This is a genomic window from Actinoalloteichus caeruleus, assembly GCF_049311605.1.
Lineage (GTDB): Bacteria > Actinomycetota > Actinomycetes > Mycobacteriales > Pseudonocardiaceae > Actinoalloteichus_B > Actinoalloteichus_B caeruleus.
In genome coordinates this window covers 5,517,872-5,575,230 of sequence record NZ_CP186005.1, presented here as the reverse complement: position 1 = coordinate 5,575,230, position 57,359 = coordinate 5,517,872, and the positions used below count along the sequence as shown (strand labels likewise).

Sequence of the window (57,359 nt, the reverse complement as noted above, 5' to 3'; positions counted from 1 at the left end):
CACCCTGATGACCCTCCACACCGCCAAGGGGCTGGAGTTCCCGGTGGTCTTCTGCACCGGCATGGAGGACGGGGTGTTCCCCCACCTGCGGGCTTTGGGCGACCCGACGGAACTGGCTGAGGAACGGCGCCTGGCCTACGTGGGCATCACCCGGGCACGGCAGCGCCTCTACGTGTCGCGGGCACTGGTCCGCTCCGCGTGGGGGCAGCCCATGACCAACCCCGCGTCGAGATTCCTCGCGGAGATGCCCGCGGAGCTGCTGGACTGGCGTCGCACCGAGCCGGAGCGGTCCGCCCCCGGCGCCGTCACCAGGTGGAGTCGTGGCTCCGACCGGGGAGGTTCCGACTCCGCGCAGGCGGGTCTGGCCGCCGGTGGCACCAGGACCACCGGGTTCGGCGGGTGGAGGCGGAGCAGCGCGAGTTCCACGGTGCCGCTCGCCCTCGACGTCGGTGACCGGGTGAGCCACGATAAGTACGGGCTCGGGACGGTCGTCGACACCGACGGCAGCGGTCCGAGGGCGACCGCCACCATCGACTTCGGCAGCGCCGGGAAGGTGCGCCTGATGTTGATGGGCGGCGTGCCCATGACGAAGCTCTGAGCGGCGGCGTGGCCGCCCGCCCCGGCGCTGGGTGCGGGCGGGTCCCGCCGGCGCGCGAGCCCGGCTCACGTCGTGCCGGGCGGTCGTCGCGAGGAGGGCGCGTCTCCGGGGAGACGGGAGGCGCGGTGCGGCGGTGCGGACCTCGTCCGCCACGGGGCCGTTCCGGACGGCACCGGAGCGCGAGTTCGCGCGGAGGACCAGGTCGCGGGAACCCCGCGGCCTCCCCGAACCGCCCGGGCGGGTACGGGCCGGCGGATTCGGCCGAGCGGAGGAGTGCCGTTAGGGCGATCTAGGGATCGCCAAGGTGTCCGTGCCGGGGATAGTTTGGCGCGATGCTCCGTTCTGCTCCTGCCGCCACCGCGACGCCCACGGTCCGAGCACCCGTTCACCGGTCCGGACCGCCGTCCTCCTCGGCCGGGTGGGCTGGGCCGGCGGCGTGCTGACACGTCGGAGCGGCCTGGGCGGCCGGTTCTGGAGCCTGTTCGCGTCGAGCACGATCTCCAACCTCGGGGACGGCATCGGCCGGGTGGGTTTCCCGCTGCTGGCCGCGACCCTGACCAGGGACCCGGTGCTCATCGCGAGCTTCACCACGTTCGCGTTCCTGCCGTGGCTGTTGTTCGCGCTGGTCAGCGGCGCTCTGGTTGACCGCCTGGACCGCAGGCGGGTGATGATCTCCGCCAACCTGTTCCGGGCGGTCGTGGTGGGGGCGCTCGCCGCGTCGGTGCTGGCGGGCGAGGCGCGGATCTGGATGCTCTACGTCGCGGCCTTCCTGCTCGGCACCGCCGAGACGCTGTACGACAGCGCGGCCAGGGCCATCCTGCCGCAGGTGGTTCGGCGGGATCAGCTGGAGGCGGGCAACGGGCGGCTGGAGGCGTCCGAGATCGCCTGCCAGAGCTTCCTGGGCGCGCCGGTGGGCAGTGCGCTCTTCGTGGTGGCCGCGGCGGGCCCCTTCCTGGCGAACTCGGCGGGCTTCCTCATCGCCGCGGTACTGCTCTTCCTCGTGCCCGGTGTCTACCGGGTGCGCGGGGAGGGGGCGGGTGTGGCCGCGACCGGGGCGGCTCCGCGCGCGAACCTGCGGCGGGAGATCGGCGAGGGCCTGCGCTGGCTGTGGCGGCACCGGTTCCTCCGGTCCCTCATGGTGCTGGTCAGCCTGGTCGGGATGGCGCAGGAAGCCGTCATGGCCCTGCTGGTGCTGTACGTGCTGGAGGAACTGGCGCTGGGGGAGGCGGCCCTCGGGTTCTTCCTGGTGGGTGCCGGGGCCGGCGGTCTGGTGGGGGGCCTGCTCTCGGAGCGCCTGGTGCGCGGGATCTCCCGCAGCAGGATCATCCCGCTCACCATCCTGGTGAGCGGGTGCGCCTTCGCCATCACCGGGCTGGTGGTGGTGCCGGCGACCTTGGCCGTGGGGCTGCTCGTGGGTGCCGCCGCCGTGACGGTGTTCAACGTGACGACGATGGTGTTGCGGCAGGCACTCATCCCGCAGGAGATGTTCGGCCGGGTGCAGGGCGCCTGGCGCACCCTGGTCTGGGGGATGCTCCCGGTCGGCGCGTTGCTGGGCGGGGTGGCGGCGGCCCAGTTCGGCGTGCGAGCCCTCTACCTGGGGAGCGGGGTGCTCCAACTCGGTCTGGCGCTCGCGCTGTGGGCCGTCCTGCGGGGGCACCGACGACTGGTCGACGGCCTGGACGAGCAGGGGGAGACGGCGAGGCCCACCCCGCCGTCCGGCGAGGCGTCGTCCGGCCAGGACGACGCCTCGCGCCGGCACGGGGCCGCCGGCACCGGGAGCTGACCGGCGACCCCCGGATACCGGACCCGGGCGTGGGGGCAGCCCCGGCGGCTGCTCTTTTCGGGTGAATTGGGTGCCGCCCTCGAACCTCTGTTCGATTTGTGTCGGGGGCCCCGGGTTGACTGTGCGTTGCTTGGGTAAGCGAGTGGCCAGGAACGGGATGCGGGTGTTCGGTCGTCGGCGTGGTGGATGTGGGTGGCGGCGGATCGGGGTCCGCTGGCGCTCGACATCGGGGAAGCGTCCAGCGCGTCGGCGACGGCTCCGGTGTCGGTCGTGGGGCGTCGGGGGTCCCGCGGCCGGCACGCGGGGCCTGTACCCCGCGTCCGCCGGTGTGAGTGGCGGAGCGCCGCGCCTCCGGGTCGCCGGGCGGTTCGGGGGTGCCCGTCCGGCTCGCCCGGACGAGGCCGTTCGCTCGGCACCGGCTCGCTCGGTGGTGGCGCCGGGGGCGCCGGGACGGCGAGTCCGGGCGGACCTGGTGGCGGGTCGCGGCCCGCTTCTCGTGGCTCCCTCAGTGGCTCGGGCGCCCAGGCGGCCGGCCCGCCGCTCGTGGTCCGCACCGGCGCGCCCGTGGTGGCGCGCCGGCGGAAGCGGGGCTCAGAGGTAGAGGCCGCGCTCGTTCAGCCACGGCTCGGGGTTGATCTTCCGTCCCGCCGGGTCCCAGACCTCGAAGTGGAGGTGCGGGCCGGTGGAGAAGCCCCGATTGCCCATCTCGGCGATCTGCTCGCCCGCCTTGACCTTCTGCCCGGGGTAGACCGAGTAGGTGTTGATGTGGCCGTAGACGGTGATGGTGCCGTCGTCGGCCTGCACGCGCACCCAGAGGCCGAAGCCGCTCGCCGGCCCGGCCTCGATCACGGTGCCGTCGTGCGCGGCGCGGATCGGGGTGCCGATGGCGTTGGCGACGTCGATGCCGTAGTGGGTGGTGCCCCAGCGGGCGCCGAACCCCGAGGTGTAGCGGCCCTCGGCCGGCAGCCAGAACTTGGGGCGGGCCAGCTCGGCTTCGTACGCCGCGATCTCCTGCTCGATCTGCTGGCTCTTGACGATGTTGTTGACCTCGTCCGACTGGTCCGAGGTGCGGGTGACGGGGAGCACCTCGGGGGCCGGTGCGGTACCGCCAACTCCGGTGAACTGCTGGTGGTGTCCCGCGGCGGCCGCTCCGCCGGCCGCCGCCAGCGGTACGACTCCGTCCGCCGTGGACTCGTGGTTGTTGCCGTCTGGTTGGTGCAACTGCATCGTCTGGCCCGCGGCGACGAATGCGCCGGCGGCCACGGCGGCCACCATGATGCGACCGCGAAGCGCGGACGGCGGCGGGGGAAGCCGGTGCGCTCCCTTCGGCCGATTGGAGGGTTCGCCTTCGAGCGCGTCCTCAACGACCTGGGAGCTTGCGCCGCCAGGTGAGCGGTGTCGAGCCAATGCCTGCCCTTCCGTCTTCGGGGAGTCTGGTCGAGGCACCGGGCGGGGGATCCCGGTTCGCGGGTCGGGGTAACCAGCGACGCGTCCTGTTCGTGACCAGACCGTGACAACGGACCGGGGGACAGTAACGGGGGCCGACCCCTAAGGGCAAATCCCTGGGGCCCCGAATGGACCACGGGATCGGTGACCGGGGTCACTGGCTTCCAAGTTGTCACCGGCAGTGCCGTTGACATTTGCGTGATCACCGTTCTCGGTATGGAACCCCTGGGTCGAACGGTGGGGCGACGGCGCCGGTTTTCTTACGGCGAGTGGAGTAACCGTCGCTCGGATGGCCGGTACTGGTGCGTCGATCGGGCGGGACCTCGGGGTGAAACGTGATATATGTCACCCGAACGAGGGGAAGTGGTGGCGAATTTTCCTGATGTGCCACTGAATTCGTCACTTCCTTGCAGGTCAGCGACGGTCGTGATGGCACTGTGGACAGCGCTCGGATGGGCGGGTGCCGGGGGCCGGCACCGGGGTCGTCGCTGCCGGGCCCGTCGCGCTCGGTAGCCGCCCGCTGCGACGGACAGGCGATCCGGGAAGATCAACCAACACGGCCGCCTGCTCCGGCGATTCAGCCCGTGACCTTGTTAGCTTCACCCAGGGCTCGCTCCCGGGCGCGGGAAGGGCCCGGAAACGACGCCGCCACCCGACATCGACCGAGGCGGCCCGGAGAACCGGACCGGCCGGGCGCGGTGGGGCTGGGCGCCGAGGGGACCACGGAGCCCGCCGGCAGCCGACTCGCCGCCGACGTGGACAGCACGGGAGGTCAGCACACTGATGAGGCTGCGTGTCGCACTGGTGGTCGCCGCGGCGGGCGGGGTGCTCGTGGCACTGGCGCCGGTCGTCGGGGTCACCGACGGGGGCCACGCTCCCGCCTACGCCTCGTGGCCGTGGATGGCGTTGGTCGGCCTCCTCGCCCCGGCGGTGGGCCTGCTGCTGATCACCCGGGGGCGGCCGGTGGCCGCCAGGTGGGTGCTGCTGGGGCCGGCCCTCGTCGCCCTCGGCCGCCTGGTCCTCGACGTGCAGGTCGCCGTCGAGCCTGCCCTGGCCGCGCGGCCGGAGCTGTTCCTCCTGGACACCCTGGACCCGGTCTCGCCATCGGTGGGGCTCGTGCTCTCGCTCGTGGGCTCACTGCTCGTCCTGCTGGCGGGGCTCCTCGCCCTGTCCGAACCGACCGGCGGCGACGGCGGGGCCCGGCTCGTCGACGGGTTCGGCGGCGAGAACCGCGCCACCTCGGGCTCACCCGGGTTGCTGGCGCTGGTGCTGTGCGTCTCGGTCGCGGCCGCGGCGGGGGTCCTCACGCGACCGTTCGAGTCCGAGACGCCCTACCTCCTCCCGAGCGGGGCGCTGGAGGGGGCGGGCTGGGAACGCCTCGGCCTCGTCGTCGTCGCGGTCGCCGTCGTGCTGGCCGCGACCTTCGCCGCCACCTCCTCCTCCGGGGAGTCCGTGCTCGGCGGCCTGGTGGGCGCCGCGCTCGCGTTGGCGTGGTTCGAGGTGCCCGTGTTGCTGGCTGGCCTGCTCGGCGCGGACCTGCGCGCGGGCTGGGGGCCCGTGGTGGCGTTGCTCGCCGCTGCCCTGCTGGCCGCGCTCGGGCTGGTGACCGGTCTGCGCGCGGCCCGGCCCAGCGAGCGGCGCCCCGATGCGGACACCGTGGTGCTGCCCGGCTCCGCGCGGCTGCGGCGGGCGGCGGGACTGGCGGGGCTGGCGGCCGGTGTCGCGGCGGTCCTCGCCGCCACCGGGCGGCAGCTGGTCGTCGTGACGGGTGCCGACCAGCCGCCCGAGTACCCCGCCCGGCTCCTGGTTCCCGCTGGGCTCCTGGTGGTCGGGCTGTCGGTCGCGATGCTGGTGCCCCGCTGGTCGGTCGCGGTCCGCCCCGCCTTCGTCGTCGGCTGGACAGCCGTTCCGCTGGCCGTGACGAGCGCGTTGGAGCCCGTCCTCATGACGCTGGACTACCCGGGCGTCGAACTCGGGGCGGGGGCCTGGGCGTCGATGGCCTCGGTTCCGCTGGCCGTGCTCGCCGGCGTGCTCGCCCTGGTCGCCGGGGCGGGGGAACGGGACGACGTCGACCTCAGCGAGCGCACCGTCAACCAGGTGCTGGCGGTACCGGTGGCCATGACGTTGCTCTGGTCGGTCGGGGCCTTCGGGCTCCCGGTGCTCACCGGTCGGGACTTCGCGGCCGCCGGCCTGTGGAACGACTTCCGGGTGGCCTCGCTTGGCCTGGTCGTGGTCCTGATCGCCGTTGTCGTGGCCGCCGCGCTCGCGCCGTTCTCCCGGCCGGGCCAGGCGGTGGGGCTCCTGCTGGGAGCGGCCGCCCTCCTCGCGCTGCGGATGCTCGAACTCCCGCTCACGGTGGCGAGGGTGGCGGACGGCGCTCCCGGGGCCGGGCTGTGGCTGGCCGGGTGCTGCCTGGTGTCCCTCGTGGTCGGCGCGGTGCTCGCCGCCCGGTCGCGGCGGGGCGCGGCGACGTTCCAGGGCAGCCGTTAGTCTCTCGGCGGATGGTGGCGGATGGTGATGGAGAACACCTCGCGCGGTGGGTGGCGGTTCGTGTGACATGACCCCGAGGACAACGTCGTCCCGTGGGCGACAGCGGTTCGCCAGCGATCCTGGCCACCGCCTGTGCCCGTGTGCGCCCCAGGAGGAAACCGTGAGCGGTCGGATTCGAGTCGTCGTCGCCAAGCCGGGTCTTGATGGCCACGACCGCGGCGCCAAGGTCGTGGCCAGGGCACTGCGGGACGCGGGGATGGAGGTCATCTACACCGGCCTGCACCAGACCCCGGAGCAGGTGGTGGCGACCGTCCTGCAGGAGGACGCGGACGCGGTGGGGCTCTCGGTGCTCTCCGGTGCCCACATGACGTTGTTCGCCAGGGTCATCGAGCTGTTGCGGGAACAGGGTGCCGAGGACGTCGTCGTGTTCGGCGGCGGGATCATCCCCGACGAGGACCTGCCGAGGCTGGCCGAACTCGGCGTCGCCCGGATCTTCACCCCGGGAGCGCCCACGCACGAGATCGTCGACTGGGTGCGCGGGAACGTGGCCCAGGGGGCCGGTGCGTGACCTCGGGCCGGGGGCTGTCCGCGTCCGCGCGGAGCCGGCGGTCAGACGACGCGGACGCCCTCTCCCCGGCCGGCGGTGCGATGCGTCTCACTGCCGTGATTGACCTCACCGCCAGCGATTTCCCGTGCGTCCCCGCAGGTCGCTAGGGTCTGCTGAGTCCGACACCGACGTCGCAGGAGACTCGAGTGGACCTGTACGAATACCAAGCGAAGGACATCTTCGCTAACTATGGTGTGCCGGTGTTGCCGGGCGCCGTGGCCGCCACTGCCGACGAGGCCAGGGCCGCCGCCGAGGAACTCGGCGTCCCCGTCGTCGTCAAAGCCCAGGTGAAGACCGGTGGGCGTGGCAAGGCCGGTGGCGTCAAGCTCGCCGACAACCCCGACGAAACCCAGGAGAAGGCCGAGGGCATCCTCGGCCTCGACATCAAGGGGCACGTCGTCCGCCGGGTGCTGGTGACCCCAGCCTCGGACATCGCGGAGGAGTACTACTTCTCCTTCCTGCTGGACCGTGCCAACCGCACCTTCCTCGCCATGGCCTCCGTCGAGGGCGGCATGGACATCGAGGAGGTCGCGGCCACCAAGCCCGAGGCGCTGGCCAAGGTGCCCGTCGACGCCATCAACGGCGTCGACCTGGCCAAGGCCCAGGAGATCGTCAAGGCCGCCAACTTCCCGGCCGAGGTCGCCGACCAGGTCGCCGACGTCATCGTGAAGCTGTGGGACGGCTTCGTCGGTGAGGACGCGACGCTGGTCGAGGTCAACCCGCTGGTCCGCGACCCGCAGGGCAAGATCATCGCGCTCGACGGCAAGGTGACGTTGGACGACAACGCCGCCTTCCGCCACGAGGCGCACGCGGACCTCGTCGACAAGGGCGCCGAGGACCCGCTGGAGGCCGCGGCCAAGGCCAAGGACCTCAACTACGTCAAGTTGGACGGCCAGGTCGGCATCATCGGCAACGGCGCCGGCCTCGTCATGTCGACCCTGGACGTCGTCGCCTACGCGGGCGAGCGGCACGGGGGCGCCAAGCCGGCCAACTTCCTCGACATCGGTGGCGGTGCCTCCGCCGAGGTGATGGCGAACGGCCTGGAGATCATCCTCTCCGACGCCGACGTGAAGTCCGTGTTCGTCAACGTCTTCGGCGGCATCACCGCCTGCGACGCGGTGGCCAACGGCATCGTCAGCGCCTTCCAGCTGCTGGAGAGCCGGGGGGAGGCCGTGACCCGGCCGATCGTCGTCCGCCTCGACGGTAACAACGCCGAGGAGGGCCGGCGCATCCTCACCGAGGCGGCGCTGCCCGGGCTGGTCCAGGTGAAGACCATGGATGAGGCGGCGGACAAGGCCGCCGAACTCGCCGCGCAGGGGGCGTGAGACCAGAGATGGCTATCTTCCTCAACGAGAACAGCAAGGTCATCGTCCAGGGGATCACCGGGTCCGAGGGCAGCAAGCACACCCGTCGGATGCTCGCCGCCGGTACCCAGATCGTGGGCGGCGTGAACCCCCGCAAGGCTGGGCAGAAGGTCGAGTTCGACGGTCAGGCGCTGCCGGTCTTCGCGACGGTCGCCGAGGCGATGGAGGCCACCGGCGCTGACGTGACGGTGATCTTCGTTCCGCCGAAGTTCGCCAAGTCCGCGGTGTTCGAGGCGATCGACGCCGGAATCGGCCTCGCCGTGGTGATCACTGAGGGCATCCCGGTGCACGACACCGCCGCCTTCTGGGCGCACGCCGTCGCCACCGGCGGCAAGACCCGGATCGTCGGCCCGAACTGCCCCGGCGTCATCTCCCCCGGCAAGTCGAACGCCGGCATCATCCCCGCCGACATCACCGGCCCCGGCCGGATCGGTCTGGTGTCCAAGTCGGGCACGCTGACCTACCAGATGATGTACGAGCTGCGGGACATCGGCTTCTCCACGGCCGTCGGCATCGGCGGCGACCCGGTCATCGGGACGACGCACATCGACGCGCTGGCCGCCTTCCAGGAGGACCCGGAGACCGACCTCATCGTGCTCATCGGTGAGATCGGCGGGGACGCCGAGGAGCGGGCCGCCGCCTACATCAAGGAGAACATCACCAAGCCGGTGGTGGGCTACGTCGCGGGCTTCACCGCCCCCGAGGGCAAGACGATGGGGCACGCCGGTGCCATCGTCTCCGGCTCGGCGGGCACCGCCGCCGCCAAGCAGGAGGCGCTGGAGGCCGTGGGCGTGCGGGTCGGCAAGACCCCGAGCGAGACCGCGCAGCTCGCACGCGAGGTGTTCCAGAACCTCGGCTGAGCGCGTGAACGCCGGTGACCGGGCGGTCACCGGGAGCAGAGTGGGGCCGGACTCCGCGGGGCGGAGACCGGCCCCACTCTGCTCTTCGTGTGGAACGCGACCGGGCATCGGTCCGTCCAAGCCCGGTATCGGTTAGCGTTTGGAGCCGATCAGCCGGTTCACGTCCTAGTGGAGGAGACCCCGCCATGTCCGCCCCGTACGGTGCCCAGCCCCCGCAGGCCGGAGGCCCGGCCCCCACAAGCGGAGGGCTCAACCTCCAACTCGTCCTCACCCTCGCCGGGGCCGGTCTGGCCCTGGTCGTCTACCTGCTCGCCTTCGCTGAGGACCTGGGTGGCGTCTACCTGGACATCACCGGCACGGGCGCGTCGCTGACCGCGATGCTGCTCGCCGGTGTGCTCGCGGCCCTCACCCTGCTGCCGGACATGGGCCGGCTGCTGCTGCCGGCGGCCCTCCTCTCCGTGCTGGGTGCCCTCACCTACCTCCAGGTCATCGTGCACCGTCCCGGGGACATGGAGGCCGTCCCGGTCATCGCCCTCATCGTCGGACTGCTCCAGGCCGCGACCCTGGTCGTGGCGTGGCTGCTGGAGCAGAAGATCATCAAGCTGACGCCGAAGCCCGCCTACCCGCAGGGTGGCTGGAACCCGGCCAGCGGCGGGTTCCCGCAGCAGGGGCAGCCCCAGCCCGGTCAGTACGGGCAGGAGCAGCAGTACGGCCAGGCCCCCGGGCAGTACGGCCAGCCGGGCCAGTACGGCCAGGCCCCCGGCCAGTACGGCCAGCAGCCGCAGCAGCCCGGCCAGTACGGCCAGCCCGGGACTCCCCCCGGCGGCAGCGGGGCCTGACGCCCCAGGCCTGGCCGACGACGTCCACCGACGCGGGGACCGGTGGACCACCAGGACGGCCGGACGACAACCGAACAACGTGACCAGGGGAACGGCGGGCCTCGGCCCGCCGTTTTTCTCACCCGAAAGAGCTAGTCTCGTTGGGCTGATCGGAGCACCTTCTCTGTCAGTCTGGCAGACATGATCACGATGCAGACGGCTCGCGCCCGACGCTCCGAGGACGATCAGGCCACCACCCCGGAGGCGGCGAAGCCCGCCGGGCGGTGGGAACGGGTCCGGATCGTGTTCGCCGCCACGAGCGGGTGTCTGGTGCTCGGCTACCTCGGGGTCGCCGCCGTCATCGCCCTGGTGCTCTCGCTGGCCGGCGCGCCGGAGCTGTCGCTGCCGTCGGTGCTGGGCGCGGCCGGTGCCGGCTGGCTGGCGGCCTTCCAGGTGCCGCTCCTCATCGCCGACCACCCGCTGGGAATGCTGCCGCTCCTGCCGACCGCCCTGCTGGTCGCGTTGGTCGCCTCGGCGGCGGGGGCCGCCTGCCGGCGGGTTGGTGGCGCGGGTCGCGCGGTGTGGTGGATCGTCGGATCGACCGCGCTGGCGCACTCGACGGTGGCTCTCGCCCTCAGCCTCACATCCGGCTCGGGGCCGGTGGTGGTCTCGGTCCTCACCGCCACGCTCCATCCCGGTCTGCTGGCGGGAGCGGGCGCGCTGGTGGGCACCGCCGTCGTCGACGGCTGGCACCGCCGGCTGTTCACCGAAGCGGAGGCCCACGTCACCCTCGGCTTCCGGGGCGCGGCCCTCGCGCTCTCGGCAGTGGCGGCCGGTGCCGCCGCCGTCCTCGTCGTCGCCCTCGGGTTCGCGGCAGGGCGCACCGCCGAGCTGTTCACCACCGAGGGAGGCGCGGGTGCGGCGCTGGGCCTCCTGTTGCTCTCCCTCGCCTACCTCCCGAACATGCTCCTGGCCGTCGCCGCCTTCTGCACCGGTGTACCGGTGTCGCTCGGCCAGCTCGAGCTGTCGTTGTTCTGGCTGGAGTCCGCGTCCATCCCGGACGTCCCGCTGCTGGCGGCGGTTCCCGGGACGGGGCCGCACCTGGCGTGGGCGCCGGTGGTGCTCGGCCCCCTGGCCGGCGGTCTGCTGGTCGGCTGGCGATGCCGGGGCGACGCCACCGATCCCGTCGCCCGGCTGCGGCCGGTCGCGGTGTCAGCGGCCGTCGCCGCGACCGGAGCGTTCGCGGCCGCGTTGCTCGCGGGTGGCCAACTCGCCGACGGGCCCTTCGGCGCGATGCGCGTCCCCGCCGGCGAATTCGCCAGCGCGGTCTTCTGCTGGGTCGCCGTGCCCGGCGCGCTCCTCGCCTGGTTCCTCGGCCCCCGTCGGCCCGCCTCGACGGCCGCCGGGGATGCCGACCACTCGGTGACCGACCCCTCGGCATCGGTCACCGGCCCGGCGGGGGGCGCCCCGACGCCGGGCGAGGGCCACGACGGGCTCCCCGGCCGGGACACCGACGACCCGACACCGCCGGACGACGCGGAGGTGGCCGACGCGTCGGATGACGAGGCTGACGGCGCTTCCCCGGATGAGCGGAGGGAGGAACGCGAGGACCAGGCCGACGGGCCGGGTCCGGCTGCGACCGTCGAGGACCAGGTGGCGGGGCACGAAGGCGTCCACGGTGGAACGGTCGCGGCGGCGGACGGGACTGGCGGCGAGTGGCCCGGGGATGCCCAGGCCACTCAGAACGTCCGGGATCCGGCTTCCTCGGCGGTCCCCGGGCCTCGGTGGTCCGGGGACGCCGGGCGGGCCCCGGAGGCCCCCGTGGTCGACACCTCGTCGTCCGGGTCCCCCTCGCGGGCCGACCGGGTCCCCGGCGGCGCCGTCCCGGAACCAGGGGATGGCACCCCCCGCCCCCGAAATCGGGAGGGCCGCGGTCGACGGGGGCGGGGCGGGCGCGGGGAGACGTCGGGCGGCGGTCGGGGCGCGCCAGGGCGGCGTTCCCGCGCCGGTCGTCCGAGGACGACCCCAGGCACCCGGGCCGACGAAAGCCTCCCCGGCGAGGGACACGGCGCGGAGCCCGGCCCGCCCGCTCCCCGCGAGGCCGACGGCCACGACGACCGCCCCGGCTCGGACGGCTGGCGGACGAGCGCGGAGTCCTGGTCCTGGGCGGCGGGCGGGGGGCGCGGGACGCGAACCCCTGCCCCGGTTCCGGCCGAGTCGGAGGACGACGTCCCACGGATCCCACCCCCCGGGCCGGCCGGCGACGGGGCGACGAACCGGCCGGGCGAGCGGGAGCCGGTGTGGCCCCGGGGGGACGAGGAGTGACCGGTGGTTCTCCGCGTCGTGCCCGGGGTCCCCTCACGCCCGGCGCGGGACGGTCCGCTACTACGCTGGGGGCGCTCCTCCTGGGTGGGCGACCGTCGCTGATCAGCCGCGACCCCTGCCCGGGACGGCTCACTGTCCCGCCTCCGGCCGAGCGATCAGGAGAACACGCTGAGCTCCCCCAACTCGGATGTCGACCCCGCGTCCGTCCGGCTCGCACTACCGGTGCCCGCCAGGGTCGTCGTGCTGGTGTCGGGTTCCGGCAGCCTGTTGCAGGCCCTGATCGACGCCACCGGGACCCCCGGCTTCCCGGTGACCCTCGCGGCGGTGGGCGCTGACCGCCCAGCCATCCGAGGGCTCGCTCGTGCCGAGGGCGCCGGCCTCCCGACCTTCACCGTCCGGCTGGGGGACCACCCGGACCGGGAAGCCTGGGACACGGCGCTCACGGAGGCGGTGGACGCCCACCGGCCGGACCTGGTCGTCTCGGCTGGTTTCATGAAGATCCTCGGGCCCAGGTTCCTCGGCCGGTTCGAGGGACGGGTGCTCAACACCCACCCCGCCCTGCTGCCGGCGTTCCCCGGGGCGCACGCCGTCGCGGACGCGTTGCGCTACGGGGTCAAGGTCACCGGGTCCACCGTGCACCTGGTCGACGGCGGGGTGGACACGGGCCCCATCGTGGGCCAGGAGGCGGTGCCGGTGCTGCCGGGGGACACCGAGGACAGCCTGCACGAGCGAATCAAGACGGTGGAGCGTCGGCTGTTGGTCGACACGGTCGCCCGGCTGGCCCGGGAAGGCTGCACCGTGACCGGACGAGAGGTGAACATCCCGTGACCGCTGGCCACACCGAGACCGCCGACCAGGACGCAGACCGGCGGCCGATCCGCCGCGCGCTGGTCGCGGTCTCCGACAAGCACGGCCTGCTCGAACTGGCCACCGGTCTGCACGCGGCGGGCGTGGAGATCGTCTCCACCGGTGGTACGGCGGCCCGCATCGCCGACGCCGGGGTGCCGGTGACCCCGGTGGAGAAGCTCACGGGCTTCCCGGAGTGCCTGGACGGCCGGGTCAAGACCCTGCATCCGAGGGTCCACGCGGGTCTGCTCGCCGACGTGCGCCGGGAGTCGCACCGGGAGCAGCTGGACAGGCTGGGCATCGCGCCCTTCGACCTGTTGGTGATCAACCTCTACCCGTTCCGGGAGACGGTCGCCTCCGGCGCGGACTCCGAGGAGTGCGTGGAGCAGATCGACATCGGGGGACCGGCGATGCTGCGCGCCTCCGCCAAGAACCACGCCAACGTGACGGTGGTGGTGGACCCCTCGCGGTACGACTGGCTGTTGGAGCGGGTTCGCGCGGGCGGAACCTCCCTGGCGGAGCGGCGGGCGCTGGCCGTCGACGCGTTCCGCCACACCGCGTCCTACGACACGGCGGTCGCCTCGTGGATGGGCGGCGAACTCGCCCCCGACGACGAGGGCAGTGGTTTTCCCGGGTGGACCGGGCAGACCTGGAACCGGGCGGCCGTGCTGCGCTACGGCGAGAACCCGCACCAGCGGGCGGCGCTCTACGCCACCGGGGGCGCCGAGGGGCTGGCCACGGCGGAGCAGCTGCACGGCAAGGAGATGTCGTACAACAACTACGTGGACGCGGACGCCGCCTGGCGGGCGGCCCACGACCACGAGTCGCCCTGCGTCGCGATCATCAAGCACGCCAACCCGTGTGGCATCGCGGTGTCCGAACTGGCGGGGGCGGCCGCGGTGGCCGACGCGCACCGCAAGGCGCACGCCTGCGACCCGGTGAGCGCCTACGGCGGGGTCATCGCGGTGAACCGGCCGGTCACCGTCGAGATGGCCGAGCAGGTGGCCGACATCTTCACCGAGGTCGTGGTGGCCCCCGGTTACGAGGAGGGTGCCGTCGAGGTCCTCGCGGGGAAGAAGAACATCCGCATCCTGGTGGCGGGCGCTCCGACGCGGGGCGGCCTGGAGACCAGGGCCGTCTCCGGGGGTCTGCTCGTGCAGACCTCGGACGCGATCGACGCGGACGGCGACGACCCGGCGAACTGGACCCTGGCGACCGGTGCGCCCGCCGACGGGGCCACGCTGGCCGACCTCGCCTTCGTCTGGCGGGCCTGCCGGGCGGTGAAGTCCAACGCGATCCTGCTCGCCAACGAGGGCGCCACCGTCGGCGCCGGCATGGGGCAGGTGAACCGGGTCGACGCGGCCCGGCTGGCGGTGTCGAGGGCGGGGGACCGGGCCCGGGGTTCGGTCGCGGCGTCCGACGCCTTCTTCCCGTTCCCCGACGGCCTGGAGGTGCTGCTGGAGGCCGGGGTCCGGGCGGTGGTCCAGCCGGGCGGATCCGTGCGCGACCCCCAGGTGATCGCGGCCGCGGAGCGGGCCGGCGTCACGCTCTACCTGACCGGCACCCGGCACTTCGCCCACTGAGCCCGGGGCGTGAGCTGGTTCCGACCAGCCGCGTCGGCACGCCTCCCGCTGGGCCGCCGGCGGGAGGTCACCGGTGCCCCCGGTGGGGACAGCGCTCCCGGTGGCGTGCCGACCGTGCCCCGCCGGCCATTCGGGTAGGCGTGATGGCACCCCGGGAGTGTTGGTACCCGGTGGACGGGCACGTCGCGACCTGACGAGGTCGGTCACAGGGACAGCTGGGTGGCTCGCGGGCCAGCTCGCCCGGTGCGTCGTCAACCCCGAGAACGGCACTGATCGAGTGGCCAGGGACGGGTGAGCGCGACGTTCATCGCTGCCCGGCCTCCACCCCGTGGGCCGGATGCCGGTGCCACCGGGGAGGGCGCGCGTGGGACCGGGTGTTCAGCCCGAACGGCTGGCGAGCGCGGTCAGCACCTCCCTGGCGACGTGTTCGGCGATCCGGCTGGCGTGGGTGGCGTCGGCGCCGTCCTGGTCCGGTCGGTGACCGACGCTGTGGACGACCTGCACGACGAGGTCGGCGGCCCGGGCGACGGCATGGGCCTCGACGTCCTGGTCGTACCGGGTCCTCGTGCGGATGACGGCCTCGTCCCCGAGATCGGGCAGCGTCCGGAACCCGTCCTCGCCGGACGGCCCGTCCCGCCGGAGTTGTGCCAGCCAGTCGGCGGCCTCCGCGTCGGCCCTACCGGGGGACTCGCTCCGGTGGCGCTCGAAGGTGACCGCGAGGCTGTTCCCCGGGGCTCCTCCCGTGGCGCCGACCGGCGGTCCCCAGTAGCAGAAGGCCGTGCCGTCCACCAACTGGCCGGGTGGTGGGCCGTTCGACCCGGGAGGGGAGAACGGCTGGAAGTCGGGGGTGCCCGCCGCTCGCAGCGACTCCTCGCTGACCAGGGCGCAGTGGTCCAGCGCCGCCCTGGAGGTCGGGGGCGGTATCGGGGCCGCTTCGGGTTCGGCGGGACGGGAGAGGTACCAGGCCACGCCTCCGCCGCCGGCCAGCAGGACCGCGAGGCCACCGGTCAGCGCGACCGCTCCTCGGAGGCGGCCGCGAGGACGGCCAGGTCTGGGGACCGCGATGGCTCCCCGGGGTGGCGGGACGGCCCTGTCGTGGTTCTCCGGTGGTGGGGGCGGCTGGCTCACGTCACGATCCCCTTCTCCTGGGCGCTGCGGTCCGGCCGGTGTTCACGGTATCGCTCGAGTGATGTCGGGGGCGCCCCTTGACGTCTCCCCCGGTAATGGGTTTACTGGAGCGTGTTCGAACATGCGTTCGAACAACTGGTTGGGGTGCCCGTCGTGGGGTGCACCGACCCATGTCCGCCGGCTTCCCCCCGGTGGCGGTCTCGCGGCCGGAGCACCAGCTCGGCCGCCCACCAGTCGTGTCCGTCTGGTGGAGACAGTCGCCCGGCACGGAAGGGGATGCTGGTGGTCGCCGCATCAGTGGCCTCGTTGAGCGCGATGGACGGGGTGGCCACGGCGTCGGGGATGGCCGTGGGCGCTGGTCCGGGGGCTCCGCGTGTGTTGCCGGTGCGAACGGAACTGGCCGCCCTGCTTCCGTGGGGTGGTCTGCGCAGGGGCAGCACGGTGGCGGTGCGCGGGTCCACCGCGCTGCTCCTGTCGCTGCTCGCCGAGGCGACGACCGCTGGCTCCTGGGCCGCGGTGGTCGGGATGCCGTCCGTCGGAGTGCTGGCCGCCGCCGAGGCGGGGGTGGCCGTGCGCCGGATGCCGCTGGTCCCTGACCCCGGGCCCGACCTGCCCGGTGTGGTGGGCGCGTTGCTGGACGGCATCGAGCTGGTGGTGGTCGCGGGTTTCGCGGGTGTGGGGGAGACCCGGCTCCGGCGGTTGAGCGCCAGGGCACGCCAGCGGTCGGCCGTGTTGCTCCCGGTGGTGGGGCGGGAGCCCTGGCCGGGAGCCGACCTCGAACTGAGCTGCGCGGAGGCGACCTGGCAGGGGCCGGGGCGGGGCGATGGTCGTCTCCTGGAGCGAACGGTGTCCGTGCGGGCGAGGGGTCGGGGTGCCGCGGCGAGACCCCGACGGGTTCGCCTGACGTTGCCGGCCGGTTCGTCCACCCCGGAGGACGCGGCCGGCCGGAACGCCGATGTCCCGGGTGTGAGCCGCGTCCTCGCCGGGAGCGAGGACGCGGAGCTCCTCCTGGCCGGGGGCGGCCAGTGGGCGGGCGGCCAGGCCCGGGTCGTCGGCCCGGGAACGGGGCGGACCGGTGTGTGACCAGGCCCTGGGTGGGCTGGGCGGACGACGGGACCACCCGGCGGGTGGTCCCGCCCCCTCCACCGCGGCCGAGTGGTCCCGGGTGGGCGGTGTGGCCCCACCCGCCCTCCCCGGCGGCTCGGGGGCGCGAGGCTCCCGGCGTTCGCCGACGTCACCCCCGAGTGGAGTCGAGGACCCGGGGGTGGCTGCCGGAGCCGGTGGGCGGCACCCCGAGCGGGGGGGCGGTGCGGTGCCGGACGGTGCTGGTCCCGGGGGAGCGCCCTCGGCGGCCGACTCCGGCCAGGGGAGCGAGGATTCCGGTCCCCCGCCCGGGGCGGCGTCACTGGGAGGTGCGCCGCCGGCCGGTGTGGCCGGCGCCGGGGTGGGTTCTCGCGCCCGGGCTGGCGATGGGTCCCCAGGGGACCGCCCTGGCGTTCCGCCGGGAGGCGGCCGTCGCCGTTCTGACGCTCCGCCTCGGCTGCTCGTGCTGTGGTGCCCGGACTGGCCGGTGGTGGCCGCCGCACGGGATCTGGGGCTGTCCCCGCTGGACCCGGTCGCGGTGTTCTCCGCGAACCGGGTGCGGGCCTGTTCGTCGGCCGCCAGGGCCGCCGGGATCCGCCGGGGGCTCCGGCGGCGGGAGGCGCAGGCGCGGTGCGCCGACCTGGTCGTGGTCGCCGACGACCAGGGCCGGGACGCCCGGGAGTTCGAGGCGGTGGCGGTGGCCGTCGAGCGGGTGGCGGTCGGGGTGGAGGTGGTGCGCCCCGGCCTGCTCACCCTGCCCGTCAGCGGCCCGGCCTCCTACTTCGGGGGTGAGGACCGGGCGGGTGAGCGGATCGTCGACGCGGTGGCGATCGACACCGGCCTGGAGTGCCAGGTGGGAGTGGCCGACGGGCTGTTCGCCGCCGCGCTGGCGGCCCGGCGCGGCACGGTGGTGCCGGTGGGGGAGAGCGGGAGCTTCCTCGCGCCGCTGCCCATCGCCGAACTGGCCAGGGTCACCGAGCTGACCGGGGTCGGGTCGGACGGTTCCTGGACCGCGTTGGTGGACCTGCTGCGCCGGCTGGGCCTGCGCACCGTCGGTGACTTCGCGGCACTCCCGTCCGACCGGGTCTCCTCGCGGTTCGGTGTGGAGGCGACGCGTGTCCACCGGCTGGCCAGGGGGCAGGAGGAACGGCCACCCTCGCCGAGGCGACCACCGGCGGACCTCGCCATCGAGGAGGAACTGGACCCGCCGGTGGACCGGGTGGACACCGCGGCCTTCGTCGCCAGGACGTTGGCGGAGCGGTTGCACCTCGGCTTGACCGCCCACGGGCTGGCCTGCACCCGGCTGGCCATCACCGCGGTCACCGAGAACGGCGAGGAACTGACCAGGACGTGGCGCTGCGCGGAGCCCCTCACGGTGGCCGGTACCGCTGATCGGGTCCGCTGGCAGCTGGACGGCTGGTTGCGCGCTCCACCCGGGGAGCGCCCCACCGCCGGCGTGCGGCTGTTGCGGCTGGCCCCGGACGAGACGTCCCCCGCCGGGGAGTTCCCCCGTGAGTTGTGGGATGTCGGGGGTGGGAGCCGGCAGCTCGACGAGCGGGCGGAGCGGGCGCTGGTCCGGGTGCGGGGGATGGTGGGGCCGGACGGTGTGCTGGCGGCGGTGCTCGGTGGCGGACGCGGACCGGCCGAGAGGGTGCGTCTCGTTCCGTGGGGCGATCCGCTCGAACCCCGTCATGATCCGGGTGCCCCCTGGCCCGGGCGGCTTCCGCCGCCCTCGCCGACGGTGGTGCCGGTGCCTCCGACGCCGGCCGGGCTCCGCGCCGAGGGCGGCGAGCCGGTCGGAGTGACGGGGAGGTACGTCCTGACCGGAGCGCCCGCCGTGCTGGTGGTCGAGGGGGAGCGGGAACGCGAGGTCGTGGGATGGGCCGGCCCGTGGCCGGTGGAGCAGCGGTGGTGGTCCGCCGACGGTGGTCGGGAGGCCCGGCTCCAGCTCGTCACCCTCGCGCCGGCGGGGAATGGCGCGGGGTCGTCGAACGACCAGGGGGCCGGGGAGGACCAGGAGGCGTTCCTCCTGGTCAGGTCGGGTGGTTCCTGGTTCGTCGAGGGGCGGTACGAGTGAGCCGGGGCTGGCCACCCTCGTGTCGGGAGGGACGGCGACCGGGGTTCGCGCACGGGCTGAACATGTGGTTAGTCTACTGAACATGCGTTCAGGCACATCGGGTGAGCACTCGAAACGTGGCCAGGTGCCACCGGAGGACCTCACCACCAGGGCACGGATCCGGGACACGGCGATCCGGTTGTTCGGGCGCTCCGGCTTCGGGGTGGGAGTCCGGGCGATCGCCACCGAGGCGGGGGTCAGCCCCGCGTTGGTGGTCCACCACTTCGGTTCCAAGGACGGCCTGCGGGAGGAGTGCGACCGGTACGTCCTCCGAGTGGTGCGGGAGGCCAAGTCCACCGCGGTCGAGACCGGGGCGTCGGGGACGCACCTGCTCTCGAACCTCGCCATGGTCGACGACTACGCGCCGACCGCCGCCTACATCGTCCGCAGCCTGGCGGTGGGCGGGGGCCTGGCGAGCCAGTTCTTCGACCAGATGGTCCAGGACGCCGAGGAGTACGTGGCCGCCGGCGTCGAGGCGGGCATCATCCCGCCCAGCAGGGACCCCGCCGCCAGAGCGCGGTTCCTGACGCTCTCCGGGGTCGGGATGCTCCTGCTGGAGGCCAACCTTCGAGGACCGGACGTCGACATCGGCGAGGTGTTCCGGGACTTCGCCGCGTGGTCCACGCTGCCGTCCCTGGAGGTCTACACCGAGGGGTTGTTCGCCAACCGGACGTTCCTCGACTCCTACCTGTCCGCCTTCCCCAACGAACGGGACAAAACGGCCACCGACGGCGGGGGCGAACCCGGTGCCGGTGCCGGGTGAGAACACCCGGCCGGGCCGGACGGACCGCTTCCCGCCTCCCCCCGCGCCAGGACCACGTCAGCGCCCGAACTCCGGCGCGGCCCTCGGGCGCCCACGACCAGAACCAGCGGAGAACAGGGTGACGCCATGACCACCGCCATCGACATCCACCGGCTCAGCAAGTCCTTCGGGGCCGTGCGGGCCCTCGACGAACTGGAGATGACGGTCCGCCCCGGCGAGGTGGCCGGCTTCCTCGGCCCCAACGGGGCCGGCAAGTCCACCACCATCCGGGTCCTGCTCGGGCTGCTGCGCGCCGACTCCGGCCGGGTCCGGGTGCTCGGCGCCGACCCGTGGGCCGACGCCGTCGAACTGCACCGCCGCATCGCCTACGTCCCCGGTGACGTGAACCTCTGGCCCGGCCTGACCGGGGGAGAGGCGATCGACCTGTTCTGCCGGCTGCGGGGCGGCGTCGACCCCCGACGCCGCGCCGCGCTGGTCGAACGGTTCGAACTGGACCCGACCAAGAAGGGGCGGACCTACTCCAAGGGCAACCGGCAGAAGGTGGCGCTGGTGGCCGCGTTGGCCTCCGACGCCGAACTGCTCGTCCTCGACGAGCCGACCTCCGGTCTGGACCCGCTGATGGAGGTCGTCTTCCAGCAGTGCGTCGCCGAGGCCAAGGCCGAGGGGCGGACCGTGCTCCTCTCCAGCCACATCCTCGCCGAGGTCGAGAAGCTCTGCGACACGGTGACGATCATCAGGGCCGGTCGGACCGTGCGGAGCGGGACGCTCACCGAACTCCGCCACCTGACCAGGACCTCGATCACGGTGGCCACCGAACACGACGGCACCTCGGTGGCCGCCCTCAGCGGAGTGCACGACCTGCGGGAGCGCTCGGGCACGCTCGTGTTCGACGTCGACAACGACGACCTCGACCGGGTGATGCGACATCTGGCGGGGCTCGGCATCCGCAGTCTCGTCAGCAGCCCACCCTCGTTGGAGGAGCTGTTCCTGCGGCACTACGGCGACGAGGCCGCCCTCGCCGGAGGAGGCCGTCGATGAGCACCGGAGCGGTACTGGCCGCCGGCCGGTCTCCCCGCACCCAGGTCGGCGCGTTCGTCGGCACCTCGACGCTGACCCGGTTCACCCTGCGGTTGGACCGCGTCCGGATCCTCGTGTGGGCCCTCGTGCTCGGCGTCCTGCCGGCGTCCTTCCTCCCCGCGTTGGAGGACCTGATGCCCACCCAGGAGGACCGGCAACTCCGCGCCGAGCTGATCCGCGGCCCGGCGGCGGTGGTGATGAGCGGACCGGGGTACGGGCTGGACGACTACACCTACGGAGCGATGGTCGCCAACGAGATCGGCCTGCTCGCCGTGGTCGCCGCTGCGATCATGAGCATCCTGCTGGTGGTGCGGCACACCAGGACCGAGGAGGAGACCGGGCGGGCCGAACTCGTGCGGGCCAACGTCGTGGGCCGGCGGGCCGGGCTCACCTCGGCCCTGATCAGCGCCGTGGTCGCCAACCTCGCGGTCGGGCTGCTCCTCACGGTGGGGCTGACCGCGGGTGGCCTGGGCGCGGTCGACTCCCTGGCCTTCGGCGCCGGGGTCGCCGCCGTCGGGCTCGTCTTCGCCGGTGTCGCCGCGCTCACGGCGCAGCTCAGCGAGCACGCCAGGGCCTCGACCGGCCTGGCGATGGCCTTCCTCGGTGTCTCCTTCGCCCTCCGGGCCGTCGGCGATGTCACCGAGCTGGAGAGCGGCAGCCCGCTGACCTGGCTCTCCCCCCTGGGGTGGGCGCAGGCCACCCGGGTCTTCGTCGACCTCCGGTGGTGGCCGCTGGCGCTGTGCCTGGGGCTGGCGGTCCTCACCACCGCCCTCGCCTTCCTGCTGCTCGGCCGCCGGGACGTGGGGGCGGGACTGGTGCGCCCCCGGCCGGGCCGCGCCGCCGGGCACCCGCTGCTGGCGGGGCCGTTCGCCCTCACCTTCCGACTGCACCGGGCCGGCCTGACCGCCTGGGGCGTCGCGGTGCTCCTCGGCGGCCTGGCCTTCGGGGCGTTGACCGACTCCGTGGCAGAGGCGCTGGTGGACAACGAACTGCTCGCCAGGACCGTCATGGCCGGGGGCGGCGACGACCTCGTCGACGGGTTCCTCGCGGCGATGCTCGGCTACCTGGCGATGGCGGTGGGCGCCTACGCGGTGTCCTCGGTGCTGCGGCTGCGCGCGGAGGAGACCTCGGGGCGGCTGGAGCCGCTGCTCGCCGCGCCGGTCTCCCGGTGGCGGTGGCTGGGAGCTGGCCTGGCGGTGAGTGCGCTGAACTGCGTGGTTCTCCTGGCCCTGGCCGGACTCGGCACCGGGGTGTCCTCGGCCGTCGTCACCGGTGACGCCGGACTGGTACCAGCGCTGCTGGGGGCCGCGCTGGCCTTCCTGCCGGCGGTCCTGCTCATCGCGGGGGTAGCGGCCCTCCTCCTCGGGCTGGCCCCGAAGGCGCTCGGCCTGGCCTGGCTGGTGGTGGCGTACGCGCTCCTGGTCGGGCTGCTCGGACCGTTGCTGAACCTGCCGGCGGCGGCGGCCGACCTCTCGCCGTTCAGCCACGTCCCGGCACTGCCGGCCGTTGAGCTGGCCCTGGCTCCCCTGGTCTGGCTCACCGGGCTGGCCCTGGTGTCGCTGCTCGCCGGGATGGCGGGTTTCCGACGGCGGGACGTGCCCGCCTAGGGCCGGACGTGCCCGGGTGCCCGGTCAAGGGGGAGCGGGCACCCGGGACTGCGAGTGGCCGGGGCTGACGCCCGGCGTGCGGAACGGATCGAGGGAGGAGGACGAGGATGAGCTGGCACAACCCACCGATGCCGTGGCCGGAGCTGGAACGGCGCCTGTCCGGCAGGTTCACCGAGGACGAGCTGGCCCCGGACGGGCGAGACGATCCGGCCCGGGCACGCCGGCACCCCCGGGTGGAACGGGAGCGCCCGCCCACCCGGTCGGCCGTCCCCCACCCCTACGCCGAGCTGCACTGCCACTCGAACTTCAGCTTCCTCGACGGCGCCAGCCACCCGGAGGAACTGGTGGCGGAAGCCGTCAGGCTCGGGTTGGAGGCGTTGGCCGTCACCGACCACGACGGTCTGTACGGGGTGGTGCGGTTCGCCGAGGCGGCGGCCGCCGCCGGGTTGCGCACCGTCTTCGGGGCGGAACTCAGCCTGGGGCTCACCCAACCCGGCGGCGGTGTGCCCGATCCCGACGGCCAGCACCTGTTGGTGCTGGCCAACGGCCCCGAGGGGTACCGGCGGTTGTCCTCGGCCATCACCGAAGCCCACCTGGCCGGCGGGCGGAAGGGGCGACCGGTCTACGACCTCGACCAGCTGGCCGAGGCCGCCGGCGGCCACTGGACCGTGCTCACCGGGTGCAGGAAGGGCTCGGTCCGGTCCGCCCTGACCGGGGAGGGCGTCCCGGCGGCCGACCGGGAACTGGGGAGGCTGGCCGAACTCTTCGGCGCCGACCGGGTCGCCGTCGAACTGTTCGACCACGGTGGCCCGGCCGACACCGCCCACAACGACGCCCTGGTCTCGCTGGCCGAGCGGCGTGGCCTGCGGGCGGTGGCCACCAACGCGGTGCACTACGCCACCCCGTCCCGGTGGCCGTTGGCCGCCGCCACGGCGGCGATCCGCGCCCGGCGGACCCTCGACGAGATGGACGGCTGGCTGCCCCCCGCCGGCACCGCGCACCTGCGGTCCGGGGCGGAGATGGCCGCCCGGTTCGCCCGGTACCCCTGGGTCGTGCGTGGCGCCGCCGAGCTGGCCGCCGAGTCCGCCTTCGACCTGAGCCTCGTCGCCCCCCGGTTGCCCCCGTTCGACGTGCCGCCCGGCCACGACGAGGACAGCTGGCTCCGGGAACTGGTCCACAGGGGAGCGGCGCGCAGGTTCGGCACCAGGCGGGAGGCGCCGGAGGCGTACCGCCAGATCGAGCACGAACTCGGCGTGATCGCCACGCTCGGGTTCCCCGGGTACTTCCTCGTGGTCCACGACATCGTCTCGTTCTGCCGGGACAACGACATCCTCTGCCAGGGCCGGGGGTCCGCCGCGACCTCGGCGGTCTGCTACGCGCTGGGTATCACCAATGTGGACGCCGTCCGCTACCAGCTGCTGTTCGAACGTTTCCTCTCCCCGGAACGGGAGGGGCCGCCCGACATCGACCTGGACATCGAGTCCGACCGCCGCGAGGAGGTCATCCAGTACGTCTACCGCCGGTACGGCCGACGGCACGCCGCGCAGGTGGCCAACGTCATCACCTACCGGGTGCGGTCCGCCGTCCGGGATTCGGCCCGCGCGCTGGGTTTCTCCCCCGGGCAGCAGGACGCCTGGAGCAAACAGCTCGACCGGTGGGGTTCGGTCCGCGACGCGGCTCGGGAGACCGACTTGCCCGAACGGGTGCTCGACCTGGCCACCCAGCTGGAGGGGTTCCCCCGCCACCTCGGCATCCACTCCGGCGGCATGGTCATCTGCGACCGGCCGGTGGGGGAGGTGTGCCCGGTGGAGTGGGCGAGCATGGCGGACCGGACGGTGCTCCAGTGGGACAAGGACGACTGCGCCGCCGTCGGGCTGGTCAAGTTCGACCTGCTCGGCCTCGGCATGCTCTCCGCGTTGCACTACGCGATCGACCTGGTCGAGGCCCACCACGGGGTTCGGGTCGACCTGGGGGCCCTGGACCTGGCGGACCCCGCCGTCTACGACATGCTGTGCCGGGCCGACTCGGTCGGGGTCTTCCAGGTGGAGAGCCGGGCGCAGATGGCGACGCTGCCCCGCCTGCGACCCCGGGAGTTCTACGACCTCGTCGTCGAGGTGGCGTTGATCCGGCCGGGACCGATCCAGGGCGGTTCGGTGCACCCCTACATCCGCCGTCGCAACGGCGAGGAGGACTGGGACTACGAACATCCGCTGCTGGAACCAGCCCTGCGCAAGACCTTGGGGGTTCCCCTGTTCCAGGAACAGCTGATGCGGATCGCGGTGGACGTGGCGGGGTTCTCCGCCGCCGAGGCGGACGAGCTGCGGCGGGCGTTGGGCGCGAAACGGTCCGAAGCCAGGATGGCCAGGCTCCGCGACCGGCTCTTCGAGGGCATGGCCGTCAACGGGATCACCGGGGAACTCGCCGAGCGGATCTACCAGCGACTGCTCGCCTTCGCCAACTTCGGTTTCCCCGAGAGCCACTCGTTGAGCTTCGCGCACCTCGTCTTCGCCAGCGCCTGGTTCAAGCTGTACTACCCGGCGGCGTTCTGCGCGGCCCTGCTACGGGCCCAACCCATGGGTTTCTACTCGCCGCAGTCCCTGGTGGCCGACGCCCGCCGGCACGGGGTGCGGGTGTTGGGGCCGGACATCAACGCCAGCCTCCCGCACGCCTCCCTGGAGGGAGGGCGCCGGGGAGCGGAGCCCAGCACCGGGGGAGCCGGCCCGGACCCGACCACCGGGCCGGCACAGGGGCCCGCCGTCCGCCTCGGGCTCGCCTCGGTGCGGACCATCGGGCAGGAACTGGCGGAACGGATCCACGCGGAACGGGACGCCCACGGCCCCTACCGTTCCCTGACCGACCTGGGGAGGCGGGTGCGGCTGACGGCCCCCCAACTGGAGGCCCTGGCGACGTCGGGGGCGGCGGGCTGCTTCGGGGTGGACCGCCGGCAGGCGTTGTGGTCGGCGGGGGCGGCGGCGGGCGAACGCCCGGGCCAGTTGCCCGGGCTGGCCGGCGGGGTGGACGCGCCAGCGCTGCCGGGGATGGACGAGGTCGACCTGGCCGTCGCCGACGTGTGGGCGACCGGGGTGTCCCCGGACAGCTACCCGGTCCAGTTCGTCCGCGAACACCTGACCGGGCTGGGCGCGCTGCCGACCGGCGGGTTGTCGGACGTGGAGTCCGGGACCCGCGTGCTGGTGGGCGGGGCGGTGACCCACCGGCAACGGCCCGCGACGGCCGGCGGGGTGACCTTCCTGAACCTGGAGGACGAGAGCGGGATGGTCAACGTGGTGTGCTCACCCGGGCTGTGGTCCCGGTACCGGAAGGTCGCGGTGACCAGTCCCGCGATGCTGGTGCGGGGGGTGGTGGAGAACGCCAACGGAGTGGTCACCCTCCAGGCGGACCGGCTCCAGCCGCTCATCCTGCGGGTGCCGTCCACCTCCCGCGACTTCCACTGAGGGCCACGCCGGGCCCACTCGTCGCGCGGCGGCTGGTCGATGACCGGCCGGTGACCACGACGTGGCGGCACCTGCCCGGGGGTGGGGCGGGTCGGGTCCCGGACAGCCGTCCTCGACCTCCCCGCCCCGACGGGGACCACCTCCCCGACCACGATCGAAGGGCCTCCGTTCCCACCGCCGCGCGGGCCACGGCGCCTCCCCCGGCGACCGAGGCGACGATGCCGGGGATCGCACCACGGCCGTAACGTCGGTGAAACGCCGGGCGGGGATAACGTCCGGGCCGTCGTCGGTCCCCCGTGGTGGTGGGGCCGCCCGGTCGGGAGGACGTCGCGGATGCGGGTGTTGGTGGTGGAGGACGAGCCGATGCTCGCCCAGGTCGTCGCGGCGGCACTGCGGCGGGACCACGTCGTCGCCGACGTGGTCGGCGACGGGGCGAGCGCGCAGGAGCGCCTGGTGGTCAACGACTACGACGTCGTGGTGCTCGACCGCGATCTGCCGCTGGTCCACGGGGACGAGGTGTGCCGGGACCTCGTGGCCTCCGGCGCGACCACCCGGGTGCTGATGCTCACCGCCTCGGCCGAGGTTCCGGACCGGGTCGCCGGTCTGGCGCTCGGCGCCGACGACTACCTCGTCAAACCCTTCGCGCTCGCCGAACTCGTGGCCAGGGTGCGAGCCCTGGGACGGCGCAGCCGTCCCGCCGCGCCCCCGGTGCTGTCGCGCGCCGGCATCGAGCTCGACCCCGGCCTGCGCGAGGTCCGCCGGGCGGGCGAACTCGTGGCACTCTCGCCCAAGCAGTTCACCCTCCTGGAGGAACTCCTCCGCGCCGATGGCGCGTTCGTCAGCGCCGAACACCTGCTGGAGAAGGCATGGGACGAACACGTCGATCCGTTCACGGGAGTCGTACGACTCACGGTGCTCCGCCTCCGGCGAGCCCTCGGGGAGCCCGACGTGATCGAGACGACCCCAGGAGTCGGCTACCGGATCCGGTGAGGTCCAGGCCGCGTCTCCTGCTGCCGGACGTCAGCGTCCGCACCCGGCTGACCGCCTGGTACGGGCTCGTCTTCTTCGTCAGCGGCGCGTCGCTGGTGGCGATCAACCACGCCCTGACCGAACGCGGCCTGCGCACGCACCTGGCGGACACCGCGTTCAGCCAGGTCGTCCACCAGCACTGGCGGTCGACCGAGGTGGACGGGGTGGTGCGCAGCGAGTCGCGAGGCGTCTCCGTCGAACCCGTGGACGACCGGCTGGCCTCGGAGATCGCGGAGGCCACCCAGCGGGCGCGGGAGGCCGCCCTCGCGGACCTGCTCGACCAGTCCCTCGTCGCGCTGGCCGTCGCCGGTGTCCTCGCGGTGGCGATCGGCTGGCTGATGGCCGGACGTGCCCTGCGACCGCTCAGCAAGGTCACCGCGCACGCGAGACGCGTGGCCGAGCGGAGCCTGCACGAGCGCGTGGCGCTGACCGGGCCCCGCGACGAGATCAGGGAACTGGCCGACACCTTCGACGACATGCTGGAGCGGCTCGACCGCGCCTTCGACGGTCAGCGCCGGTTCGTCGCGAACGCCTCCCACGAGCTGCGGACCCCGCTCGCGGTCAACCGCGCCCTGATCGAGTACGCCGTGAGCGACGCGGACGCCGACGAGCGGATGAGCGACCTGGGAGGACAGCTCCTGGAGGTGAACGCCCGCCAGGAACGGCTGATCGAGGGGCTGCTGATGCTCGCCCGCAGCGACCGGACGGTGGAGGACCCGCGTCCCGTGGATCTCGGCGAGGTGCTGTCCAGGGTGGCCGGCAGGGTCGAGGGCACGGCCGAACTCGCCGGGGTGCGGTTCACGGTGTCCCCCGCCGCCGCCCCGGTGCTCGGGGACCCGGTGCTGCTCGAACAGCTGGTGACCAACCTGGTCCACAACGGCATCCGCCACAACCACTCCGGCGGGTGGCTCGACGTCCGCACCGCCACCGTGGGCGCGGACGTCGAGCTGGTGGCCGGCAACAGCGGTCCCGTCGTGCGTGCCGAGGACCTGCCCCGGTTGTTCGAACCCTTCCGCCGGGGCCAGCCCGAACGCACCGACTCCCACCGGGGCGCGGGGATCGGGTTGTCCATCGTCCGCTCGGTCGCCCGCGCCCACCGGGGAACGGTCGACGCCTCTCCACGAAGGGGCGGCGGGCTGACGGTGCGGCTCAGGCTGCCGGCGGCCGGCGAGGGCCGAGGCCGTGGCTAGCTCGTGATGTCCTCGCCCTCCACCTCGCAGACCACGCCGTCGGCACTGGCCTCGACGGTGACCGAGCCGACCACCTCGGTCCCCTCCTCCGCCCCGTCGCCGCAGATCACCGCGTCCTCGGGTGCCTCGGGGAACTCGCAGTCGTCGCCGGTGACGACCTCGGGAGCGTCGTCGCCGGTCTGGGTGGCGCTGAAGCAGCCGGAGTCCGCCAGGTCGTCGACGTGTTCGATGTGGAACTCCTCCCCCGGCCGCTCCGTCCCGGTCGGCTCCGGCACTCCGTCGTCCGAGGCGCCGGCGAACGGGGCGATCAGGGCGGCCGCGCCCACGGCTGCCGCGCAGAGCGCCGCCGCGAGGCCGATCCGGTTCTGACGAGGAACCCGCATGGTGTTGTCCTTTCCGGTGGTGTCCGCACCGTGTCGCGGGAGCGACCGGTGGACCCATTCCACCGAGGTGGCGGTTTCACCACCGTTACCGTCGTCCGTGCCTTCCCGGCCCGGCTCCCGGCTGGCGGAGCGGTGGCCGGCGGAGCGCCCGGATCACCCAGGGCCGGGCCGCCCCTGCCCAGGGACGAGCTCCTGACCGCCTGGTCAGGAGCTCGCGATCCGTTCCGGCACCATCGGCAACGCGTTCGGCCGCAGCACCATCGTGGCCACCGGGCGCACCGGGTCCGGAGTGGGCCGCAGTCGCCACGCCGCGACGACGGTGGCGACCACCACCACCATCTCCGTCATCACGAAGTGCGCGCCGAGGCACTTGTGGGGCCCGGTGGCGAAGGGCGTGAAAGCGTGCTTCGGCGGGGCGGTCTCCCACCGGTCCGGGTCGAAACGCAGCGGGTCGGGGAACAGGGTGGGGTCGCGGTGTTGGGCGGTGATGCTGTAGAGGACCTCCGCGTCCGCCGGCAGCCAGTACCGCCCGAGCCGGACACCGTGCAGCGTGCGCCGGGTCAGGATCCAGTTCACGTGGTGGCGGCGGAGCGTTTCCTCCACCACCCTGCGGGTGTAGACGAGCCGGGGCAGATCCGCCGCCGTCACCGGTCGGCCGGCCAGCACCTCGTCCAGCTCCGCCCGGAGGCGGCGCTCCACCGTCGGGTGCCGCCCCAGCTCGTGGAAGAGCCACGACATGGTGCCGGCGGCCGTCTCACTGCCGGCCAACAACAGCGTCAGGACCTCGTCGTGCAGCTGCTCGGCCGTCATCCCGCGGTCGGTGCCCTCCTCCCGCGCGGACAGCAACGCGGCCATCAGATCGCCATCGTCCCCCGGCGTCCGCATCCGGTCGGCGACCAGGTCGCGAATGATCTCCTGGAGGAGCGCGCGCTCCGCGAGGAAGCGCCGGTTCGCCGGCGTCGGCAGTCGTTCGAGGGCGTCGGGCGCCAGGACGCGCCAGGCGACACCTCGCACGAAGGCGTCGGTGGCGAGGACGATCCTGGTCGCGGTCCGGTCGGTCAGGCTCGTCGAGAACAGCGCCCTGGCGACGACCACGGTCGTCAGGTGGTGCAACTGGTGGTCCAGTCGGATCGGGTGGTCGGGGCGCCACCGGGAGGTCATCCGCTCGGCCTCGCGGCGCATCAGCGCCACGTACGACTCCAGGCGGACGCGGTGGAACGCGGGGGCCATCAGCCGGCGCTGCCGGTGGTGGAAGTCCCCTTCGGAGGTCGCCACCCCGTTCCCCATGTACGGGCGCATGTTCTCGAAGAAGCGGCCCTTGCCGAAGCTGTCCGCCCGCACGGTGAACATCCGGTGCAGCAGCTCCGGGGAGTTCACCACGTAGGTGGGGTGCCGGCCGAGGCGGATCCGCACGATCTCCCCGCGCCCGCGCAACTCCTGGAGGAACGAGACCCGGCCCCGGACGAGCGCCGGCAGGTGCCCGACGAGTGGCAGTCCGCCCGGTGCGGTGGGCACGGTCCTGGGACGGTCGGTCTCCCTGTCCATCGTCCTTCCTCGTCCTCCTGGTGGTCGGGCTCCCGGACCGGCCCTCGGCGCCGCTGGCCGTCGCCCGGTACGCCGGCGTGCCGGGCGGGGCGCGAGCCCGGAACGGCTGACGCCGCTGCCCGCCCATCGGCACGCTGTCCGCCCTGGCTGAAGCGGTTGAGCCGCCCGTACACCGCACCAGTCAGCCACGCCACCCGATCGTTCAACACCGCCGAGTGGCATCCGGCCATCCCTCCGATGTGGCCAACGGGGCCCGCGCGCCATTCCGCCACCCGTGCGCTGGCCCCGAGAAGTGGCCCCCGGCTGACGGGAGCGCGGACCGCGCGGTGCCATCGGGACGGGGAGTCGGAAGCGCCCGGCCACAATGGACTTCCCGTCCCCGCACGGCCCGCCGCCGATCGGGTGAGGGGCGGGCGAAGTCCGGGAGAAGCCCGGTGAGGGCGGGGGAACGAGCCTAGACTGGGCACCTCCCCGAGGTGGTGATCGCATGTCGAACGCAGCCGAGCGCCGTGCCGAACCGGAGGGCCGGATGTCGACGCTCCGGGAACGGGCCACCGCCCGGGGCGCGGCCACCGGCGCGGCCGGCGGTCTCGCTCGGGGGGCCACCGAGTTCGCGCTCCAGGGCAGTGCGCACGAGCTCTCGGGCGGCGCGGTCGGGGGCGGCTGGGACTACCGGAACCTGACCAGCGGCACCGTCACCGGGTCCGTGAGCGGTGCCCAGGGCGGGATGGCCGACCGCACCAACGCGCTCGCGGAATCCACCGTCGCCCACCAGGAGCCGGAGCACTCGACGCCCAGGAACAACGTGAGCCACGGCCGCGAGGTGCTGGAGAACGGCCACCAGTGGCCGGTCGGCGCCCGGCCCCCCGAGGGCTGGCGGAACCCGTACACCAGCGGAGCGCGGGAACAGCTCGGCATCAGCGCCGGTACCGCGATCGGCCAGGCTGGGCGGTCCCGCCCCCAGGACCAGGACGACGAACCACCACTGCCCACCCCGGACCGCTGAGAGGAGTGACGTCCCGGCGGTCGGGTGCCCCGCGCTGCCCGAACCGCGGCGGGACGGGCGTGACGATGGACGGACTGATCCCGCGTTCGCTACCGGTCGGCTGCGCGAACGACGTGCGCGCCGAGCTCCGCGCCCGGTGGGCACGGCTGCGCCCGGCCCTGCGCTGGGCGCTGGTCCTGCTGCCGATGTCGGCGGTCGCGCTCCCGGTGGCCGGGTTGCTCGTGCTGGGCGGTTCCCCCGGGGGCCTCGTGCTCCCCGGGCTCGGCCTGCTCCCGGTGGTCCTGGTGCTGGCCAGGCTGCGGCGCCGTGGTCTGGCGACTCAGCCGCACGAGTGGGTACCGGCCGCGCTCCTGGCCGCCGGCGTCCCGGCGTCGATCGGCGCGCTCGCCCTGCTGGTGTTCGGGTGGTACCAGCCGAGGGCGGAGGTGGCGTTGGTCCTGGGCGTGGCCCTGTTCGGGGTGGCGGCGTTGGCCTGGGGAGTCGGCGACCACGCGTGCCGCCTGCTCTGGTCGGGCACCCCGAGGATCGTCGCCAGGAGCGGCTTCGAGCTCGGCTACCGGTTGCGGGTCCGGCGACGGCTCATCGCCCGGATCACCGTGTCGGAGGACCGGATTCGCTGGTTGGTCCAGATCACCAGCCGGCACACGACCCGCACGGTCCTCGACCGGGCGGTGCCGCTCGCGGACCTGCGTGACGTCCGGGTCGTCACCGTCGACCCGCCCCCGCGCGGCGGCGCGGGACAGGAGGTGGAGCCCGTCCCCGGACCCGGCGTGGAGTTGGTCACCGACCGGGCACGTCACGTCCTCCCGGTGCGCCGCGCGGAGGAACTCGCCCTGGTGCTCCGGGAACGCGCGGAGTGGTGCCGGTCCCTGCCCGTACCGGGAGGGCTCGCCGATCCGCCTACCCCGGCGTGGTGACGTGACGGCCTCGCCGCCCGGCGCGGACGCTACGGGGAACCCCGGATGCGAGACTGCGGGGCGGGCCATCACGCCGTCCGCCCAGCACGGCGACGAGCCTCCGCCGGGCGACCACCAACGGCCGATCACCCCCGGCCAGGAGGGACCGCGCGGTGGACCCACGAGGCCCGCCCGTGCCGAGGGACCAGCGACGTGAGGAGACGACAGGTGGGAGCCACGGACGAGGATCACCGCTGGCTCCGGCACGCCGTCGCCCTCGCCGGGAGGTGCCCGCCCTCGACGACGGCCTTCTCGGTCGGCGCCGTCGTGGTCGACTCCGCCGGCACACCACTCGCCGAGGGCTTCTCCCGGGAGGGGAACGATCCGCACGTGCACGCGGAGGAGGCGGCGCTGGCCAAGATCGGGCCCGACGACCCGCGACTGCCGGGTGCGACGGTGTACAGCTCCCTGGAGCCCTGCGCCGCCCGGCGCTCCCGACCCAGGACGTGCACCCAGCTGATCCTGTCCGCCGGGGTGCGGCGGGTGGTCTTCGCCTGGCGCGAACCGACGATCTTCGTCGACTGCGACGGTGCCGAGCGGTTGCGGGCGGCCGGGGTCTCGGTGGTGGAGGTCCCGGAGCTGGCCGAGTCGGCTCGCGCGGTCAACCGGCACCTGCTCGGCCCCCGCTGACCGGATCGCGCCGCCCCGGGGCCGCCCGAGGGAACCCGCGTCGACCGCCTGGCGGCTCCCCCTCCGCCGGGCGGGGGGTCGTGGCCCGGCGCGCGGCGCGAGGACCCCACGACGTCGCCGGTACCGGGTAGCGTCACGCGGGTGAGCGAGTCCTTCGACCCCGCAGGGGACTGGCCCGCCGACCCGGCGGATCGCGCCGCCGTGTGGCGCTACCTGTGCCGCTACCTCGGTGGCCTCGGCAGCAGCATCGCGCCGGAGGACGGCTGCCCGGCGGACGAGCTGGACGCCGCCGAGCGACGGCTGGGCCTGCCCCTGCCGGCGGCGCTCCGCGAGTTCTACGGGCTGCTCGGCCGCCGGACGGACGTGACGAGCGCGCAGGACACGCTGCTGCCGCCCGACAGGCTCCACGTGGACGAGCACGGGGGGCTGCTGGTCTTCCGCGAGGAGAACCAGGACACCGCCCGGTGGGGGGTCGCGGTCGACCAGCTGGCGGCGGCCGACCCGCCCGTCCTGCTCCAACACGAGTTGTCCGCCGGGAACGAGGACTTCCTGCCCTCGGTGTCCCTGGCGGCGGTGGAGCTGGTGCTCTCGGAGTCGCTGTTCGGCCCGGCGGGTGTCGTGGACAACCGGTACCTGGATGCCGACGACATCGAGCTCGTCGAGCGGTACTGCCGCCGACTCCCGATGCCGGAGTACCCGGTGTGGGCGGTCCCCGGCTCCGCCGTGCGGTGGTTCACCGCTCCTGACCTCGTGGTGCGGGACGACGGCCGGTCCTGGTTGTGGGTTCGCGCGCGCACCCCGGCGGCGTTGGCGGCGTTGCGCGAGGCCGTCCCCGGGGAGTGGATGGGAGCGGACTAGACGGTCGGGGTGGTGTGGCCGGAGCGGGTCCCCGCGCGCGCGGCGGGTCGACGACGGGACGCCTCGCTCGCGGCACGGCCGGTGCCCGCGTCGCCGGGACCCGTCCGACCGCTGCCCTACGGTGACGGGGTGACCCACCGCCCCTTCCTCCCGCCCGCCCGCCCCGCCGACCACCCGGAACCCGCGCGCTCCTCGGACAGACCGGCCGAACCCCCGGCCGCCGTCGAGCCACCGGAGGTGGGGGCCGACTACTCCTTCGCCCGGCTGCCCCGGGCGCGGTGGGAGCGGCGTGCCTTCGAGGACTGCGACTTCACGGAGGCCGACCTGCGGGAGCTGGTGACGGTCGGGTGCACGTTCACCCGGTGCGACTTCGGCGGCGCGGACCTCGGCGAGTCCCACCACACGGCCAGTGCCTTCCGGTCCTGCGTGTTCCGGCGCACCGTGCTGACCGGCGGCACCTTCGAGGGCTGCTCCCTGCTCGGGTCGAGCTTCGAGGGCGCGCGGCTCCGACCCCTGCGGCTCCGGGAGACGGACCTGACCCTGGCGGCCCTGCCGGGCGCGGACCTGCGGCGGGTCGTGCTGTCCGGCGTCCGCCTCCGGGAGGCGGACCTCTTCCAGGCGAACCTGAGCCACGCCGACCTCCGGGAGGCGGACCTCGGAGGAGCACGTCTCACCGAGACGAACCTGTCCGAGGCCGACCTGCGTGGCGCGCTGATCGACCCGGCCGCGTTCCGGCAGGCGACGGTGGCCGGTGCCAGAGTGGACGCCGCGCAGGCCATCACCTTCGCGGCAGCCCACGGCCTGGTGGTCGACTAGGGGCCGGGCCCCGTCGTCACCGGGTCCGTCACGCCGGCGGAGCCGCCTCGGGCACCTCCGCCAGCGCGCCGTCATCCACCAGGTCGGTGATCGACCGGGGGAGGATGTACACCAGGCCGCCTCCGGGCTGTTCGAACCACGGCACGGCCACGCCGGTCAGCACCTGGAGCGGACGCAGCAGCCGGTAGGCGCGGTAGGAGCGGTTGACCCACTGCGGCGGCAACGAGCGCTGCTCGTACGGGGTCCCCGCGCTGTAGCTGACGTTGCCGTCCGGTTCGCCGAACCTGTCGATCTCCGTGCCCGCCTGGAGCATGAGGAGACGACGTTCCCGGAACAGGGTGAGCGGTGGCTCCCCCTTCAGGGGCCGGATGATGCTCTGCTGTTCCGAGCCCTGCCCACGAACGGCCTGCTGCCGCGCGGCCGACGGCTGGGCGTCGGCGGCCTGCCGCCGGGGTGGCTGACCGGCCGCCTCGTGGCCGCCGCCCACCGTGTCGTGCTGCGGGGCGCTCGGCTCGCGCTGGCCCGGGTCGTGCGCCCCGTCTGGGTGTTCCACGGGCGGCGTCGGACGCTGCGGCGCCGGCGGCGGTACCGACAGGGCGCTGGTGACCTGCCGGGCGGGGTCGGAATCCTCCGGGTCGTCCTGCCAGTGCCCGGCCGGCACCTCCTCCCGCTGCTCGGGACCCGGTTCCGGGTCCGGGGGAAGATCGCGCGACGGCGCCTCCTCGCCGCGCTGCGACTGGTTCAGCGGCAACCGGATCTGCCGGGGGCCGCCGCCGATGCCCAGGTCCAGCATGGGCGGACCGTCCTGCGGGTCGTAGTCGAAACGGTGTGGCCCCTCCTCGAAGGGGTCGCCGCCACTCGCCGGCGGAATCGCGACGCCACCGCCCGCGAACGGGTCGGGGAGGTTGCGGGGCGGTTCCTCGGCCTCCTCGTGCTGGTCGCGGCGGAAGTCCTCGTCCCCGTGGTGCGCCCGCCGGTCGTCCGGTTCGCCGACGGTGTCCTGGACGACCGGTCGGGGAGGCTCCTCGTGGTCGTGCGGGTGCGCCATCAGCAGCGCCCCCAGCAGGTACGCGCAGGCCTGGTTCACCTGACCGAAGTGGACCTCGTCGTACCGCTCACCGTGCTCCGACCAGAAGACCGACCAGGTCTCCTCCTCGCCGGCGACGTCCTCGCGGAGCAGGCACCAGACGTCCTCCTCGACGACGCCGACCCGGAAACCCTCCGGGTCGACCCCGAGGTCGCTCAGCCGCTGCCGCAGCTGCTCGATGCTCGCCTCGTCCTCGATCGCCGCCGCCTCGGCCTCGTCGTCCAGACCGTCCGCGTCGTAGTGCCGGTCGTCCCGGAACGGCTCAGAACCGTGGTCGCGCTCGTAGTCGTGCTGGTGTTCGTAACCCCCCGGGTCCTGGTAGGGCTGGCCGCCGTCGAAGCCGGGCTGCTCCTGGAACGCGCCGGCACCGCTCCCGTCCTGGTAGCCCGCCTGGTCGTCGGGGCGCGGCGAGGGGTCGTGGTCCTCGGCCGGCTGGTGGTGGACCGGGTCCTGGTAGGACTGCTCCGGGAAGGGCTGCTGGTCCTGGTAGGACTGTTCCGGGAATCCCGGGGTCTCCTCGTAGCGCTGGCCGTACCGCTCGTCCGGGTAGCCGGGGTCCCGGTACGCGGGTTCCTCGTCGAATTCCGAGTAGTACCCGCCCGACTCGGCGGGCGCCTCGACCGGCTGGTCCTCGATCCGCTCGTGCTGCTGACGCGCGCCCTCCGGGGTGGAGGGGCGCTGTCCTGGTCCGTCGTGGCCTTCCGGACCGGACGGGTCCGTCGCCGCCGGCAGGATGCCCGTGGCCGCGTCCTGGAGGTCGTCGCGGAACCCCCCGCCGTGGCCGAGGGGGAAGTCCGGGACGGGCTGCTGCTCGCGCTGGGCCGCCGCCCGCGTCTCCGGCATCCGCTGGTGCAGCAGCGCCGCGGCGGCCGCCAGCACGTCCTCACCGACCGGGGGGAGCTCGAACCGCTGGGAGCGCACGTGGTCCACCAGCTCGGGCACCGGCGGGACACCGTGGCGGCGGAGGTGGTAGCCGACCGCCGCCGACCAGATCCACCGACCGTCGGTGTGCCAGCTCGCCGGTACGGTCGCCCGCCCGTCCGCCCCGAAGGGATCCGGGGTGGGGTTCCGGGTGTCCAGGACCACGGGGGCGTGGTCGAGGTAGGCGAGGAGGACCTCGCGGTCCGCCGGGTCCACGGCCGCCCTGTTGATCATCGGGCGGCCGTCCTCCCTGGTGCCGTCGAAGACACGGGCGACGGAGAAGCCCCCGTCCCCGGCCGCGTCGCCGGGCCGGTCGGGCTCCTGCGCTGACTCCGCGCGGCGGCCGTGCTGGTAGCCGTTGTTCTCGTGTTGGTACCCGTTGTTCGGTGGGCCACCGAAGCCGTTGTTCTGGTGCTGCTCCTCGGCCCTCGGCGCCGCCTGCCCACCGTCCATGGTGTACGAACGCAGTTCCTCGACCACCGAACCGGGCAGCAGGTCGGTCGCGTCCTCCCGGACGAGCTCCGCGGCCTGGGTGGGATCGCCGAGCTGGGGGACGCCACGCCGGGGAGCGTCCTCACCGGACGGACGTGACGAGGTGCCCAAGCGCTGCCGCAGCCAGTCCGGGATGTGTTCCTCGGCGCGGGGGAAGCGTTGGAGCTCCTCGCGGTACACCGCGTCGGGCAGCGGCGGGTCCCAGCCCGGCTCCTGGTTCAGGTTGACGTCGATCCGGTAGTTGGACGGCCGCTCCACCACGTAGAAGGCGGAGAGCCAGGTGCCGACACCTGGCCGGTACATGCCGTGCCGCAGCTGGTCGAACAGGGGAGCGCACTCGGCGGGCGGTTCCCAGCCCTGTGACTCGCCGTCGGGTCCGACGACCTCTCCGACCGTCTCGGCTCGTTGGCCGGCAGCGCGGTATTCCACCCGGATGCGCTGCCACCCGGGCGGAGCGGCGCCCAACACCGCGACGCCGATCTTTCGCGCGAGCGCTGCCTGATCTTCCGGACTGTTCGCCGTCGGACGGGACATAGCTACATCCTCTCTGACGGAGCCGGAGTCGTGGTCCGGGGTGGGCGGAAACAACGGCTGAGACTACGCCCACCTGGCGGGCCGAAAACACCGCTGTCGCTGGTAACCACGCGTGCTGTTCCGCATACAACGCTGCCGGTGACGAGGCTCGTCGGATCGGGCGAGGCCACCGCTCGATCGGGGTCGCCCGAACGGTGTGCGGTCGTGCAACAACATGAACCGTAACGAGCATGACCGGTGCTTTCGGACGGTTCGGGGCGCCGCCGAGGAATGGGGACGACCGCCCTCCCCACCGCGCGGCCAGCGATGTTCGCCGGTCGGCTCCTGCGGGCGGGCTCACCTGTGCGGGCGACTGACGACCCGGGTGCCCACCCTCCCGGCGGGCGGGACGGCCCGAAGGTGTTCGCGCAGAGCGCAGCGCGCGGAGCGGAGCGCGGGGCAGGAGCGGTGTTCCGAAGTCGGAGACCTGCCGCGTCCGTCCCGTGGTCCCCGGGCTCCCCGGTCGCCTTGACTCGGCTCGCGCGGACGAGGACCTGACCGGTGGCCGGAGACCACCTCGTAGCCCGGCCGCGCCCGCCCGCCGGAAAAGCCGATGTGCCGCGGTGGCGTCTGGTGCACGCTGGCCTGGTGCTCGCTCCCTACCGGCGACTCGCCGACGTGCCAGGTGTCCTCAGTCTGCTGCTCTGGTCGCTGCTGGGGCGGTTGTACCAACCGGGAGTCCCCATCGCGCTCACGTTCCTCGTCGCGGACTGGGCCGGTTCCTACCTGGTCGCCGGTCTCGTGACAGGAGCCCTCACGGCCGGGCAGGTGGTGGCGGGACCGCTGCGCGGTCGGGCCGCCGACCACGGTTCGGTTCCTCGACTGCTGCTGGTGACCGGGCTGGTGTACGCGGGCGGGCTGGCGGCGCTCTCGTGGTGGCCGGCGGACTGGTGGTACGCCGCCCCGCTCGTGGCGTTCGTCACCGGGTGCTTCATGCCGCCCGTGACCCAGGTGAGCAGGGCGGTGTGGGCCAGTATCCCCGAGCGGACCGCGCGGGAGGCCGCCTACGCCGTGGAGGCGACGCTCCAGGAACTGCTCTTCGTGGTCGCCCCGGTGCTGGCGGCGATGGTCGTCGCGGTCGTCAGCCCGATGGCGGCGGTGCTGCTCTGCGCCGCCCTCGCCCTGGTCGGGGTGGCGGGGTTCGCGTTCGCCGCGAGCCGGACGGAGCTCCTCTCGGCGCGCGCCTCGTTGACCCACCGGTCGGCGAGGGCGAGTGGTTCGGTGTTCCGGGTGCCCAGGCTCCGGGGTTCGCTCGTGATGGGGTTCGCCTTCGTCGCCTCCGTGATCGCGATCGACCTGCTCATCGTCGCGTGGGCCCGGGATCGGGGCACGCCGGCCCTGGCGGGGTTGCTGGCCGCCGCGTGGGGGGCGGGTTCACTGGTGGGCGGGTTCGTGGCCGGGGGGCTCCGCGGCGAGCCCCGGCTGTGGCTGCGGATCGGCGCGGTCCTGGGTGGGCTGGCGGCGATCAGCCTGGTGCTGCCCCCCGTCCACCCCGATCCCTCCCCGTGGCTGCTGGCCGGGGTGCTGGTGGTCAGCGGGCTGGCGATCGCGCCAGCCCTGGCCGCGATGAACGGTCTGGTGGGGCGGATCGCCCCTGCCGGGAGGCAGGCCGAGGTGTTCGGCTGGTTCGCGGCCGCGACCACGGCGGGCGGAGCCCTGGCCAGTGTGGTCACCGGGTGGTTGCTCGACGCCGCCAACCCGTCGGTGACGGCGGCGGTCGCGGCGTCCTGGTGCCTCGTCGCGGTGTTACTCGCGCGACATCTGACCCGGCCGTCGCGGGAGGCCGGTCCGGACATGGCGCAGTATGAGCGGACGTGACGACTGAACCCCCCACCGCCGGGAACGGCCAGCCCTCTCGTCTCCTCGCGCTGGGCATCGCCGGCGCGGTGGTCGCCGGACTGGGCATGGCGGCCCAGTCGCGGGTCAACGGGGAACTGGCGGGCCGGCTGGGGAGCGGGGTCGCGGCGGCCGTGGTGTCCTTCGGGACCGGTCTCCTGCTCGTCGCCCTCTTCGCCCTGGCGTCTCCCACCGCGCGCCGGGGCCTGGGACGTGTGCTCGCGGCGCTGCGCTCCGGCGGCGGTTCGCCCGGTTCCTCGTCGTCCCGGCCTCGCGACACCACCGGTTCCGGTGCTCGGGCACCGTCACCAGCGGCCCCCGGCGAACCGAGGTTGCGGTGGTGGCACTGCCTCGGCGGGCTGTGCGGGGCCTTCCTGGTGCTCAGCCAGGGGCTGACCGTCGGGAGCGTGGGAGTCGCGGTGTTCACGGTCGCGGTGGTCGCCGGACAGGTCACCTCGGGGATGGTCGTGGATCGGCTGGGTGTCGGGCCGGGCGGGAAACGCCCGGTGACGTGGTTGCGGATGGTGGGCGCGGTGATCGCGCTGTGCGCCGTCGTGATCGCGATGTCCGGGGAGTTGAGCGACCCCTCCCGGCTCGGGCTGGCCGTGCTGCCCGCGCTGGCCGGCGTGGCCATCGCCTGGCAGCAGGCGGTGAACGGCCAGGTCGGCGTGGTGGCCCGGTCTCCGCTGCCGCCGACGCTGGTGAACTTCGTGGTCGGTCTGACTGGTCTGCTGGTCGCGTTGGCCGTTCTGCTCGTCCTCGGTGACCGGCCGGCCCCGTTGCCGGCCGAGCCCGTGCTCTACGTCGGCGGGCCGCTCGGCGTGCTCTTCATCGCGATCGGCGCGGTGGCGGTCCGCCACACCGGCGTGCTGGTGTTCGCGATGAGCGCGGTCGCCGGCCAGCTTTCCGGGGCCGTCCTGCTGGACCTGGTGTTGCCGGCCACGGACGGGCCGATGTCGGTGGCGACCCTGGCTGGCAGCGCGCTGACACTGCTCGGCGCGGTCCTGGCGGTGGTGCCCGGCCGAACCCGGCGGGGTCGGGGTCTGGAACGATAGGCCCGTGAGCGCCACGATCCTCGACGGCAAGGCCACCAGGAACACGATCTTCGCGGAGTTGCGGCAGCGGGTCGACGCGCTGCGCGCTCGCGGGGTGACACCGGGGCTCGCGACGGTCCTCGTCGGCGATGACCCCGGGTCCCACGCGTACGTCCGGGGCAAGCACCGGGACTGCGCGAAGGTGGGGATCGAGTCGATCCGCGTCGACCTCCCGGCCACGGCGAGCCAGGGCGAGGTCGAGGCGGCCGTCGACGAGCTGAACGCCGACCCGGCCTGCACGGGGTACCTCGTGCAGCTGCCGTTGCCGGGGCGGCTGGACGCCGGGACGGTGTTGGAGCGCATCGACCCCGCCAAGGACGCCGACGGCCTGCAGCCGGTCAACCTCGGCCGGTTGGTGCTCGGCGAGCCGGGGCCGCTGCCGTGCACCCCCCGGGGCATCGTCGAGTTGTTGCGCCGCTACGACGTGCCGCTCGCCGGGGCGAACGTGGCCGTGGTCGGCCGAGGGGTCACGGTCGGGCGCCCGCTGGGGCTGCTGTTGACCCGCCGCTCGGAGAACGCCACGGTCACCCTCTGCCACACCGGAACCCGGGACCTGGACGCGGAGCTGCGGCGCGCCGACGTGGTCGTGGCCGCCGCCGGCGTTCCCGGGCTGGTCCGGCCGGACAGCATCAAGCCGGGGGCGGCGGTCCTCGACGTCGGCATCACCCGCACGGACGAGGGCCTGGTGGGTGACGTCGCGCCGGAGACGCGGGAGACCGCCGGGTACCTGGCGCCGATGCCGGGCGGGGTCGGTCCGATGACCAGGGCCATGCTGTTGCTGAACGTGGTGGAGGCCGCCGAGCGGGCGGCGGACCGCGCGTGAGCGGTCGCCCCAAGGGGCGGGCGACGGCGCCCCAGTTCTCCTTCCTGCTGGTGATCGCCGTGGTGGTGCTCGGCTTCGTCCGGGTGTTCATGGGGCACTGGCGGGAGGGGTCCGTGCTGTTGGGCGGCGCGCTCCTGCTGGCCGCCGGGCTGCGGGTCCTGTTGGCCGACGAGCAGGCCGGCCTGTTAAAGATCCGGGGTCGCGGGGTGGACGTGCTGCTCTACGGCCTGTTGGGCGGCATGGTGGTGCTGGTCGCCCTGACCATCGAGGGTGGCCCGCTGGGCTGACGCGGGAGCGCGGACCTCGACGCGTCCCGCCCCGCCGCGCCCTCGGACCGCCGCGCCCCGCCGCGCCCCGCCGCGCCCCGCCCCGCGGACCCTTCCACCGGGAGACGCCGAGTCCGGCATGGCCGGCCTCGCAGCCCATCCTCAGGTGCCCCGCTCCTGGTCGGCCACCAACACGATCTTCCCGTGCACGCCGCCCCGGCTCAGGATCCGCAACGCGTCGGCCGCCCGCGACATCGGGTGCCGGGAGTGGACCACCGGCGTGAGGGTGCCCGCCGCGAGCAGACCGAGCACGGTGCCCAGGTCCTCGCGGAACCTCCGCCCGGGACGCACGTAGTAGAGGGAGACCCGGCGCCGCCGGGTGAGCCGTGGTTCGCCGAGCGTGTTCCACCACAGCAACCCGCCGAGCATCCGCAGGTAGGGGCGCAGGGGCCCGCCCTCGTCGCGCAGCGTCGCCGCCGACCCGTAGCTGACGACCCGTCCGCCCGGCGCGAGCAGGGCGCGTGACCGGGCGACGCTCCGGGGCCCGAGGTGGTCGAACACGGCGTGGTAGCCGTGCGGTGCGTGGCGGCGGAGCCGTTCGGTGAGGTCGGGGGAGCGGTAGTCGACGGGAACGACGCCCTCGGCTCGGAGCGCTTCCTGGTTCGCCTCCGACGCGGTGCCCACGACCGTCGCGCCCGCCTGCCGGCACAGTTGGGCGAGCAGACCGCCCACGCCGCCGGTCGCCCCGTGCACGAGCACCGTCTGGCCCGGACCCACCGGTGCGCTGCGATGCGCCAGCTGCCAGGCGGTCACACCGTTGGTCACCAGGGCGACGGCGTCTCCCGAGTCCACCCCGGCGGGAACCGGGACGACCTCGGAGGCCGGGAGCACCACCTCGTCCGCCCAGGCCCCGGTGCGGGGCATGGCCGCGACCCTGTCGCCCGGCGCGAGGCCGGCGACCTCCGGCCCCACGGCGGTGATCCGGCCGACCAGGTCGTAACCGGGCACGAAGGGGAAGCGGGGTTGCATCGGGTAGCGGCCGCGCAGCATCTGCACTTCGGCGAAAGCGACTCCGCTCGCCTCCACCCGGATGCGCACCTCGCCCGTGCCGGGCCCGGGCACCTCCCGCTCGCGGGCGACCAGACGTTCCGGGCCGCCGAGCCCGCTCAGTTCCATCTGCCTGACCATGCTGCCTCACATTAGCTATTGCTTGTTACGTTCGTTAGAGCCTGTAACCAAAGAATGCGCCAGTTACCCTGGGCCTGTCAAGCGCGGGTCGCCGCGCCCGTCATCGGCAGTAGTGAGGAGACCAGTCGTGCCCGAGGCCGCGAGCCCGTCGTCCCGACGCCCGCCCCGTGCCCGCTACCGGGAACTGACCCTGCGGGAGATCAAGGACCTGGCGTGGGAGCAGGTCGCGGAGGGCGGCGGAGCGGCGCTCTCGCTGAACTCGATCGCCCGCCGGATGGGCCTGACAGGCCCCGCCCTGTACCGGTACTTCGCCAACCGCGACGCCCTGCTGACCGAGCTGGTGCGCGAGGGCTACCGGGGGCTGGCCGAGGCCGTCGACGCGGCCGTGCCCGGGGCGGGCGAGGCCGACCCCGAACTCCGCCTGCGGGCCTTCGTCCACGCGCTCTGGACGTGGAGCGCGGAGATGCCGCACCGGTACCTGCTCCTGTTCGGGGCGCCGGTGCCCGGGTACGCGGCCCCCGAGGACACCTTCGAGCAGGCGTTCCGCCCGATGGCCGTGCTGTTCGACGTCCTGGCGGAGCTCCCGCCCGGCCCGGCCGAGACGAGGGCGGTCAGCGGCGGACCGCTCCGGGACCAGCTCGCCGGCTGGGTGGACGCCCGCGGGGGCGAGCCCCTCCCGCCGGAGGTGGCCCTGCGGGCGGTCCGGTGCTGGGCACGACTCCACGGCCTCATCAGCCTCGCGCTGGTCGGGCAGTTCACCGCCACCGGAGTGGACCCCGAGGAGGTGCTGCGGGTGGAACTCGACGCCCTGCTCGCCGGCCACTGAGGACTCGGTGGCGCCCTCGTGCGCCACCGGCGCTCCGGCGGCGCGGAGGTCGGACGAGGCGTTCCCCCGTGCGGCGGTGGACGCCCGCTCCCGGTGGAGACCCTGCTCACCACCGGGGGTTCCGCCGCCCGCCGGCTTGGTAATCTCCCAGCGCGCCGGCCCCTGCCGGCGCGCGGTCCCGGTGCCGTGGCCGTCGCCGAACAGGTGATTCCGGGTTGGCTCACGACGAACGTGACGTCGCCGTGCCCGCCCAGCGTCGCGCCCGGGGAACCCACCCAAGACGCGGATCGGGAGGACCCCCCAAGTGGCACGTTCCGGTAAGGTCGCCGTCGTCGGCGCCGGCTTCTACGGCTCCACCACGGCCCAGCGGTTGGCCGAGTACGACATCTTCGAGACCGTGGTGCTCACCGACATCCTGGAAGGCAAGCCCGAGGGGCTCGCCCTGGACATGAACCAGTCCCGGGCCGTCGAGGGTTTCGAGACCAGGGTCGTCGGGCAGACCACCGGCCCCAAGGGCGAGGGCTACGAGGCCATCGCCGGCGCCGAGATCGTGATCATCACGGCCGGTCTTCCCCGCAAGCCGGGCATGAACCGGATGGACCTCATCGAGACCAACGCCAAGATCGTCCGGCAGGTCTCGGAGAACGTCGCCAAGCACGCGCCCGAGGCCGTCGTCATCGTCGTCTCCAACCCGTTGGACGAGATGACCGCCCTCGCCCAGATCGCCACCGAGTTCCCGAAGAACCGGGTGCTCGGCCAGGCCGGCATCCTCGACACCGCGCGGTTCACGAACTTCGTGGCCGAGGAGCTGGACGTGCCGGTGGGTTCCGTGACCACCCTGACGCTGGGCTCGCACGGCGACACCATGGTGCCGGTGCCCTCCGCGTCCTCGGTCGACGGGACGCCCCTGACCGAGGCGCTGCCGGCCGAGAAGGTGGAGGAACTGGTCACCCGCACCCGCAACGGTGGCGCGGAGGTGGTCGCGCTGCTCAAGACCGGGTCCGCCTACTACGCTCCCTCGGCCGCCGCCGCCCGGATGGCCAAGGCGGTGCACGAGGACTCCGGTGAGGTCCTGCCGGTGTGCGCGTGGGTCGACGGTGAGTACGGGATCTCCGGCGTCTACCTGGGCGTGACCGCCGAGCTGGGCAGGGAGGGCGTGCGCAAGGTGGTCGAGCGCGACCTCACCGACACCGAGCTCGCCGCGCTGAAGGAGGCCGCCGAGGCCGTCCGCGCGAAGCAGGCCGACGTCCAGAGCCTCTGAACACGCTCTCGGGGTCGCTCGATCGGCCCCGAGCGGGGAAGGTCGGCGTCGTCCTCCTGGGGGCGACGCCGACGTGCTCGGTGCCGCCGTGGCCACGGCCCGCCAGCCGGCGAAGACCGCGGCCCGGGTCAGCCGTGCTCGGGCATGGGGGGCTCGACGAGGCAGTCCGCCCCCGGGAACATCAGGGCCTCGCTCCCGTCGGGGAACCGGACCAGGTAGGGCGGTTCGCCCTCCGGGCCGCGCACCTCGACGATCTCGCCGGTGCGGTCCTGCTGGCCCACGGTCCTGCTGTGCATGTGCAGCCGGTCGCCTACATCCGCTCGCATCGCTGGTCACCTCCGCCATCCAGGCTACGGAAGTGACCGGCGCGACGCAGGCCGGTGGCGAGGGGATCGGGACGACCACCCCTCGCCAGGCCGCGAACCACCGACCGAACCACGGTGGGCACGGGTCAGAGACAGGCGTCCCGCAGCACCTGGACCTGGTTCTCGACGGTCTCGACGGTGTCCGACCCCACGCCGTTCTCCGCCAGGTTGGCCGCCGAGTCGCTCATCTCCCGCAGCGCGTTGGCCACGTCCTCGTCGGTGGTCTCGGCCGCCAGGGTCGCCAGCTCCTCGGCGCGCTCCCGTGCCTGCTGAGCGGTCTCCTCCGGATTCGAGACCGCGTTGCCGACCGACTCGAAGAAACCGACGATGCCCAGCGCCTCGGCGCAGGTGGTCGCCTTGTCGATCTGCTGTTGGCCCTGCTCCAGTTGTTCACGCCCCTGGTCGATGGCGTTGCTCAGCTCCTGTTGGGCTTCCTGGACCTCTCCGCAGCCCACCAGCAGCGCGCCGAGCGCCAGGGCGCTCACGCCCACGCCCACCGCGCGCCGGGCCCTGCCGGCCGACGACCTCACGCTCAACCTCATGTGCGTTTCCTCCGCCCTCGGTTCGGGCCGGACTCGCGGCCCGTAGCGCACGTTACCGAGGGTGACGCGAAGTTGTCGTGGGCTCCGGCCGGCAGGACCGCCCTGGGCAGCGGGTTCGGCTGTCAGCTGAACCGGACGTCCGAGCAGGCGTAGAAGGCGTTCCCGGTGTCAGCGATGTCCCACACCGCCAGGATGACGTGGTGACCGCTCTTGTTCGGCAGGGTTCCGCTGTGCGCGAAGACCGACGGCGGCCGCTGGCCGCCGTAGTCGAGGCTGAGGAACGGCGCCGGCTCCAGCTGGGCCCGGCTCAGCGGCTGGTTCGGGTTCCAGCCGTCGCGCGTCACGAAGTACCGCCACGAGCTGGTGGCGTGCGAGACGCTGATCCGCCACCGGAACTCGTGGTTCGCTCCGCTGGTGAGCGGGGTCGTCGGCCACCCCGCCCCTCGTGGGTCGTCGAGCTGGGAGAACCGGCCGTTGCCGCCGGCGCAGATGGTGCCGTCCGCCGGGCCCGAGGCGGGGAACCCCTTCGGACCCTCAACGCTTTGGGGCTCCCACTGGATCTCGCCGCAGCCGGTGACGGCGCCGGACGCGCAGTGGTCCTGGCGGCTGGCGGGGTTCTGGGTCCAGCCGTGGCCCTGCGCGGTTCCGGCGAACGCGGTGACGCCGAGGAGGGGGAGAAGACCAAGCAGTGCCGCTCCGGCCGCACGCCGGATTCGTTGAGTGAACATGTGGTGAGCACTCCCTTCGACAGGTGCTGGCATTCCGCACGCTACGGAGGAAAATTCCCCACCAACAGATCCGATCCGAGGAAAGATTGCGCTGTTCGGGTGGTCGTCGCTGGTGTCTCCCCGTATTGGGAAAAAGGGTGGCGGAACACTTCCGGTCGCGCTCGGCCGGTTGTTCGTCGCGGCCTCGAACGAAGGGTTCGTCGAACGGATCGACGAACTGGTGGGACGGAAATGTGCCCGCCACCAGCACCGATGGTCGAGCGGTGCCGCTAGCGGTTCAGGATCCCCAACTCGGCGAGCCACGGGGCCGCCCCCGTTCGGTAGAGGACGATGGCCGAGAGAATGGTCGCGGCGACCGTGAGCAGTGGCAGTACGACGACCATTTCCACCTTGCTCCCGGTGCTCATTCGGAAGGCCTTGGGTAACCGGACCGGATACCAGGTCTTCCATTTGATGGGCACCGGCCAGAACATCGAACAGCCCTGCTGGGTGATCGCGTCCCCCAGGTAGTGCGCCGTGCAGCCCAGGATCACCGCGACGCCGAACACCGCCGGGTTGTGCGGTTCGGTGCCGGCCCAGGCCCAGCAGAGCACGGTCAGCACCAACGAGGCCACCGTGATCAGGGTGGCGTCCCGGCGGGGGCACCACTGGTGCATGATCCCCCGGATCGCCAACCCGGCGAAGACGAACATCAGGACGGCGAGGGCCCCGCCGTCGCTGGCCTGGACGACGGCCGTCGTCACGACCCCCATCAGCAGGGCGAACACGAGGGTGTGGGTCAGCCCCCGGTGGCCGCCGTCCCGGTTGGAGTCCTTCTTCGTCTTGGTGACCTTGTAGACCCAGCCGCTGATGGTGTTCACGGCGGCCGAGACGCCCCTGCTGGCCGAGCCGAAGGTGCGGGCCACCGTCGAGTTGGGGTGGTCGATGTCGGGGAGGAGCGCGGCTCCCGAGGCCAGGGTGGCCCCGACCACCCAGGTCTTCGGGGACAGCTGGCCTATGCTGTGCGTGTTGGCCAGGGCCGTCACCGCTGCCCAGGTGGCCAGCCCGCTGATGGCGTGTGTCGGCCCCGTCGCCATGTGCCCTCCCGAAGGTCACCCGATCTTGGGAGGTTAGAGGGTCCGCGAGACACGCCCGGCACGGGTCGTCGGCACCGGGTGTCGTCGACGTGGAGCGGGCGGCGAGCCGTCAGACCGAACCGTGATTCGTGGACGACGCCCTGTCCAGCACCGCACGTATACCAGTACGCTTGTACCGCTTGGACGGTACGCGGTGACACGGGAGAGGAGCGCTCCGGCGCCATGAGCAGCAAGATCAAGGTAGAGGGCAAGGTCGTCGAGCTCGACGGCGACGAGATGACCAGGATCATCTGGCAGTTCATCAAGGACAAGCTCGTCCACCCCTACCTGGACGTCGACCTTGAGTACTACGACCTGGGCATCGAGAGCCGGGACGCCACCGACGACCAGATCACGGTCGACGCGGCCAACGCGATCAACAAGCACGGGGTGGGCGTCAAGTGCGCCACCATCACGCCGGACGAGGCGCGGGTCGAGGAGTTCGGCCTGAAGAAGATGTGGCGGAGCCCGAACGGCACCATCCGCAACATCCTCGGTGGCGTCGTCTTCCGCGAGCCGATCATCATCTCGAACATCCCCCGGCTGGTGCCGGGCTGGACGCAGCCGATCATCATCGGCCGGCACGCCCACGGCGACCAGTACAAGGCCAGTGACTTCAAGGTCCCCGGCCCGGGCACCGTCACCATCACCTACACCCCGGAGGGTGAGGGCGAGCCGATCGAGCTGGAGGTCGCGAACTTCCCGGAGGGCGGCGGCGTCGCCCTCGGCATGTACAACTACCGGAAGTCGATCGAGGACTTCGCCCGCGCGTCCTTCTCCTACGGCCTGCAGCGCGGCTACCCGGTCTACATGTCGACCAAGAACACCATCCTCAAGGCCTACGACGGCATGTTCAAGGACGTGTTCGCCGAGATCTTCGAGAAGGAGTTCAAGGCCGAGTTCGACGCCAAGGGCCTCACCTACGAGCACCGCCTCATCGACGACATGGTGGCCGCCGCCATGAAGTGGGAGGGCGGCTACGTGTGGGCCTGCAAGAACTACGACGGTGACGTGCAGTCCGACACGGTGGCGCAGGGCTTCGGCTCCCTCGGTCTGATGACCTCCGTGCTGATGAGCCCCGACGGGCGCACCGTCGAGGCCGAGGCCGCCCACGGCACGGTGACCCGGCACTACCGGCAGCACCAGCAGGGCAAGCCCACCTCGACGAACCCGATCGCCTCGATCTTCGCCTGGACCCGGGGCCTGGCCCACCGGGGCAAGCTGGACAACACCCCCGAGGTCGTCGGCTTCGCGCAGACGCTGGAGAAGGTCGTCATCGAGACCGTCGAGAGCGGCAAGATGACCAAGGACCTCGCCCTCCTGGTCGGCGGCGACACGCCGTTCCAGACCACCGAGGAGTTCCTGGCGACCCTGGACGAGAACCTGGCCAGGAAGGTCGCCGCCTGACCGAGGGCACGACGCCCCCTCCGGCACGGCACCCGAGTCGGCCCCCGAACCCCCACGGGTTCGGGGGCCGACGGCGTTCCCGCTCCTCCAGGACGGCCACGCACGCCGCGCCCGCCCCCGCGCACCCGCCCGGCGTCCGAGCCGTGGACCACCCCCGAACGAGTGGATTCGGCGGGAGTGGGTCGGTAGTGGCCGCCGAGGTGACCCAACCTGGAACCGCGGTTCTCTGACGGGCGACCTGGTGGATCGGGGGATGGTCGAGGTGGCGTCGAAGCGGGTGTGGGCTCTGGTGGGAGCGACGGTCCTCGGGGTCGGTGTCATCGTCATGGACCAGAGCGGGGACGGGGCGGCCCACCAGGAACGCCGGCTGCGGCCCCTGTTCGGCAGCCCCTGCGAGTACGAGGTGGTGGCCGGTCACTCCCCGGTCCGAGCGGGGCCGGCGCACGACGAGCCCACCATCGGTGGCCTCGACCGGGGAGTGGTGACCGGCACCCAGGAGACGGTGGAGAACGGCTTCCGCAAGCTGGGCAACGGCCGGTGGATCGACGACGGAGACCTGCGGCACGTCTCCGGGGAGCTGTGCCGCTGACCCCCGCGCCGGTCACCCCACTGGTGCCGGCCGCGCGCCCGGGTGTGACATACCCCCTGGTCGGGGGCCCTCCGCCCGGCGACCTACCGTGGCGTCCGATCGGTGTTCAGCGACGTCCTCGACTCGCGACCGGACGCGCGCACAGCGCTACGGCACGGCCCGGCCGCCGAACCGCACGGACGAGCGCCACCAGTTCGCGGCCGCGCCGCGTGCGCCGCCGGTCCCCGCTCGACGACGGCAGCCGCGGGTGACGGTCACGGGTTGACGCGCTGGTTCGGCTCGACGCACGGTCGAGGCGGATGCTGGCCGGTGAGCGAGCGGATCGCTCGGGCCCAGCACGCGGACAGAGGGCCGGCGCACCGGCGGGCGACGGAGCCGCCTCCGCGTCCTGGAGGGTTCGTCGCGACCTCGGGCTCCGGCCGATCAGAGGCCGAGTGACCACCGGAGCTGGCTGTCCGGCGCGTCGAGCCACACGTCGTGCGTGCCATCCTGTTGAACCGTGAGCCCGTACCGGTCCGAGGTCGGCTTGCCAGCGTCGAGCCACCAGGAGTACGCCGCGTCCACTTCGTCCCACAGTCGGCGGGGGCCACGCTGCCGGACCTCGAACGCGTCGGCACCACGCACCATCGCTACCCGTGCCCATGACCGAGAACCCGCGTCGTGGAACTCGATCATCCGGTGGTCGTCGTCCAGGTCTTCCACGGTGAGATAGCAACTCGGCACCCGGAGCCCGATCGTGAGGGCCGCACGAGGGAACGCGGTCACCTCGAACAGTTCACGTCCGCCGAGTGTGGTCACGCTCCTGTCCGCCTCGCGTGCCTCGTCATCGGTGGGGTCGAGGTAGACCCGTCGCTGGTGGCGAACACGCATGAACGCCAGGCTCACACCCAACCGGCCGGCCGCCGAGCCGTCCTCGTGGACTTCCAGCCGGGTCAGCGCGTCATCCCCGTAGTCGGTACCCCACGGGCTCACGATCACGCCGCCTGGCCGTGTCTGGTCGATCCACGATCGAGGGACCCTCCGGACCGAAGCCGTGCAGATCACGCGGTCGTACGGGGCACCGGGTGGGTACCCCTCGGTGCCGTCCGCCGTCGCCACGACGGGGCGATGGCCAGCACGAGTCAGCGCACGGCGTGCGGTGTCGGCGAGGACAGGGTCCACCTCGACCGACACCACGTGCCCGCCCTTCCCGACGCGCTCGGACAGCAGAGCGGCGTTCCAGCCGGTACCGGTCCCGATCTCCAGGACCCGGTGGCCCTCGCGCACGTCGAGATGGTCGAGCATGGCGGCGACCAGCGACGGTTGACTGCACGAGCTGGACGGCTGGAGACCGACCTCGCCGGGCCGCGTCTGACCGTCATCTACCTGAGTGACAACCGGTTCGTCCTGCTCGACCAGAGCACGCCAGCGGGTTTCGTCGTCCTCGCGGGTCACCGAGGTGAAGCCGTCCGAGGTGGGGTCCTCGACCCACACCACGGCCGGGATGAACCGCTCACGCGGCACGGGCAACCGTTCGCGCCATTCGGTCACGGTCACCTACTCCTTGTCGTCGCCGTCGTGCTTGTTGCCGTCATCCTTCTCCCCCCAGTTCTCCCACTTGTCCGGCTGCGGTTCGCCCTGTCCATCTCGGTCCGCGTCGCGTTTGCCCATCTCGGCTCCTCCTGTCGCTGAATGATCGCCGCTTCAGACTGCCGGAAAGCGGTATCGCCGTGGAAGAAATCAGGCCGGAGCGAGTTATGCGACAACGCGACTACGCGAGAACGCGACTATGCGAGAACACGACTGGAACCTTGCCCAGATCGACGCCGTGAGCGGCCTCGACGCGCCGAACACCAGCCGGCCGGTGGATCGACGACGGAGACCTGCGGCACGTCTCCGGGGAGCTGTGCCGCTGACCCCCGCGCCGGTCACCCCACTGGTGCCGGCCGAGCGCCCGGGTGTGACATACCCCCTGGTTGGGGGCCCTCCGCGCGCCTCGGATGGCTTGTAGTCTCGCGGAGTGCTGACGGTATCCACGGTCAACGTCAACGGTCTCCGCGCCGCCGCCAAGAAGGGCTACCAGGAGTGGCTGGCCACGACCTCGGCGGACGTGATCTGCCTCCAGGAGGTGCGGGCGAACCCGGAGGACCTGCCGGCGGCGATCCGCACACCCGAGGGCTGGCACACCGTGCACGCCGAGTCCGACCAGAAGGGGCGGGCCGGTGTGTCACTGCTCAGCCGCCAGGCACCGGAGGCGGTGCGCGTCGGCTTCGGTGACAGCGAGTTCGACCGGTCCGGCCGTTACGTGGAGATCGAGTTCCCCGGTCTCGTCGTCGCCAGTCTCTACCTGCCCAGCGGTGAGGTGGGCACCCCTCGGCAGGACGAGAAGGAACGGTTCATGGAGTCCTTCTACGCCTACCTGGTGGAGCGGCGGGAGAAGAGCGAGGCCAGTGGTCAGGAGGTGCTGGTGTGCGGTGACTGGAACATCGCGCACCAGGAGATCGACCTGAAGAACTGGAAGGCCAACCGGAAGGCGGCGGGGTTCCTCCCCGAGGAGCGGGCCTGGCTCGGCCGGGTGTTCGACGAGGCCGGGTACGTGGACGTCCACCGGCGGTCGCACCCGGAGGGGCCCGGCCCGTACACCTGGTGGTCCTACCGGGGGCGGGCCTTCGACAACGACTCCGGGTGGCGCATCGACTACCAGGTGGCCACCCCGGGCCTCGCGGAGCGGGCCACCTCCGCCGTCGTGGAGCGGGCGGCCAGCCACGGCGAACGCTGGAGCGACCACGCCCCCGTCACCATCACCTACGACTGGTCGGTCGACTGACGGGCATCCCGCGCGGGTACGGCCTGGCCGTACCCGCCGTTGGTCGGGACGGGCCGCCGTCGACCTCCCCCACACCGGTCCCGCCGGCTCGACGAGCCCTCGGTCACCGCAGGAGCAGGACCACGAGCGAGGCCACCGCGAAGCCGAGGAACAGGGCGGGGAAGGCGATGTTGTGGAGGACACGGGCGCGGACGTGGGCCACGATCGCGCCCAGGTAGAACAGCACCAGCCCGGTGGCAGCCGCCACCCCGAGCCACCCCAGGCCGAGGAGGCCGAGGACCAGGCCGAGCGCGCCGGCGGCCTTCAGGGTCGCCAGGGCCGGCAGCCACCGCTCCGGGACCCCGACCTCCGCCGAGTTCGCGAGGACGAACCGGGCACGAGCGAAGTCGGCGACGGCGATCCCCAGGTTGAGCGCGACCGTGATCGCGACGACCAGCACGCCCAGCGCCGCCGTCACCTCCCCACCTCGGTCCGCCCCGCGACCCGGTAGAGGCCCGGCGTGGCGGTGGCGATCCTCGACACCTGACGCGCGTACGCGGCGGCGTCCGGGTCGTTCTGGGTCGCGGCGGCGTCCTCGGCGGCTCGCCAGCTCGTGTGGTTGATCACCCGTCGGCCGTCGACGCTGGCGTAGAGCACCGTCGAGAGGAACCCGGGACGATGCCGGATCACCTGCTCCACGGCCTCGGTGAGCAGCGCCACCAGTTCCTCCTGCCGCTCGGGTTCGACCTCCAGGACGTTGACGAACGTCACGGTGTCCTCGGACATGTCCCTGCCCCTTCCCGGGTCCCGGCCGGTCCGGTACCCACCACCCCGGGATGACGAGGCGGGGGCGCCGATCGTCAGGGCCGGGCACGGTTCGCCTGGAGGGCCTGACACTGGTGGCCCCCGTCTCGTCAGGGGAGAGTGGGGAAGGCGCTGTGGCGGGAACGGGAGGTGAGCGGTGTGCCGGGCGACGAACGAGGGCCGCTGATGGCCGCCGCGTACCGCATGCTCGGGTCGGTCTCCGACGCGGAGGACGCGGTCCAGGAGGCCTACGCGCGTTGGTACGCCCTCGACGACGACCGCCGCCGCGAGGTCCGGGTCCCGGCCGCGTGGCTGATGACCACCGTGAGCCGGATCTGCCTGGACACGTTGCGGTCGGCCAGGGTGCGGCGGGAGCGGGCGGTCGGTGAGTGGCTTCCCGAGCCGGTGCCGGGGAGCCCGGCCTGGACCAGCTGCGGCGCGAACGGTGTCCCGGACGACCCGGCCGAGAAGGCGGCGCTCGTGGGGTCGCTCGACCTGGCCGTGCTCGTGGTCATGGAGACGATGAGCCCGGCCGAGCGGGTGGCCTTCGTCCTCCACGACGTCTTCTCCTACCGGTACGAGGAGATCTCCCCGGTGTTGGGCCGCACGCCCCACGCCTGCCGCCAGTTGGCCTTCGAGGCCCGTCGCAAGGCACGGGCGGCCCGCCCGGGGCACGCCGACCTCGGCGGGCGGGTGCCGGTGGAGGCGCGCACCGCCTTCCGCCGCGCCTGGGAGGCGGGTGATCTCACCGCCCTCGTCCGCCAGCTCGCCCCCGAGGTGCGGGCGGTCGTCGACGGTGGCGGTCTCGTCAGCGCACCGGCCGAGCCGGTGCGCGGGGCGTGGGAGGTCGCCGGCACCTTGCTCGCGGTTCGCGGTCGTCAACCCGACCTGGTGATCGACGAGGGGGAGGTCAACGGGAGCCCCGGTCTGGTCACGCGGGACGCCGACGGCACGGTGCTCGCGGTCGTCGCACTCGGAGTGGCGGCCGGAGTCGTCCACCGGGTGTGGGTGGTGCGCGACCCGAGGAAACTGCTCCGTTGGAATGGCGTCGGTGCGGGGAGCGGTGCCTGAACCGGCCCCGGGCGGGGGCCGACCCCGGGCGGGGGCCGACCCCGGGGCGGGTCGGCCGGCCGTCCTCACCGCCGGGTGGCCGTCCGCCCTCAGCCCGGTCGGGGCGCGGCGCCGCTCACCCGCGGTCGCCCTCCCGGGTAGGTCGAGGGCTCACAGCAGGCCGCTGGCCAGCAGGAAGATCGCCGTGCCGTGCGCGAGCACGGCGGGGGTGAGCCCCCGGCGGAGCCGCAGGTACGCGCAGATCAGCCCCTCCAGGAGGGTGAAGACCAGCAGCGGCCACCCGACGTCGGTGACGGTCGAGGCGAGGAAGGCGTGGCAGGTGGCGAAGAGGACGCCGGAGAGCACCGCCGACCGCGTGGGGCTGAAGGTCCGCTCGAGTCGCCCCTGGAGGAAGCCCCGGAACAGCACCTCCTCGGCGAGGTTGCCGGCGAGGGCCAGGAAGAGCAGCGCGGGGAGGAGCGTGGCGGCTACCTGGCCGCCGCGCTCCTCCAGGGGCCACGCGAGGGAGAGCAGCAGGACGGGCGCGGCGGCCAGCACCCCACCACCGAGTCCCAGGGCCACGGTGCTGGGGCGGAGGTCGCCCCAGCGGACCAGCGAGCGGAGGTCGGGTGCCCAGCGCAGGACGGACCCGGTGATGAGCAGCGTCGACGCGCCGAACACCAGCAGGACCGCGGCGTCGTCGGTGAACCGGAGCCAGGGGACGGTGCCACCGACGACGCCGAAGGTCCAGAAACCGGCCGGGGTCATGGCGTCCCGGCTGAGTACGAAGCCGAGGATGAGCAGCACGATCCGCAGCAGCGGGTCACGGTCGCCCCGGGTCAGCCAGAAGCACAGGACCACCAGCAGCAGGCCGGGACCGATCCGCGCGCCGTAACCCAGGAATTCGAGCAGCACGACGAAGTTCTCCTCAGGAATGGGTGTGAAAGCGCCGGTCAGGGCGCTGGAAGCCAAGAATATGAGCTATGCTCAGGTTTTGGTACTCGCATTGGAGGAGCCGTGTACGCAGCCCGGAAACGGCCTCGCCAGCAGCGGTCGCGGCACACGGTCGAGGTGATCCTCGAAGCCGCCGCTCAGCTTTTCCAACGGAACGGGTTCGGCGCGACCAGCACGAACCACGTCGCGGACCGGGCGGGTGTCTCGATCGGCTCCGTCTACCAGTACTTCCCCAACAAGGACGCCCTGCTGGTCGCCCTGGCCGAGAGACACCTCGACGCCGCGCTACGCGGGTTGGGGAGCGTCTTCGACGAGATCAGGAGGGCGGACCTGGGCCTGGAGGCCGCCCTTCGCGTGTTGGTCGGCGCGGTGGCCTCGGCGCACCGGGACCGCCCCGAGCTGCACCAGTTGCTCTTCGACCAGGCTCCGCGCGTTCCCGAGCTGGTGGCACGGCTCCGGGACGGCGAGCGCCACCTCGCGGCGCTGCTCGCCGCCGAGCTGCGGCGGATGGGACGCGGTGGCCCCGACGCCGAGGTCAACGCCCTCCTCGCGGTCCAGGGGATCGAGGCGCAGCTGCACGGCGCCTACCTCCACCCACCCGCCGGCGTCGACAGGGAGGCCGTCGTCGAGGCGGTCACGGTCCTGTGGTGCCGGGCACTGGGTGAACCGCTGGTGCCCAACCACACCGCCGGAGGGCACGAACACCTCGAACGCCGCCACGCCCCGGGCGCGGATCACCAGGTGTGATCAACTCGGTGGTGCGCGTGACGCCCCGCTCGCCTAGGCTTCGGGGCTCACCCGGCGGTGGGAGGTTCAGCGCATGTCCGAGATCGACGTGGATCGACCCAACCCCGCTCGGATCTACGACTACCTGCTCGGTGGATCGCACAGCTTCGCCGTCGACCGGCGGTTCGCCGAGGAGATGGTGCGGGTCGACCCGATCGTCCGCCCGGCGGCCCGGGCCAACCGCGAGTTCCTCCGCCGCGCGGTGCGCGCGGTCCAGGGGTTGGGGATCAGGCAGTTCCTCGACCTGGGGGCGGGGCTCCCGACGATGGGCAACGTGCACGAGATCGCGCAACGGGAGGACCCGGGCGCCCGGGTGTTGTACGTCGACAACGACCCGGTGGCCGTGGCGCACTCCCGCAACATCATCGAACGCGAGCACATCTCCCACGTCAGCGCCGAACAGGCCGACGCGCGCGACGTCGACGCCGTGCTCGACCTCGCCAGGCGGGACCTCGACCTGAGCCAGCCCGTGGCGGTCCTCATGGTGGCCCTGCTGCACTTCGTGCCGGACGATGACCACCCGGTCGACCTGGTGGAGCGCTACCGCGACGCGGTGGTCCCCGGTTCGGCCCTGGCGCTCACCCACGTCACCAGGGACGGTCAGGGCGAGCACGTCACGGAGGTCTACGAGGCGTACCGGTCCCGCGCCACCTCCCGGCTGGTCGACCGGTCCCGTGACCAGGTGGCGGAGTTGCTGGCGGGCTGGGAACCGCTCGACCCGGGCATCAGCTGGGCGCCGTCGTGGCGGCCTGACGGACCCGCCGGTCCGTTCGCGGGTGAGCCCTCCGCCAGCGGCATCTACGCGGCCGTCGGAGTGCGCCCCGCGTAGCGCTCGGCGGGCCGGGCCTGGTGTCACGACGACGAGGACGTGACCGAAGGTCATCGGAGATTGCCGTCGAGGGTCACCCGTTCACGCCGAATGCCGTCCCTTCCGGGGAAGTGCGTCAGGTGACGGATACTCGCACGGATCCTTCAACAGAGTGAATTAGTCCCTCGGGTTGGTGAAATCAACCGCCGAACGGGTGGCGTATGGTCGCTGCTCCGAATCGCACTGTGCGTCGGAACAGGTCCACTTCTGGAGGAAGACCGTGCGACAGCCATCCCGAATCGTGGGTGTCTCCCTCGCCGCCGCGCTGGTCGTGGCGGGCTGCGGCGGAGCGGAGGAGGACACCGAGTCCGCCACCGGGAACCCGGAGCCCCAGGTGAGCGCGGAGCAGCGGCCCGGGGAGCCCGAGGTCGCGGAGACCAGCGAGGAGCGGGACGCGGACGACGCCCCGGCCGCCGACGGCGAGTGGGAGTCCATCGTCGAGGACAACGTGGTGGCGACACTGGTGGTGGACGGTGACACCGTGAACACCACCGGCCCGCTGTCCTGCCCCGGAACCCTGGACGACTCGGAGGAGGACCTCCGGATCGTGCTCGAGTGCGAGACGCCCGACCGCCACCGTGACGCCGGCACGATCGAGATGCACCCCGACGGCGACCGACTCGTCATCCAGTGGGACGGG

General features: G+C 73.3%; 50 protein-coding genes (2 of these 50 running past the window's edge). 36 read left to right on the top strand and 14 right to left on the bottom strand.

The window, feature by feature from the left end; genetic code table 11:
* Both pcrA and ACOJVX_RS22905 read left to right on the top strand, forming a co-directional pair.
* Window positions 1–598, top strand: the 3' portion of a protein-coding gene (gene pcrA, locus ACOJVX_RS22910; protein WP_026419458.1) for a DNA helicase PcrA. It extends 1,904 nt beyond the left edge of the window; the window shows 598 of its 2,502 coding nt (coding positions 1,905–2,502); its start codon lies off the left edge, out of view; its stop codon occupies window positions 596–598.
* A 436-nt stretch (window positions 599–1,034) separates the two neighbouring features.
* Entirely contained in the window at window positions 1,035–2,381 is a 1,347-nt protein-coding gene (locus tag ACOJVX_RS22905; RefSeq protein WP_211237564.1) for an MFS transporter, read from the top strand.
* Window positions 2,382–2,972: 591 nt separating this feature from the next.
* Here the strand turns inward: ACOJVX_RS22905 and ACOJVX_RS22900 are convergent.
* Window positions 2,973–3,656, bottom strand: coding sequence for a M23 family metallopeptidase (locus ACOJVX_RS22900; protein WP_026419457.1), 684 nt, complete (start codon window positions 3,654–3,656; stop codon window positions 2,973–2,975).
* 954 nt (window positions 3,657–4,610) lie between these two features.
* Between ACOJVX_RS22900 and ACOJVX_RS22895 the strand changes: the two genes are divergently transcribed.
* The 8 genes from ACOJVX_RS22895 to purH all read left to right on the top strand — a co-directional run bounded on the left by ACOJVX_RS22895 (window position 4,611) and on the right by purH (window position 14,720).
* Complete coding sequence (locus ACOJVX_RS22895; protein WP_051314117.1) at window positions 4,611–6,317, top strand: hypothetical protein; 1,707 nt, start codon at window positions 4,611–4,613, stop codon at window positions 6,315–6,317.
* Window positions 6,318–6,477: 160 nt separating this feature from the next.
* A complete protein-coding gene (locus tag ACOJVX_RS22890) occupies window positions 6,478–6,885 on the top strand; it encodes a cobalamin B12-binding domain-containing protein (protein WP_026419456.1) in 408 nt (135 codons plus the stop codon).
* A 185-nt stretch (window positions 6,886–7,070) separates the two neighbouring features.
* A complete protein-coding gene (gene sucC, locus ACOJVX_RS22885; RefSeq protein WP_030104420.1) occupies window positions 7,071–8,249 on the top strand; it encodes an ADP-forming succinate--CoA ligase subunit beta in 1,179 nt (392 codons plus the stop codon).
* Between the two features lie 8 nt (window positions 8,250–8,257).
* Window positions 8,258–9,148, top strand: a complete 891-nt coding sequence (gene sucD / locus ACOJVX_RS22880; RefSeq protein ID WP_026419454.1) for a succinate--CoA ligase subunit alpha — start codon at window positions 8,258–8,260, stop codon at window positions 9,146–9,148.
* A 185-nt stretch (window positions 9,149–9,333) separates the two neighbouring features.
* On the top strand, window positions 9,334–9,987 hold the full coding sequence (locus ACOJVX_RS22875; protein WP_422647086.1) for a DUF5336 domain-containing protein: 654 nt from the start codon (window positions 9,334–9,336) through the stop codon (window positions 9,985–9,987).
* A gap of 180 nt (window positions 9,988–10,167) precedes the next feature.
* Complete coding sequence (locus ACOJVX_RS22870) at window positions 10,168–12,291, top strand: cell division protein PerM (RefSeq protein WP_422647085.1); 2,124 nt, start codon at window positions 10,168–10,170, stop codon at window positions 12,289–12,291.
* 222 nt (window positions 12,292–12,513) lie between these two features.
* Window positions 12,514–13,119 carry a phosphoribosylglycinamide formyltransferase gene (gene purN / locus ACOJVX_RS22865; RefSeq protein WP_026419452.1) on the top strand — a complete coding sequence of 202 codons (606 nt, stop codon included), beginning with the start codon at window positions 12,514–12,516 and terminating at the stop codon, window positions 13,117–13,119.
* Window positions 13,116–14,720 carry a bifunctional phosphoribosylaminoimidazolecarboxamide formyltransferase/IMP cyclohydrolase gene (purH, locus tag ACOJVX_RS22860; protein WP_051712967.1) on the top strand — a complete coding sequence of 535 codons (1,605 nt, stop codon included), beginning with the start codon at window positions 13,116–13,118 and terminating at the stop codon, window positions 14,718–14,720. Before purN ends, purH begins: the two co-directional genes overlap by 4 nt.
* Before the next feature lie 378 nt (window positions 14,721–15,098).
* On the opposite strand, the gene ACOJVX_RS22855 is transcribed toward purH, so the two are convergent.
* Window positions 15,099–15,848, bottom strand: a complete 750-nt coding sequence (locus tag ACOJVX_RS22855) for a hypothetical protein (protein WP_026419450.1) — start codon at window positions 15,846–15,848, stop codon at window positions 15,099–15,101.
* 276 nt (window positions 15,849–16,124) lie between these two features.
* Between ACOJVX_RS22855 and ACOJVX_RS22850 the strand changes: the two genes are divergently transcribed.
* From ACOJVX_RS22850 to ACOJVX_RS22815, 8 genes are all read left to right on the top strand, one after another.
* A complete protein-coding gene (locus ACOJVX_RS22850) occupies window positions 16,125–16,931 on the top strand; it encodes a hypothetical protein (RefSeq protein ID WP_418152931.1) in 807 nt (268 codons plus the stop codon).
* Between the two features lie 490 nt (window positions 16,932–17,421).
* Complete coding sequence (locus ACOJVX_RS22845) at window positions 17,422–19,008, top strand: DNA polymerase Y family protein (RefSeq protein WP_422647084.1); 1,587 nt, start codon at window positions 17,422–17,424, stop codon at window positions 19,006–19,008.
* Between the two features lie 82 nt (window positions 19,009–19,090).
* Entirely contained in the window at window positions 19,091–19,810 is a 720-nt protein-coding gene (locus ACOJVX_RS22840; RefSeq protein ID WP_030104413.1) for a TetR/AcrR family transcriptional regulator, read from the top strand.
* A 126-nt stretch (window positions 19,811–19,936) separates the two neighbouring features.
* Entirely contained in the window at window positions 19,937–20,848 is a 912-nt protein-coding gene (locus ACOJVX_RS22835; RefSeq protein WP_026419447.1) for an ABC transporter ATP-binding protein, read from the top strand.
* Window positions 20,845–22,494 (top strand): ABC transporter permease, encoded by a 1,650-nt coding sequence (locus ACOJVX_RS22830; protein ID WP_422647083.1) that lies wholly within the window; start codon window positions 20,845–20,847, stop codon window positions 22,492–22,494. The genes ACOJVX_RS22835 and ACOJVX_RS22830 overlap by 4 nt, the downstream gene beginning before the upstream one ends.
* A gap of 107 nt (window positions 22,495–22,601) precedes the next feature.
* Complete coding sequence (locus ACOJVX_RS22825; RefSeq protein WP_418152927.1) at window positions 22,602–25,946, top strand: error-prone DNA polymerase; 3,345 nt, start codon at window positions 22,602–22,604, stop codon at window positions 25,944–25,946.
* Window positions 25,947–26,279: 333 nt separating this feature from the next.
* Entirely contained in the window at window positions 26,280–26,936 is a 657-nt protein-coding gene (locus ACOJVX_RS22820) for a response regulator transcription factor (RefSeq protein WP_026419444.1), read from the top strand.
* Window positions 26,933–28,165 (top strand): sensor histidine kinase, encoded by a 1,233-nt coding sequence (locus ACOJVX_RS22815; protein WP_051314113.1) that lies wholly within the window; start codon window positions 26,933–26,935, stop codon window positions 28,163–28,165. The genes ACOJVX_RS22820 and ACOJVX_RS22815 overlap by 4 nt, the downstream gene beginning before the upstream one ends.
* Here ACOJVX_RS22815 and ACOJVX_RS22810 read toward each other — a convergent pair.
* Both ACOJVX_RS22810 and ACOJVX_RS22805 read right to left on the bottom strand, forming a co-directional pair.
* Window positions 28,162–28,548, bottom strand: coding sequence for a hypothetical protein (locus tag ACOJVX_RS22810; protein ID WP_155886197.1), 387 nt, complete (start codon window positions 28,546–28,548; stop codon window positions 28,162–28,164). The genes ACOJVX_RS22815 and ACOJVX_RS22810 overlap by 4 nt on opposite strands.
* A gap of 204 nt (window positions 28,549–28,752) precedes the next feature.
* On the bottom strand, window positions 28,753–30,093 hold the full coding sequence (locus ACOJVX_RS22805; RefSeq protein ID WP_026419442.1) for a cytochrome P450: 1,341 nt from the start codon (window positions 30,091–30,093) through the stop codon (window positions 28,753–28,755).
* A gap of 487 nt (window positions 30,094–30,580) precedes the next feature.
* Between ACOJVX_RS22805 and ACOJVX_RS22800 the strand changes: the two genes are divergently transcribed.
* From ACOJVX_RS22800 to ACOJVX_RS22780, 5 genes are all read left to right on the top strand, one after another.
* Window positions 30,581–31,099, top strand: coding sequence for a hypothetical protein (locus tag ACOJVX_RS22800; protein ID WP_422647082.1), 519 nt, complete (start codon window positions 30,581–30,583; stop codon window positions 31,097–31,099).
* 65 nt (window positions 31,100–31,164) lie between these two features.
* Window positions 31,165–32,016, top strand: coding sequence for a hypothetical protein (locus ACOJVX_RS22795; RefSeq protein ID WP_026419440.1), 852 nt, complete (start codon window positions 31,165–31,167; stop codon window positions 32,014–32,016).
* A gap of 207 nt (window positions 32,017–32,223) precedes the next feature.
* The gene (locus tag ACOJVX_RS22790) at window positions 32,224–32,685 is read left to right on the top strand and encodes a dCMP deaminase (RefSeq protein WP_245588857.1); all 462 of its coding nucleotides are present in this window, start codon (window positions 32,224–32,226) and stop codon (window positions 32,683–32,685) included.
* A gap of 141 nt (window positions 32,686–32,826) precedes the next feature.
* Window positions 32,827–33,543 carry a hypothetical protein gene (locus ACOJVX_RS22785; RefSeq protein WP_337662266.1) on the top strand — a complete coding sequence of 239 codons (717 nt, stop codon included), beginning with the start codon at window positions 32,827–32,829 and terminating at the stop codon, window positions 33,541–33,543.
* A gap of 129 nt (window positions 33,544–33,672) precedes the next feature.
* Window positions 33,673–34,359 carry a pentapeptide repeat-containing protein gene (locus tag ACOJVX_RS22780; protein ID WP_418152919.1) on the top strand — a complete coding sequence of 229 codons (687 nt, stop codon included), beginning with the start codon at window positions 33,673–33,675 and terminating at the stop codon, window positions 34,357–34,359.
* Window positions 34,360–34,387: 28 nt separating this feature from the next.
* Here the strand turns inward: ACOJVX_RS22780 and ACOJVX_RS22775 are convergent, their stop codons facing one another.
* Complete coding sequence (locus ACOJVX_RS22775; protein ID WP_026419436.1) at window positions 34,388–37,393, bottom strand: TNT domain-containing protein; 3,006 nt, start codon at window positions 37,391–37,393, stop codon at window positions 34,388–34,390.
* Between the two features lie 627 nt (window positions 37,394–38,020).
* On the opposite strand from ACOJVX_RS22775, the gene ACOJVX_RS22770 reads away from it, so the two are divergent.
* From ACOJVX_RS22770 to ACOJVX_RS22755, 4 genes are read left to right on the top strand one after another with little or no spacing between them, the layout of a single operon-like run.
* Entirely contained in the window at window positions 38,021–39,250 is a 1,230-nt protein-coding gene (locus ACOJVX_RS22770; RefSeq protein WP_081715578.1) for an MFS transporter, read from the top strand.
* Entirely contained in the window at window positions 39,247–40,323 is a 1,077-nt protein-coding gene (locus ACOJVX_RS22765) for a DMT family transporter (protein WP_016696838.1), read from the top strand. The genes ACOJVX_RS22770 and ACOJVX_RS22765 overlap by 4 nt, the downstream gene beginning before the upstream one ends.
* Before the next feature lie 4 nt (window positions 40,324–40,327).
* Window positions 40,328–41,185: a bifunctional methylenetetrahydrofolate dehydrogenase/methenyltetrahydrofolate cyclohydrolase gene (locus ACOJVX_RS22760; RefSeq protein WP_016696837.1), complete on the top strand. Its 858-nt coding sequence runs from the start codon at window positions 40,328–40,330 to the stop codon at window positions 41,183–41,185.
* Window positions 41,182–41,472 (top strand): DUF3017 domain-containing protein, encoded by a 291-nt coding sequence (locus ACOJVX_RS22755; RefSeq protein WP_016696836.1) that lies wholly within the window; start codon window positions 41,182–41,184, stop codon window positions 41,470–41,472. Before ACOJVX_RS22760 ends, ACOJVX_RS22755 begins: the two co-directional genes overlap by 4 nt.
* Before the next feature lie 141 nt (window positions 41,473–41,613).
* On the opposite strand, the gene ACOJVX_RS22750 is transcribed toward ACOJVX_RS22755, so the two are convergent.
* Complete coding sequence (locus ACOJVX_RS22750) at window positions 41,614–42,639, bottom strand: medium chain dehydrogenase/reductase family protein (protein WP_103056005.1); 1,026 nt, start codon at window positions 42,637–42,639, stop codon at window positions 41,614–41,616.
* Between the two features lie 127 nt (window positions 42,640–42,766).
* On the opposite strand from ACOJVX_RS22750, the gene ACOJVX_RS22745 reads away from it, so the two are divergent.
* Window positions 42,767–43,465 (top strand): TetR/AcrR family transcriptional regulator, encoded by a 699-nt coding sequence (locus tag ACOJVX_RS22745; protein ID WP_026419432.1) that lies wholly within the window; start codon window positions 42,767–42,769, stop codon window positions 43,463–43,465.
* A gap of 304 nt (window positions 43,466–43,769) precedes the next feature.
* Window positions 43,770–44,726: a malate dehydrogenase gene (mdh, locus tag ACOJVX_RS22740; protein ID WP_026419431.1), complete on the top strand. Its 957-nt coding sequence runs from the start codon at window positions 43,770–43,772 to the stop codon at window positions 44,724–44,726.
* Between the two features lie 128 nt (window positions 44,727–44,854).
* Here the strand turns inward: mdh and ACOJVX_RS22735 are convergent, their stop codons facing one another.
* From ACOJVX_RS22735 to ACOJVX_RS22720, 4 genes are all read right to left on the bottom strand, one after another.
* Window positions 44,855–45,052 (bottom strand): DUF1918 domain-containing protein, encoded by a 198-nt coding sequence (locus tag ACOJVX_RS22735; protein WP_026419430.1) that lies wholly within the window; start codon window positions 45,050–45,052, stop codon window positions 44,855–44,857.
* A gap of 125 nt (window positions 45,053–45,177) precedes the next feature.
* Window positions 45,178–45,633, bottom strand: a complete 456-nt coding sequence (locus ACOJVX_RS22730; protein ID WP_051314111.1) for a hypothetical protein — start codon at window positions 45,631–45,633, stop codon at window positions 45,178–45,180.
* A gap of 122 nt (window positions 45,634–45,755) precedes the next feature.
* Window positions 45,756–46,361: a lytic polysaccharide monooxygenase auxiliary activity family 9 protein gene (locus tag ACOJVX_RS22725; RefSeq protein ID WP_418152912.1), complete on the bottom strand. Its 606-nt coding sequence runs from the start codon at window positions 46,359–46,361 to the stop codon at window positions 45,756–45,758.
* Between the two features lie 269 nt (window positions 46,362–46,630).
* Window positions 46,631–47,437 carry a metal-dependent hydrolase gene (locus ACOJVX_RS22720; RefSeq protein WP_026419428.1) on the bottom strand — a complete coding sequence of 269 codons (807 nt, stop codon included), beginning with the start codon at window positions 47,435–47,437 and terminating at the stop codon, window positions 46,631–46,633.
* A gap of 222 nt (window positions 47,438–47,659) precedes the next feature.
* Between ACOJVX_RS22720 and ACOJVX_RS22715 the strand changes: the two genes are divergently transcribed.
* The gene (locus tag ACOJVX_RS22715) at window positions 47,660–48,883 is read left to right on the top strand and encodes an NADP-dependent isocitrate dehydrogenase (RefSeq protein ID WP_026419427.1); all 1,224 of its coding nucleotides are present in this window, start codon (window positions 47,660–47,662) and stop codon (window positions 48,881–48,883) included.
* A gap of 253 nt (window positions 48,884–49,136) precedes the next feature.
* Window positions 49,137–49,472: a hypothetical protein gene (locus ACOJVX_RS22710; protein ID WP_030226442.1), complete on the top strand. Its 336-nt coding sequence runs from the start codon at window positions 49,137–49,139 to the stop codon at window positions 49,470–49,472.
* Window positions 49,473–49,895: 423 nt separating this feature from the next.
* Here the strand turns inward: ACOJVX_RS22710 and ACOJVX_RS22705 are convergent, their stop codons facing one another.
* Complete coding sequence (locus ACOJVX_RS22705) at window positions 49,896–51,002, bottom strand: methyltransferase domain-containing protein (protein WP_418152911.1); 1,107 nt, start codon at window positions 51,000–51,002, stop codon at window positions 49,896–49,898.
* Between the two features lie 469 nt (window positions 51,003–51,471).
* On the opposite strand from ACOJVX_RS22705, the gene ACOJVX_RS22700 reads away from it, so the two are divergent.
* A complete protein-coding gene (locus ACOJVX_RS22700; protein ID WP_026419424.1) occupies window positions 51,472–52,278 on the top strand; it encodes an exodeoxyribonuclease III in 807 nt (268 codons plus the stop codon).
* A 103-nt stretch (window positions 52,279–52,381) separates the two neighbouring features.
* Here ACOJVX_RS22700 and ACOJVX_RS22695 read toward each other — a convergent pair whose 3' ends face one another.
* A complete protein-coding gene (locus ACOJVX_RS22695) occupies window positions 52,382–52,735 on the bottom strand; it encodes a DoxX family protein (protein ID WP_026419423.1) in 354 nt (117 codons plus the stop codon).
* Window positions 52,732–53,043, bottom strand: a complete 312-nt coding sequence (locus ACOJVX_RS22690; protein WP_026419422.1) for an antibiotic biosynthesis monooxygenase — start codon at window positions 53,041–53,043, stop codon at window positions 52,732–52,734. Before ACOJVX_RS22690 ends, ACOJVX_RS22695 begins: the two co-directional genes overlap by 4 nt.
* Window positions 53,044–53,211: 168 nt before the next feature.
* On the opposite strand from ACOJVX_RS22690, the gene ACOJVX_RS22685 reads away from it, so the two are divergent.
* Window positions 53,212–54,132, top strand: a complete 921-nt coding sequence (locus ACOJVX_RS22685) for a sigma factor (protein ID WP_245588856.1) — start codon at window positions 53,212–53,214, stop codon at window positions 54,130–54,132.
* A gap of 150 nt (window positions 54,133–54,282) precedes the next feature.
* On the opposite strand, the gene ACOJVX_RS22680 is transcribed toward ACOJVX_RS22685, so the two are convergent.
* Complete coding sequence (locus tag ACOJVX_RS22680; RefSeq protein WP_422647081.1) at window positions 54,283–55,026, bottom strand: CPBP family intramembrane glutamic endopeptidase; 744 nt, start codon at window positions 55,024–55,026, stop codon at window positions 54,283–54,285.
* Window positions 55,027–55,128: 102 nt separating this feature from the next.
* Here ACOJVX_RS22680 and ACOJVX_RS22675 point away from each other — a divergent pair, with 102 nt between their 5' ends.
* From ACOJVX_RS22675 to ACOJVX_RS22665, 3 genes are all read left to right on the top strand, one after another.
* Window positions 55,129–55,812 (top strand): TetR/AcrR family transcriptional regulator, encoded by a 684-nt coding sequence (locus ACOJVX_RS22675; protein ID WP_418152909.1) that lies wholly within the window; start codon window positions 55,129–55,131, stop codon window positions 55,810–55,812.
* 73 nt (window positions 55,813–55,885) lie between these two features.
* Window positions 55,886–56,680, top strand: coding sequence for an SAM-dependent methyltransferase (locus ACOJVX_RS22670; RefSeq protein WP_026419419.1), 795 nt, complete (start codon window positions 55,886–55,888; stop codon window positions 56,678–56,680).
* 259 nt (window positions 56,681–56,939) lie between these two features.
* Window positions 56,940–57,359: the 5' portion of a hypothetical protein gene (locus ACOJVX_RS22665; protein WP_418152905.1), read on the top strand. 45 nt of this gene lie beyond the right edge of the window; only the first 420 of its 465 coding nucleotides appear in the window; it begins with the start codon at window positions 56,940–56,942; its stop codon lies off the right edge, out of view.

What these genes read in the sequence shown, in the direction of transcription:
- ACOJVX_RS22830 (WP_422647083.1), top strand. Translation starts at nt 20,845, where the DNA reads ATGAGCACCGGAGCGGTACTGGCCGCCGGCCGGTCTCCCCGCACCCAG.
- ACOJVX_RS22900 (WP_026419457.1), bottom strand. Translation starts at nt 3,656, where the DNA reads ATGGTGGCCGCCGTGGCCGCCGGCGCATTCGTCGCCGCGGGCCAGACG.
- ACOJVX_RS22895 (WP_051314117.1), top strand. Translation starts at nt 4,611, where the DNA reads ATGAGGCTGCGTGTCGCACTGGTGGTCGCCGCGGCGGGCGGGGTGCTC.
- ACOJVX_RS22795 (WP_026419440.1), top strand. Translation starts at nt 31,165, where the DNA reads ATGGACGGACTGATCCCGCGTTCGCTACCGGTCGGCTGCGCGAACGAC.
- ACOJVX_RS22690 (WP_026419422.1), bottom strand. Translation starts at nt 53,043, where the DNA reads ATGTCCGAGGACACCGTGACGTTCGTCAACGTCCTGGAGGTCGAACCC.
- ACOJVX_RS22840 (WP_030104413.1), top strand. Translation starts at nt 19,091, where the DNA reads ATGCGTTCAGGCACATCGGGTGAGCACTCGAAACGTGGCCAGGTGCCA.
- ACOJVX_RS22850 (WP_418152931.1), top strand. Translation starts at nt 16,125, where the DNA reads ATGCTGGTGGTCGCCGCATCAGTGGCCTCGTTGAGCGCGATGGACGGG.
- ACOJVX_RS22750 (WP_103056005.1), bottom strand. Translation starts at nt 42,639, where the DNA reads ATGGTCAGGCAGATGGAACTGAGCGGGCTCGGCGGCCCGGAACGTCTG.
- ACOJVX_RS22725 (WP_418152912.1), bottom strand. Translation starts at nt 46,361, where the DNA reads ATGTTCACTCAACGAATCCGGCGTGCGGCCGGAGCGGCACTGCTTGGT.
- ACOJVX_RS22805 (WP_026419442.1), bottom strand. Translation starts at nt 30,093, where the DNA reads ATGGACAGGGAGACCGACCGTCCCAGGACCGTGCCCACCGCACCGGGC.
- ACOJVX_RS22735 (WP_026419430.1), bottom strand. Translation starts at nt 45,052, where the DNA reads ATGCGAGCGGATGTAGGCGACCGGCTGCACATGCACAGCAGGACCGTG.
- ACOJVX_RS22715 (WP_026419427.1), top strand. Translation starts at nt 47,660, where the DNA reads ATGAGCAGCAAGATCAAGGTAGAGGGCAAGGTCGTCGAGCTCGACGGC.
- ACOJVX_RS22870 (WP_422647085.1), top strand. Translation starts at nt 10,168, where the DNA reads ATGATCACGATGCAGACGGCTCGCGCCCGACGCTCCGAGGACGATCAG.
- ACOJVX_RS22710 (WP_030226442.1), top strand. Translation starts at nt 49,137, where the DNA reads ATGGTCGAGGTGGCGTCGAAGCGGGTGTGGGCTCTGGTGGGAGCGACG.
- ACOJVX_RS22810 (WP_155886197.1), bottom strand. Translation starts at nt 28,548, where the DNA reads ATGCGGGTTCCTCGTCAGAACCGGATCGGCCTCGCGGCGGCGCTCTGC.
- ACOJVX_RS22670 (WP_026419419.1), top strand. Translation starts at nt 55,886, where the DNA reads ATGTCCGAGATCGACGTGGATCGACCCAACCCCGCTCGGATCTACGAC.
- ACOJVX_RS22875 (WP_422647086.1), top strand. Translation starts at nt 9,334, where the DNA reads ATGTCCGCCCCGTACGGTGCCCAGCCCCCGCAGGCCGGAGGCCCGGCC.
- ACOJVX_RS22775 (WP_026419436.1), bottom strand. Translation starts at nt 37,393, where the DNA reads ATGTCCCGTCCGACGGCGAACAGTCCGGAAGATCAGGCAGCGCTCGCG.
- ACOJVX_RS22800 (WP_422647082.1), top strand. Translation starts at nt 30,581, where the DNA reads ATGTCGAACGCAGCCGAGCGCCGTGCCGAACCGGAGGGCCGGATGTCG.
- ACOJVX_RS22820 (WP_026419444.1), top strand. Translation starts at nt 26,280, where the DNA reads ATGCGGGTGTTGGTGGTGGAGGACGAGCCGATGCTCGCCCAGGTCGTC.
- sucD (WP_026419454.1), top strand. Translation starts at nt 8,258, where the DNA reads ATGGCTATCTTCCTCAACGAGAACAGCAAGGTCATCGTCCAGGGGATC.
- ACOJVX_RS22835 (WP_026419447.1), top strand. Translation starts at nt 19,937, where the DNA reads ATGACCACCGCCATCGACATCCACCGGCTCAGCAAGTCCTTCGGGGCC.
- ACOJVX_RS22720 (WP_026419428.1), bottom strand. Translation starts at nt 47,437, where the DNA reads ATGGCGACGGGGCCGACACACGCCATCAGCGGGCTGGCCACCTGGGCA.
- ACOJVX_RS22730 (WP_051314111.1), bottom strand. Translation starts at nt 45,633, where the DNA reads ATGAGGTTGAGCGTGAGGTCGTCGGCCGGCAGGGCCCGGCGCGCGGTG.
- ACOJVX_RS22825 (WP_418152927.1), top strand. Translation starts at nt 22,602, where the DNA reads ATGAGCTGGCACAACCCACCGATGCCGTGGCCGGAGCTGGAACGGCGC.